Origin of the sequence: Variovorax sp. W2I14, assembly GCF_050435205.1 — a bacterium.
GTDB classification, from domain to species: domain Bacteria; phylum Pseudomonadota; class Gammaproteobacteria; order Burkholderiales; family Burkholderiaceae_C; genus Variovorax; species Variovorax paradoxus_C.
This window is the reverse complement of record NZ_JBNDJX010000001.1, coordinates 4111771-4168290: the sequence shown is the minus strand read 5'-3', so window position 1 is coordinate 4168290 and position 56520 is coordinate 4111771. Positions and strand designations below refer to the sequence as shown.

The window sequence follows — 56520 nt, the reverse complement described above, 5'->3', positions numbered from 1 at the left end:
GCCTGCTCGGCGGCATCCTCGGCGACGACGGCCTCGTGGGCGGTCTGCTCGGTGGCGACGGTGGTTTGCTCGGCGGCGTGCTGGGTGACGACGGCCTCCTGGGCGGCGTTCTCGGTGGCGACGGCGGCCTGCTCGGCGGCGTGCTGGGTAACGACGGCCTCCTGGGCGGCGTCCTCGGTGGCGACGGCGGCCTGCTCGGCGGCGTGCTGGGTGACGACGGCCTCCTGGGCGGCGTCCTCGGTGGCGACGGCGGTTTGCTCGGCGGCGTGCTGGGTGACGACGGCCTCCTGGGCGGCGTCCTCGGCGGCGACGGCGGCCTGCTCGGCGGCGTCCTCGGCAACGACGGTCTGGTCGGTGGCCTCCTGGGCGACGACGGCCTCGTGGGCAACCTGCTGGGCAACGACGGTCTCGTCGGCAGCCTGCTGGGTCAGGACGGTCTGGTCGGTGGCTTGCTCGGCGGCGTGCTGGGCAGCGACGGCCCGCTCGCCAACATCCTGGAGCCGATCTCCGACGTGGCAAGCGGCCTGACCGACACGGTCGCACCGATCGTCTCGACGGTGACGGGTACGGTTTCCGGCGCAGTGGCACCGGTGACCGACATCCTGGCCGGCGCAACGGGCACGGTGGCTCCGGTGGTCGACACGGTGGTGAGCACCGTCGACCACGCGGTCACCCCGCTGGTGACCGAGGTCGTGACCCCGATCACCAGCCTGGTCGAACACACGCTGTCGCCAGTGACCAACGTCCTGCACGGCCTGTTGGGTTAAGCAAAAGAGCAAGCGAAGGAGAGAGGGAACCGCAGTACAGGGACAGGCCGGCCACCGGCCTGTCCCCTGAAAGGATTGATATGAAAAAGAATTTCCGGATATTGGCCATCGTTGCGCTCGGGGCCAGCCTCGTCGCCTGCAGCACGCCCAAGAGCGGTCGCGATGACGCGACGTACTACTACTCGAACAAGGGCGCGGCCGCGGTCGCCAAGGTGGAGCCGCCGCCTCCGGCAGCGGTGCAGAACGGCCCGGCCGGCGTGCCGAAGATCGTGTATTTCGACTTCGACAAATACAACATCCGTCCGCAGGACCAGCGGATCGTGGAAGCGCATGCGAGCTTCCTGAAGAACCGCTCGACGAGCCGCGTGGTCATCGAAGGCCACACCGACTCGCGCGGCGGCCGCGAATACAACCTCGCGCTGGGGCAGCGCCGTTCGGAGTCGGTGCAACGGGCGCTCACGCAGCTCGGCGTGCCGGCCGAGCGTGTCGAGGCCATCAGCTGGGGCATCGAAAAGCCCGCGTCCATGGAAACCACCGAGGAGGGCTACCAGCTCAATCGCCGCGCCGAGTTCAGCTACCGCTGAAACCGGAGCCCAAGCGATGACGTCGAAGGCAACAGTCTCCGGTCAGCGATTCCGTCGTTCTAGCAGCGAGAGCAGATAGATGACGGACGCGGCCGGTCTCCCGCACTCGATCGGGGCCGAATGATGTCCTTTTCAGACCAGCTCCACGCCTGCCACGAACGCCTAGCGTCGGTGTGCGCGGCGTTGCCTGCCCCCTACCCCGCGTTCACGCTGTTCTTCTCGGTGAGCGACGGTTCGCAGCGTGCGCACGTCGTGCATGCGCGGGCCGCCGAGTTCGAGACCGCATGGAGCGAAGGCGCCGACATCGTCGAGCGCTGGGTGCGCGACCACGGTGTGGTGTCGCCGTGGCTTCGCATCGACTGGGTCGAGGGCGCGAGCCCGATGGACTGGGCGCAGTTCAAGACCCAGCTCACCGCCGTCAAGCGCAACTACTTCCGTCTCGGCCTGGCGTTCGACAAAGACTTCGAGATCGCCTTCACCGAGCAGGAGCTCAATGCCAACGCGATGCTGGCGGGCGACTCGACCATTGCGCATGCGGTGATGAATCCGCGCAACTTCGAGGCCTACGGCCAGGCGCGTTTCCAGCGCACGCTCGCGCTCGACATGCCGACGGATCACCCGGTCTACCTGCTCGCGACCGTGGGCGTTTTCTGCCAGCCCGACGGCGTGGTGCACAAGCTCATCGGCACGGGGCTCGATGCGGGGCGCCGCCAGATGCCGGCGCTCAATCCGCAGTCGGCGATGGACCTCGTGCGCAGCGGCTCGGCCTACCTCGCGCGCCAGGTGCAGAGCGACGGGCTCTTCGTGTACGGCTACTTCCCGTGCTTCGACCGCCGCATCCCGACCTATGACGCGATGCGCCATGCAAGCGCGATCCACGCGATGCTCGAGGCGTGGGAGGTCACGCGCGACGAAACCCTGCGCTCGGCCATCGACCGCGCGCTCGACCATCTCACCAACTGGCTGATCCGCGACTACCAGCTCGCCGACGGCCGCGAGGTGGCTTTTCTTGTCGACACCGGCGGGGAGATCAAGCTCGGCGGCAACGCGGCCTGCGTGCTCGCGCTGGTGAAGTACTGCGAGCTCATGGACACGCGCCGCTGGCTGCCGCTCCTGGAAAAGCTGGCGCTGGGCATCGTGTCGCTGCAGGACCCGGCCACCGGCCGCTTCAACCATGTGCTGCACGCCACCGACCTGGCGGTGAAGCAGGCATCGCGCGTCATCTATTACGACGGCGAGGCGGCTTACGGTCTCATGCGCCTCTACGGCCTCACGCGCGATGCGCGCTGGCTGGCGGCGGTCGAGAAGGCCTTCGATCATTTCATCGCGAGCCAGCACTGGCAGGCGCACGACCACTGGTTGAGCTGCTGCGTCAACGAGCTCACGCACTGGAGCCCGCAGGAGAAGTACTTCCGCTTCGGGCTGCAGAACGTCGCGGGCTATCTCGACTTCGTGCTCGACCGCAAGACCACCTTTCCGACGCTGCTCGGGCTCATGCTCGCCGCGCAGCAGATGCTCCAGCGCCTGGAAAGCATGCCCGCGATGCGGCACCTGCTCGACGAGCTGGACACCGAGAAGTTCTACCGCGCGCTCGACTACCGCGCGCACTATCTCCTCAACGGTTTCTTCTGGCCGGAGATGGCGATGTACTTCCGGCGGCCGTCCACCGTCGTCGGCTCGTTCTTCATTCGCCACCACGCGTTTCGGGTGCGCATCGATGATGTCGAGCAGTACGTTTCGGGCTTCGCCTCGTACCATCGCTACCTCATCGAGCGCCGCGTGCCGCTGGGCGCGATGAGCGGCGCCGCCAGCAGCCCGCGCGACGACGGCGCGAGCTGGACCGCGAGCGAAATGGCGCGTGTGACCGGCGGCGAATGGGTGGTGCGCCCCGAAGACGGCTGGCGCGCGAGCGGCGTGACGCAGCGCTCCTTCATGCGCAAGGGCCGCGTGGTGTTCGAGAACCAGACGCGTCCGTCGAAGACGCCGCTCGCGGCCGTCACGCTCAAGGGCGTGCTGCAGCCGGCCGCGGCCGTGCTGTGCACCGACCCCAAGCCGCACCTGGACAAGCGCGTGCCGGTGCTCAAGGTGCCGAACGTGCTGCAGGCCGTGCTGCAACTGGGCGAGCATGCGCGCACCGAATTCACCGGCCGCGTCTGCGGCGTGCTGGGCCACGGCACGGGCAGCAGCACCGTGGCCGCGATGATGGCCGGCGCGCTCACCGTGTGGGGCGAGGTCGCCCAGCCCGAAGGCAACATCAGCCTGCCCTCGGGCATTGCGTGGAACCTCACCTGCATGCCGCGGCATGCGGCCTACTGGGTGCTGGAGATGGGCACCTCGCACATGCCCGCGTCGTCGCAACTCGTGCGGCCTTCGCTGGTGGTGGTGACCGGGCTCTCGGCCGCATCGCAGAAGCACCGGGGCCCCTCGGACGCCGCCGCGCGCATGGACGCCCGGATCTTCCAGGGCATGGCCGCCGGCGACAACGTGGTGCTCAACCGCGACATGCCCGAGTTCCCGATCTTCGCGGAAGCCGCGATGGCGCACCAACTGCAGATCGTGACCTACGGCGAACACGCGGACGCCGACGTGCGCCTCCTGGCCTTCGACCACGGCGAGGTGCAGGCGCAGGTGGCGGGCGAGCCCTTTCAATTGCGGCTCAATGCGCCGGGCCGCCACATGGGCGCCGCCGCCGTGGCCGCGCTCGGCGCGCTGCAGTCGCTGCGCCTGCCGCTGGCCGCGGCGGTCGAGCCCTTCGCGCACTTCGAGCCGCCGGGCGGACGCGGTGCGCTGCACACCATTCACATCGGCGGCGGAAGCTTCAAGCTGATCGATGAAACCTATGACGCCAACCCCAGCTCGATGCGGGCGGCGCTCGAATTGCTGTCACAAGCCCCCTGCGAACCTGCGCGACGTGTCGCCATCCTCGGCGACATGCAGGAGCTGGGTCCTGCGGCGCAACGCCATCACCTCGACCTGGAGGCAGAGTTGCTGGCGTCGCAGCCCGACCGGGTGCTGTTGTGCGGTCCGCTCATGCGGGCGCTGCACGCGAGCATTCGTACCAAGGTCCGTTCACATTGGTTCGTGGACGTGTCGGACCTGTCGACCGCATTGGGCGGTCTGCTGCAACCGGGCGACTGGGTGCTGGCCAAGAGTTCCGCGGGCGTCGGCCTGTCCCGGCTTGCCCGGGTTTTGAAAGCACTGCCATGAGATGGAACGCATTGATTCACATGCCCTACGAACGCGACGTGGAGGCGCCGCGGCGTTGGTGGCTCGGCTGGCTGCAACTGCTGTTCGCATGGGTGTTGTGCATGCTGTTGTGCGCCAACATCGCGTTGGTGCTGGCCGAGGGTTTGCCCGCAGTGCGAGGGGAGGCGACGGTGGACCGGCAGGCCGGCTGCACGGCCACGCAAACGTCGTCGCTGCGGAAGGCCGAACAAGAGACGAGACATGAGCAACGGGTCGACTCGACAAAGGCAAGCGTGCCTCGATGCTGAGGTGCACAAAGCGCGAATTTTTGCCTTGTAACAGTTGGGTAACAGTCGATAATGACGCACGCGTCATTGCACGACGGATCGGCCCTTTCTCATGATCAAGTTTCTCTTGCCCAGCCAACTGGTTGCCGAAACGCCGGACGAGCCGGGTGCCAGTCCTTACGCAAAGGCCCTGAACACGGCGTTCCGCGCGGCTTACCCGCTCGTGAAGAGCGCGGCATGGCGCTCGCTGCCCATCAGCCTGTTCGGGCTCTTGCCCTCCATCTTTCTCCTGCAGGTGTATGACCGCGTGCTCTCGCGCAGCGGCACCTCCACGCTCGCCGCGCTGGTGAGCGGCATCCTGTTCTTTTTGTGCATCGAGTTCTGGCTGCGTACGCGGCGCTCGCGCATGCTGCGCAACGCGGGCGCGATCATCGATCACGGTGTCTCGGGCGCGCTGCTGCAGTCGATGCTCGCGCGTCCGCTGCGCGCGCTCGAAGCGCGGCCGGCCTCGGTGTGGCAGCAGTACTTTCGCGACGTGGGCTCGGTGCGCGGCACCGTCACCGGCGGTCTCGCGCAATCGATCTTCGACCTGCCGATGGCCGTCTTCGCGCTCGTGGTGATCGGCATCGTCGCGCTGCCGGTGTTGCCGGTGGTGGCCGCATTCCTCGCGATCATGTCGTTCCTGGCCTGGTGGTGGGCCGACGAAGTGCGCGCCGGCCGCGTCGAGGAAGTGCAGCGCGGACGCGGCCTGGACCGCATGACTTCCGAGATCTGCAACGCGCGCGAAACGCTCAAGACGCAGGCCAACGACGGCCCCATCAGCGACATGTGGCGCCAGACGTACAACGCCTGGCTCACCGAGAGCTTCAGCAAGAACGGCCAGATCGAAACCGCGCGCGACGGCACCACGGTGTTGCTCACCGTTTTCTCGGTCGTCGTGGTGACCGTCGGCGCCATCTCCGTGATGGAGCAATGGATGACGGTGGGCGGCCTCGTGGCCTCCAACATGCTCGCGCTCAAGGCGCTGCAACCGGTGGCCGGGCTGGTGTCGAACTGGCGCTCGCTGGCCACCGCGAAGGAAGCCGCCAAGCGCCTGGAAACCGTGCTGGGCGAGCCGGTCGAGAAGCCGCCCACGGGCATGACCCTGCCGCAGCCGCTCGGCCGCATCACGCTCAAGGACGTGAGCTTCAGCTTCACCGAGACCGCGCAACAGCCGGTGCTCGAAAGCGTCGACCTCGACATCGGCCCGGGCGGACTGCATGTGATCGTCGGGCGCAACGGCGCGGGCAAGTCGACGCTGGTGAAGCTGCTCTCGGGCCTCTACACGCCCACGCGCGGCATCATCAGCATCGGCGAATACGACCTCTCGCAGTTCGGCCGCGAAGAGCTCTCGCGCTGGATCAGCTACCTCTCGCAAGAGGTCTACTGGTTCGGCGGCTCGCTGATCGACACCATGCGCCGCGCCGCGCCCGGCCAGAGCGATGAACAGATCGTCTCGGCCTGCAAACTCTCGGGCGCGCACGACTTCATCTCGCGGCTGCCCGACGGCTACCGCACCATGGTCGGCGAAGGCGGCACCGGCGTCTCGGTGGGCGAACGCCGCAAGCTCGCATTGGCCATGAGCTTCCTGCGCAAGCCCTCGGTGCTGGTGCTCGACGAACCCAGCAACGACCTGGATTTTCAGAGCGAGCGCAACCTGCTCGCCACGCTGCTGGCGGTGGCCAAGGTGCGCACCGTGGTGGTGGTCACGCACTCGCTGCGCATCGTCTCGGCCGCCTCGGCGGTCTATCACGTGACGGGCCAGGGCGACATCGAAGTGGGCACCGCCGCGGTCATGGTGCCCAAGCTCTTCGGCGTGAAGAAGCCGCTGGTGGCGGTGGGCGACGAAGACAACGCGGGGGCTCCGGCTTCCCGCTCCATGGCGTGATGCTGGCTGCTTGACTCATGACGAGTGATTGGGGACCGTGAACTTGAAATCAGACCTGCCGCAGATTCTTCAGGATGAAGAAACCAAGCGCGCGGCGCAGACCTCGCCGACAGGGCGGCGGCGCCAATGGATCATCGGCGGCGCGGTCGCCGTGCTGGCCCTGGTCGGCCTCGGCTTTCCGATGGAAACCGTGGTCGTCGCGCCGGGCCGCGTGATCCCCTCGGACCGCGTCAAGTCCATCCAGCATCTGGAAGGCGGCATCGTCAGCGCCGTGCTGGTGAAGGAGGGTGAATCGGTCAAGCAGGGGCAGTCGCTGGTCGAGATCGACCTGGGCGGCAGCGGCCTGAACTTCGAGGAACTCACCGCGCGCTACGCCGCCACGCAGGCCACGCGCGTGCGCCTCATGGCCGAGAGCCGCGGCCAGCCGCTCAGCCGTCAGTCCTTTGCCACCGACATCGACGAGAGCGTGTTCGAAGGCGAGCTGGGTGCCTACCAGGCGCGCGCCCTCGAGCAGCGCGGCGTGATGGCCGGCGCGGTGTCGGGCCTGGAGCAGGCGCGCAGCAAGCAACTGGAGCAACAGGCCAAGGTGAAGGGCCTGAGCGACCGGCTCGAGCTGATGCAGAAGGAGCTCGAGATCTCCGAGCAACTGTTCAGCGAGAAACTGGTCGGTCAGGTCGAAGTGCTGGAGAAGCGCCGCCAGGCCGAAGGCGTGCGCAGCGAACTCGCGGTCGCGCGCCAGGGCGTGATTTCCGCCAACGCCGCCATCACCGAATCGCAAGCCAAGATGGCCGAGGCCGAAGGGCGCTTTCGCCGCCGCGCCTCGGACGAACTGGCCACCGTCGAGCGCCAGTTCGCCAGCTTGAGCGAAGACCTCGCGCGCGCCCGCACGCAGCGTTCGCGCACCGTGGTGAAGGCGCCCTCGGACGGCATCGTCAAGGGCTTGCGCAACTCCAGTCCGGGCTGGGTGGTGAAGCCCGGCGAATCGATTCTCGAAGTGGTGCCCGACAAGGACGAGATCATGGTCGAGGCCCGGCTCAACCCGAACGACCGCGGCTTCGTCGAGATCGGCCAGTCGGCGCGCGTGAAGATCACCGCCTACGACTACCTGCGCTACGGTGCCGTCGAAGGCAAGGTGATGCTGGTGGCGGCCGATGCCGACCGCGACGCGGCCATCGCGCAAGGTGCGCCGTACTACCGCCTGCTGATCAGCATGTCGCAGTCGCACGTGGGCCGCGAAGAGAACCGCGTCACCGCCGGCATGGAGTCCGAAGTCGACCTGCGCGTGGGCACCGATCCGTTCATCTGGTACATCCTTCGTCCAGTGCTCAAGTTGCGGCGCGAAGCCTTCCGCGAACCATGAAGGAGCGCAACGCCACAAGCCGGCGCCGCACGGGCACCGGGGTGCTGTGCGCAGCACTCTGCGCGAGCTTCGCGCTGCCGCCGCAGGCCGCCTTTGCGCAGGACGCGGCAGGACAAGACGGCCCGCCGCTATCGCTTTCGTTCTCGCGCCGGCTCTCGACGCCCTCCATCGGCGCCGCGAGCTACGCCCAGCGCGTGAAGCAGGCGCTGATCGCGCTCTCGCAGGAATACCCCGAGGTGCAGACGGCCCAGGCCGCCGCCAACACCAGCAGCTACAGCGTCGACGCCGCCAAGCAGGCGCGCTACCCGCGCTTCAAGATCGGCACCTCCTCGGGCAACTACAACAGCGGCGCCGACAACGCCAAGACCCAGAGCTACACCGTGCTCACCGCCGAAGCGCGCGTGAGCCTGATCGACGGCGGCGCCATGAGCGCCGCGCAGCGCGCCGCCGAGGCCGGCAACAAGGCCGACGACGAAGCCGTCATCACCACCTCGCAGAAGGTGGTGCTGGATGCGCTCACCGCCTACCTCCAGGTGCAGCGCTTCGACCTGAAGAAGCAGATCGCGCATCGCGCCACCGAGGTGACGGCGGAGCTCTCGAAGGCGGAAGCGCGCCGCGTCGCGCTCGGCGTGTCCGGCGACAACGACCTCAACATGGCCGCCTCGCGCCGTGCGCTCGTGGCCGCGCGCGAGTCCGACTTCGAAGCACAGCGCGACGAGGCGCTCGCGAAGTTCCGCAACTACTTCAAGTTCACGCCCAACACCGAATCGCTGCCCGTGCTCGCGGCGCCTGCGCAGTGGCGCATCGGCTCGCAGGAAGAGGCGCTGCGCCGCGCCGAGAGCCGCAGCACCGAGATCGCCGAAGCGCAGGGCCGCATCGATCGCGCGAGAGCGCTGGTCGAACAGCAGGAGTCCAGCCTCTACCCGACGCTCGACGCCGTGGTCGTGAAGAGCAAGGACCCGCGCGGCGTGTCGCCGCAGGACCCGACGCGCGCGGCCTTCGAGCTCAACTGGAACTTCGGCAACGGCTTCGACCGCCAGCTGCGCCTGAAGGGCGCGCTCTCCGAAGTCGCCAACCAGGAAGCCAAGCTCGAAGGCGTGAGGAACAACCTGTTCGAACTCACCTCGGCGTCATGGGCCCGCACCGTGTCGGGACGCGAGCGCGAGAAGCAGTTGATGGAAGCCGTCAGCACCTCCGGCCAGGCCTTCCGCGGCCGCCGCCGCCTGATGGAGTTCGGCCGCGAGACGCTGCCCAAGGTGCTCGATGCGCAGCTGGACTACTACACGCTTCTCTTCGACTACGTCGACGGCGTCTTCGACCTGCGCATTTCCGAACTGCGCCTCGCGCGCACCACCGGTGAACTGCGCATCGATCCCGACGGCACCAACAACTGGATCGACCGCATCTTCGGCCCGCCGAACCGCTCGGTCATCACCGAGGATGGTCTGCTCTCGCAGATGTGCATCTCGAGCAATTCGGCCTGCCCCACAGAGCCCGTGGTCGAACGCTCGCCGGGTGCGGCAAGCGCCAACCTGCCGCTGCGCCGTACACCGCGCCTGACGCTCCGCTGAAGCTGTTGCCGTTCGTCCTGAGCTTGTCGAAGGATCGGGGACTGGCTTCGACAAGCTCAGCCCGAACGGTGGTGGAGGTGCCGAGAGAAGAGGAGCCATCCATTAGGCCCCGTTCGTCCTGAGCTTGTCGAAGGACTGGGCACCGCCCTCGGCAAGCCTCAAGTGTCTTCAGGAATGCCGGGTTCGCCGTCCAGGATCTGGTACTTGCGCATCTTTTCCCACAGCACCTTGCGGCTGATGCCCAGATGCTGCGCGGTGTCCTGGCGCTTCCAGTCGTTGACCTCCAGCGCCGCGATGATGCGGTTGCGCTCGCTGCTGTTCCAGCCTTTGCGATCGCCGTTGCTGTCGAGCGCGACACCGCCACCGCTGCCGCCCCCGCCATTCCTGTCGGCGGCGATCGCGGGCGCCGGCGTGCCGCGCGTGAGTGCGATGGCGCGCTGGATCAGGTTCTGGTCCCAGCCGCGCAGCTGCCGCGCGATCACGCCCACGCGCTCCGCGAGGTTCCGCAATTGCCGCACATTGCCGGGGAAGTAGGTTTCGGCGACCGCATCGCTGAGCCAGTGCGGCGTTTCGCCCAGCGTCTCGAGTTCGTCGCCGAGCACGTTGCCCAGCAGCGCCTTGAAGATCGCGATCTTGTCGACCTCGCCGCGCTCTTCGAGGCTCGGCACATGGAGCTCGATCACCGCGAGCCGATAGAAAAGGTCGGCGCGAAACTCGCCGCTCGCCACCATCTCGCGCAGGTTGCGGTTGGTCGCCGCCACGAGCCGGAAATCGACCCGAATCGGCGACGTGGCCCCGAGCCGCGTGACCGCGTTGTCTTCCAGCACGCGCAAGAGCTTCACCTGCTGGTAGCGCGGCAGGTCGCCGATTTCGTCGAGGAACAGCGTACCGCCCGTGGCCTGTTCGAAGTAGCCGCGGTGCGCATGCACGGCGCCGGTGAACGAGCCCTTGGTGTGGCCGAAGAACAGCGACTCGAAAAGCCCATCGGGAATCGCGCCGCAGTTCACCGCCACGAACGCGCCCTTGCTGTACGACTGGTGCCCGAGGTGCAGTTGCTGCGCAATGCGCTCCTTGCCCACGCCGGTTTCGCCGCGCACCAGCACCGGATGATTGCAGTCGGCAAAGGCGCCCACTTCGGAGAGCAGCGCCTTCATCGCTTCGGAGTGCGCCACCAGCACATCGGGCGCCTGCGGCGCGATCTCGCGCGCGCGCAGTTGCCGCACCAGCTTCGCGACCAGCGTGCGCAATTCGGCGCAGGTGAAGTCGTAGGGAAGGACGTGCAGGTACTCGGGCGGATAAGTCCGCGAATCGCGCTCGCGCGAACCCGCGGCCACCCAGATCACCGGCATGCCCTGGAGGAACTCGGTGGCGTGCGCGAGACCGCCGCTGTCGATGACCGTGACGCTGATGATCGCGACCGCAGGCCGCATCGCCACGCCGCGCTCCTGCTGCGGAGGCGGCAGCCCGTCAGCCCGTGTGACTTCCACGTCGAAGCTCGCCATGCACCGCGCGATGCGGTCAAGGATGTCGGCTTTGCCTTCCCAGACAAAGAGGTCGAGTTCGTCGAAATGGGTGGGGGAACTCATGTTGAAGAAATGCGCATATCAATAGACCAACTCAGCACCTCGGTTGCAGGAAAGGCGAGCTCCGATTTCCGCTTGAGCGAGATCGATGCCGAGCAGGTCGAGCAAAGTGTTGAGTGCAGGATCGAGCAGGGGAGCCAGGGCGTCTCGGATCAACGTCTGCAGGGTGTTCAGGAGATTGCTGATCAGGCTCAGGGTGCCGTTGAGCAAGCCGCCCAGAAGGCCGCTGGAATCGCTCGAATATGGCTTCAGTTGGATGCCGCCCAAGGTGGACTCCAAGCTCTGAACAAGCGATGTGGCGCTGATCGCCTTGAATGAGGGATCCGGCCCCACGCCATCGTAGGGCGCTGCATCGATGTCCGGGAGGTTTGCAGGCGCTGGGGCGACATACGTCAGCGGCGTGCCGCTGGCGCTACCGCCGACATTCGAATTCACGGCGAGCCCTAGCCCCGAGATGACGGTCTTCTTGGCGCTGGTGATGTCGGCGACATAACCACCGCTTGCGGTCTTCCATTTCTTTCCTCTGCAATCCAGCGACAGAAGACTGCAGCTGTCGAACTTGGCTTCGCGATACCCGATCTCGATGACACCCACTGGTTCTGCAATCGGTGGCAGCGAAGACGAGAACATGTTCGAGATCTTGCCGACGTTGAGGCGTGCAACGCTGGTGTTGGCCTGAACGTTCAGCGACTTGCTGTCTGTGGTGTTGCACGCGTGGCCGGTCACAAGAGCGGATCCGTTGCCCGAGCTGATACCGATGTCAATGGGCGCGGGGAGCGCCGCCGTGTAGATGACTTTCTGCGAAGGGCAGGTGGTGATTGCGCCGCAGCCAAGCAGGGTGCTAACCAAGTCGGTCACGAGCGTTCCGAGATTCAGCGTCGTGACGGTGTTCAGAAAGTTAATGATGGGCGAAAGGGCTGCAGTCGCCGCGGAAAGCAGATCGTTCAAGACGCCCGTAATGCCGCTCAAGTTCAGGGACATCAACAGGCGGACCTGCGCAGTCCGAACATAGATCTTGTTGGGATCGCTGACGCCGAGACTGGCATTGATAAGTGCAGGATTTCCGACCGCCGAAACCTGCGGCGGCTCGATGACTTGCAGCTTGGTCGTGACGCTTGCGACGCCTGGAACGGTGATCGGCACGGTGGCCGCGAGCCCGTTCTTGCCGTTCGCAACTTGGATCATGCCTTGTACGAGTTGGAAGAGTTGGAGGTCGGTGCTCAGGCCCGCTGCGTCCGTTCCGGTGGCAACGCCCAGCAGATCGCCGAGCTTGAGGGTGAACGGCGAGGCTTGAACGCTCACCAATACATCGCGTAATGCGAGCAACGCGATATTGGCTGTGTCTCCGCCGCGCTCCATGACCTTGATCATGGCCTGCAACAGGACGCCGGCGTCCACCTCGGTGTTGAGAACCTGATCGTAGTTGACTGCGCTGATGTTGAGGTCCAGCTTGAGCTGATCGAGGAAGCTGAGTAACTGGATATTGGTGTTGAGCAGACCTTGCCATCCGCCGGCCCGGACGGAGAGTGAGCCGCCCAGCAAACCGCCGAACACTGCATTCAGCAAGTCCGACTGCTCGGTGTCGATAGTCAGCAGTGTGCTACGAATGCTCAGGGAGGCAAGCGGCTGTCGTTGTGCCGCCAGTGCCTGAACCGTGATCGTGAAAGACTGGCCACCCGAAAGATTCGGGATGAGCAAGGCTGGTGTTCTTGAAAGCCTCACACGCACAGCGTTGAAGAACTGGCCCGCATTGGGGGCACCGAAATGCTGGGGTGCTTCCCGGGTCTGAGGATCCCAATTCCCACATTCGACATCCGCCGCCGCGAGAGGAGGCAGCATCGGTGGCATGTTCTGCGCGGCATTCGCGACTGCGGCGGTCCTGGCGTCGACGCAACTGAGTGGTAGCAAGGACTGAGCCCCGGAAAGTGCCGCAAGATCCGCGGTTTTCTGAAGCTCCCGCTTCATCAGCATCAGGTAGCCGATCTGAGTTCCGAGAAGCGTAATGACGATCAGACTCAGCGCAATGGTCGTGTTGATGAGGATGGAGCCGCGTGCGCGCCGACGCGGCCCCGGTGCTTGTCGGGCACCGCGGCGAAGGGAATTTTGGTGTGCTGAGTCCATGACGATAAACCCTCCTCAGGACCGAAGTGCGATGGTCGATCGGCTTCGTAGTTGGTTGGGTACCCAAGTGCTCAGGTCCAGCAACGGCATCGTCGGCAGCAGGCGGTTTTCGCTGTACGGATAACTCACGGTCACCACATAGCTCGCCGTGGCGCCGGCGCCGGCCGGCAATGCGGTCACCACTACCTTGGATTCGATCCAACTGCGCCGGGTCGCCACGCTGGCATTCGATGAAGCAGGAACCACGAGCGAGTTGGCCAGCGCGGCGTACACGGCATCCTTCACCCGCTGATCGTTGTTGGTGGGGGAGGTGACCAGGCCCGCGGCCCGTGCCCCCTCTTCCGCGGCGCGGGTGACCGCCTGCTGGGTATAGAAGACGGCGCCGAATGTCGCGATCCCGTACAGAAAACTGAAAAGCAGGACAAAGACGAGTGCGAACTCGATTGCAGCGACTCCGCGCTCCCTGCTTTTCATGCGGCCGGGGTTCATGGCGACTTTCCGTCCAGCAGCATGCTGGCCTTGCCGACGATGCTGTTCGGCAGCGCGAAATCGGGCAAGGGCGGTAACAGGCCGTGCATGTTCGAAGCGGTGACGGTAATCACCATCTGACAGCGGTCGTCCCAAGCCGGGCCGCAGGGCGGCGACCCGCAAACGTTGCTGACCACGCCGCACACAGTGGCGTCCACATCGCGCGTCACTACCGCCGGCAGCCATCCAATGGCCTGTACCGCGACGGCTTCCGCATGGGCTTCCCGGGCTGCAAGCGAAGGCTGATACCGCAGCGCCGCACGTGCTCCATCCTCCGCCGCGTTCTGCACCCCAAGCCTGAACGCGAAAAGGAGCCCGTAACAAATGATTCCGTAGAGCACCGCAAAGAAGATCAGGAACACCAACGCAAACTCGATTGCGTACGCGCCGCGCTGGAGGCGTGCTGCAGGGGAGGTGCCTGGGGCTTTCATAGCAATGTGCGTTCGGGTCGGCTCAGGCGTCCGGCTACTTGGCGGCGGCAGTGCCCGAACCCGAAGACGACTTGACCGACGAACTCATGCGCTCCGGAATCGGAAACTCAAAGCTCTTGAGATACCGCTCGTAGCTGCGGTTCGCGACATTGCCTGCGATGAAACGCGGCGTAGGCGAGGCGATCTCGCCGCTGCGCTGCCATGCAAGCAGACCCTGCGTGGCATCGCCCACCTGCAGGGGTTCGTACACAGGCTCTTCGGTCTCGGCCATTTCGGCCGTGTCCGGCGCGGTGCCTTGTGTCGCGCTCAGCGCTGGCTGGGGCACGGCCGCAGGCGCCTGCGCACTGGCGGCGTTCGGTGCAGGCTGCGCCTGTTGCGCCAGCACTGCGGGCGCGCAAACCATTAGCGCGATGCCCATGCCGAAGGCGGACGACAGTGCGGCGAGGCGGAGGGCGTGTTCTTTTTTCATGGAGTACCTCGTGCGGTCGGGTTGGGGGACGCCGCGGAATCCGCGGTGGATGGATTCAGCTGGCTGGCGGTGCGCACGCCGCCCATGCCGGCCCAGCGCGATGCCTTGAGCGCCAACGGTGGGGGCGCCACGTCGTCTCGTATCAGCGTCGTGGCGCTAGACAGCGGGCGAACGGCCAAGGGCACGGCGTCGGTTGCAGCGAGCGGCGAGCCGGTGCGCAGTTGCTGCGCGGCCTCTCGCACGGCGGCGCGGGTGGCCGCAGGCATGCGGTTGGCTTCCATCAGTTTGTTCGCCTGCTCGCTTTGATCGGTGGCTTCGAGATAGAGCGCGAGGTTGGCCTGGGCCTGGGTGTTGTTGGGGCTCAGTTGCAGCGCCTGCATCAGCGGCATCCGGGCATCGGCGATCTGTCCCGCGCGAAGGCTTGCATAGCCCAGATCGCTGAGCAGCAGGGCATCGGTCGGGCTCTGACGCTGGGCCTGTTTGAGCAGTTGCACGGCTTCGGGGTAGCTGCCGCGCGCACCTGCCAGGAGGCCCAAGCCGCGGTTGCCGGCGCCCTCTAGCGGCGTGCCGATCAAGCGTTTGTACGCAGCTTCGCTCAAGGCTGCCTGACCTGTCTGGCGCAACGCATCGGCGCGAGCACGTGTGGATTCGGGCGACACGCCCCAGCGCTGCTCCAGCGCATCGATGTGGGCCAATGATGCAAACCACAGGCCTTCGTTCTGCATCTGCTCGACCAGCCGGAGGTAGGTAGCCTTGGTGTCGATGCTGGCACCTGCCTTCGTGTCGGCAGCCGATTCGAAGGCTGCGCGCTGCTGCGCATCGGCGCTGGCAGCGTACTGGTCCTTGACGGTGCCGCATCCGCCTATCGCGAGGGCCACAAGGGCCGTGAGCGCGGCGGCGGTGCAGGTCGGCAGGCGGCCGGCACGCCGCGAGCCCATGGAAATGGCGGAGGTTTTCATTTGGTGACGACTCCCAGTGAACGGAATATCGCGATGAATCCCGGCCCCGCGGTCACGATGACCAGTGCCGGCAGCAGCGTGGTCACCATGACGCCGGTCATCTTCACGGTGATCTTGCCGATGCGCTCTTTCATCTCCGAGCGCCGGTGTTCGCGCAGCCGGTCGCTGAAGATGCGCAAGGGTTCCTGCACCGCGCCGCCGTGCCGGTCGACCTGCACCAGCAGGGATACGAGGCCGCGCAGGTTTTCGTTCTTGTGCAGCGTCGCCAGGCGTTGGAGCGAATGCTCGCGTGTGCGGCCGCGGCTGTATTGGTTGTTGGCCAGCGTCAGTTCGTAGCCGAGCACTCGCAGCACATGCTGAAAGTCCGTTGCCATGATCTGCAGGCTCTGATCCAGGCTGAGACCTACGCCCTGCAAAAGTCGCAGCAGATCGATAAAAAGTGGCAACTCTTGCGCCGCTCGTTCGCGCCGTCCGGCCGCGATGCGGCCGAGTACCCACTTCGGCGCCATGAAGCCGACAACGAAGGAGGTTGCCAGCATGAAGACCACCGTGCGCTGTTGCACATTCCCTTCGCCCCAGATCACATAGACCAAGAATGGAAGCACCAGTGCGAGCAGGATGCGCGTGACCAGGAAGACCAATTGCGTGCGTTTGGAAGGCAGGCCGCACTGGTCGATGAGGTTCCTGTCTTCGTCGGCGACCAGCGCCCTGCCTAGCCTCGAATCGAGCCAGTGGAAGGGCAGTTCGAGGTCAGCGTGTGCCACCGTGTCGGCATCGGGCACGGTCTCGGGGCCCAATTGCGACTCCGCCGCCAGTGGGGTGCCGGCGTGGCGGATAGCACGGCCGATGACCTGACCGCTACGCGCGCGCCGCAACTCGGCTGCGACAAGAGCGCCAGCGCCGACCATCAGGCCCACGGCCAACAGCACCAGGGCGAAGATGACCAACTGATCAGGCGTGAACGTCATGCCAGCCTCGCCAAGCGGTAGAGAAGCGCGGCACCCACCAACTGCAGGCCCAGTGCGGAAAAGATGAGGGTGCGACCCGTGCCATCGTTCCACATACTGATGAAGTAGCTCGGGTTGATGATGATGAGGAAGGCTCCGACGCCCACTGGCAGCAGACCGAGGATCCAGGCCGAGAGCCTCGTCTCTGCGGACATTGCAACGAGTTCATGTTCCGCCTGTTCCCGGTCGCGCATGAAGTTGGCCACGCGCTCCAGAAGCAGGTCGGCACGACCGCCGTAGCGCACGCCCAAGCCCAGGATAGAGGCCAGCAGGAATAACTCCTCGACCCGCACGTTGGTTGCTGTCTGGTGCAGCGCACGGTCCAAGTCCACGCCCGCGCGCACCAGCGAGGCCGAGCGTTCCAAGTGCCCGCGCAGCGGCGCTTCGGTGGTGGAGATAGCCAGCTGGAAGGCGGCTTGCGTGGAGTTGCCGATGGTGATCAGGCGGACCATCGCATCGATGTAGGTAGGCAGTTGGCTCACCAACTTGCGGCGGAACTTCTGTAGCCGGAGCCAGAGCATGAAGGTCGCGGCGAGCAGCAGCAAAAGCAATATGCCCAACGCGGCGATCCAGCCGCCAATGGCCCCGGCCACTAGGCCGAGCACCACGATGACGGCCAGGCCCAGCACGATGGTGCGCGGCTCGACGACGCCCACCAGCCGGTCGGGTAAGACCTTGTCGAACATGTTGGCTGGAACTGTGGCTTTCGACGCTGCATCGGTTTCCAGCCAGGGGTCCGTGGTCAGGCCCGACGGCAACTCGCTGGCGGGCATGTCCCGTACAGGCATCGGCACCGGCGTGGCCGGTGAACTGCTGGCAAGGATCTGTTGGCGCAGGTGCCGTTCTGCTGCCTGCCGCACCTGCCGCTTTTTCGCCCACTGCCACAGCAGCAATCCCGCGGCTGCCGCCAGCAACGCGATCACCGCAATGACGAGCAGGCCTTCACGCACGGTTGTCTCCCTGTGCCGCACGCGTCATCGATTGGCGAAAGCGCGTGATCTTGGGCGAATGCGGCGCAATGCCCAGCGACACCCAGCGGTCGCGCTCCTCGCCATCGGGCGAGACGATGGGCTCATAGCGGTACAGCTCCTGCATCGCGACGATGTTGTCGTTGACGCCGGTGACTTCGCTCAGCGAAATGATCCGGCGCTGGCCGCCCGAGAGCCGCCCGATCTGCACGATGAAATCGATGGCGTTGGCGATCTGCCGGCGCAGGCTCACTTCGCTGCCCTGATAGCCCGCGAAGCCCGCCAGCATTTCCAGGCGATAGAGACATTCGCGCGGCGAACTCGCGTGGATGGTGCCCATCGAACCTTCGTGGCCGGTGTTCATGGCCTGCATCATCTCGATCACTTCGGCGCCACGAACTTCACCGACGATGATCCGGTCAGGACGCATGCGCAGGCTGTTGCGCAGCAGGTCGCGAATGGAGATGACGCCAGTTCCATCGAAGCCGCCCGGGCGGCTTTCGAGCCGCACCACGTGGCTGGTGCCCAGCGACAGTTCGGCCGTGTCCTCGATGGTGATGACGCGCTCGCGTCCGGGGATGAAACTCGCAAGCGCATTGAGCAGCGAGGTCTTGCCCGAGCTCGTGCCGCCGCTCACGAGGATGTTGCAGCGCGCACGCACGGCAATTTCGAGCAGCTGCGCCATGCCCGCGTCGAAGGTGCCGAGCTTCACCAGGTCGGCAGGCGTGAGGGGTTCCTTGCGGAACTTGCGGATCGAGACCGACAGCCCGTCGATGGCCAGCGGCTCGATGATCACGTTGATGCGGCCACCGTCCGGCAGGCGCGCATCGACCATCGGGTTGGACTCGTCCAGCCGGCGCCCCAGCGGCGCGAGGATGCGGCGCACGATGCGCATCACATGCTCTGCGTCGGCGAAGCGCACAGTCTCGCGCTCCAGCATGCCGTGGCGCGACACGTACACGTTCTGGTAGCCGTTGATCAAAATGTCTTCGACGGCCGGGTCGTTGAGCAAATCTTCCAGCGGTCCGAAGCCCGCGAGTTCCTTGGTCAACGCGTCCGAGATGAGCTGCATCTCGCGGTCGTTGATCGGCACGCGGCGCAGGCGCACGAAGCTGTCGACCTCGAGCTCGACGAACTGCTGGATCGAGGCACGCGACCAGCGGCCGAACTCCGCGCCCAACTCCTCGATGCGGCTCAGCAGATGGTCGTGCGTCCAGCTTTTGATGTCCTGGAACTGCTGCGAGTTGATGAACGTCTGGTCGTCGTCGGCAAATTCGATATCGTTGGACATAGGCTCAACCTTCACTTGGGCTCTTGCGGAAGCGCGAAATCAACGCGCTCCAGCGAGGATCTTTGGCCGGCGGTTGGCCCGTGGGAGACATGAATTCCTGATGCACGCCTCGGGCCAGTCCCGCGACAGCCTGCGAGTAGGGGTCGTTGCGTGCAGTGCGCACCAGCATTTCGCCTCGGCTCGAGGCCGACAGCAACGGCGCGCTGCGCGTGGGGATCACGTGATGCAGCGGCAGCTCCAGGCGCTCGGAGATGTCCTTGGCGGTCAGGTCGACGTGGCTGTCGAATTTGTTCACCACCAGCGAGAGATGCGTCATGTCGACCTCGCGCGTGCGCAAGTCCTTGAGCAGGTTGGCGGTGGACACGATGGCGCCGATGCTCTGGTCGCAGACCACCCAGGTGCGCTGCGCTTCGCGCACGGTCTGTGCCACGAAGTCGATGGTGGAGAAGCCGCCGAGGTCGGCGATCTGGAAATCGAAGAAGTCCGTCAGCCGCTTGATGAGCGCGACCGAGTCGGCATGCGAGATCTCGCGCACCTGCGACAGGCTCGCCGGAAGCGGCAGCACCGCGACGCCGCTGCTGTGATGTGCCAGCGCCGTGTGCAGCAGGGTCTGGTCGAGCCGGCGCAGGTTGCGTACGCCGTCGACAAAGCTGAAGCCGCTTTGTGTGTCGAGGTAGAGCAGGCCGTCGCGCGCCGGCAGGCCCAGGTCGAGCAGCGCCACACCGTGGCGCGCGGTGCGTGCCGGGCCGCGCGCGGTCGCTTGCGCGAGCAGGTCGTTCAGCGTCAGCGCGAGGCTGGTGGCCAGCGTGGTGACGCCCAGGCCTGCACGGGCACCCAGCAGCGCCAGGGTGCGCCCGCGCGTGCCCACTTGTTGGGAACTGCGCCGCTCGATCAGCGTTCGCAACGTGCTCACGGCATCTGCGGGAGCAGCAGAGATATCGATGAAGTCGTCCACACCCGCACGCAGCGCGGCGAGCATGGCAGCAGGCTCGGCCGATACGCCGGTGGCGAGCACGGGCAACGCGGGCCAGTCTCGTTTCAGTCGCTGATGGAGCGGGCCGGCAACCTCGCTCTGGTCGATTGAAAAGTCGATGAACACGGCCACCGGACCGAGCAGCGCGATGCGCTCGTCGATCGACCTGGTGTCCGGCCCGAGCACCACCACCGAACCCAGGCGAGAGAGCGCATCGGTCAGCCACGTGATGTGGCCGCTGTTGCTCGATGCGAACAGATAGGTTTCTGCGCCCACTTCCGGAAGGCTGTCGCGTGGAGCGTTCATGGTGTTGCTCGGCGAGGATGGGGTCGTCGTTGTCAACGGGAGAAGCCTGGGACCGCTGTGTCGGCTGCGCCGCCGAGGAAATGCGAACGCCACACGGCGCCGTCGCGCTGCTCGGCGGTGCTGCCGGGCAAATAGGGCGTCAGATCGGTACCGCGGGCAATCGGCTTGACCAAGTGAGGTGTCACGAGAATCACGAGTTCCTTCTCGCTCATCTGGTACTTGTTCTGCTTGAAGAACGCGCCAAGGATCGGCAGGTCACCCAGCAGTGGCACCTTGTCGGCGTTGGACGTGGTGGTGCGGCTCACAAGGCCGCCGATGATGAAGCTCTCGCCATCGCCCAACTCCACCGTGGTGTCTGCGCGCCGCGTACTGATGGCCGGCACGGCGATGCCGTTGATGCTCAGCGAGTTCGTGTAGTCGAGATCGCTGGCCTCCGGCGCCACCTTGAGCACGATGCGATCGTTCGACAGCACGGTGGGCGTCAGCGTGAGGCCGATGCCGAAGGGCTTGTATTCGATGCTGGTGGTGCCCAGGCCCTGCGGAACCGGCACGGGCAACTCGCCGCCGGAGAGGAAGCTCGCACTCTGCCCGGACATGGCAACGAGTGTCGGCTCGGCGAGCACGCGCGCCATGCCGTTGCCTTCGAGGAAGCCGACATTCAGGCCGATGCCGGCCTTGCCGAAGTTGAACAGGAGGCTGAAGGCCTGCGCCAGCGGATTGTTGTATTCGCCGCTGATGCTGCCGTCGGACGCAAAGGTCGTGGATTTGAGCGAGGAGGGCGTGAAGACGCCGAAGCTGAAACCGTTCGAGTTCGCACGGGTGCTGAAGATGTTCAGCCCTGCCTGTTTGAGCACGCTGCGGTTGAACTCCACCACCTTCACTTCGACCTGGACCGTGTTGCTTCGCACGTCCACCACGGAGCGGTCGATCAGTTCTGCCTTGTCGGCGGTGCTGGCTAGTGCGGTATCGCGCGCCTGCTGGTGCGTGACCATGCTGTCCATGGTTCCGGCGAGCGTGGAAGATCGGCGGCGCACTTCGAGCGTGTAGGTCGTGGCGGCGCTGTTGCCCTTTTCCCAGACCATGAGCGTGGTGCGTCCGGCGGCTTTGCCGGTCACGATCAGCCGGGCTGCGGGCGAGTTGGGTGTCTTGCGCGTGATGGCGACACCAGCAACGGCTTCATCGCCGATCGCCATGCGGTCGATGCCCTTGTCGATCAGCAGTTCCTGCTGCGTGCCGGCGCTGAGGGTGAGCGTGCGCGGTTGTTGCAGTGGCAGTGGCTGCGGCTGTTGCGCTTTCTGTGAGCGCCCCGTCTGCGCGTCGGCGGCGGTGGACGTCAGCGGCCAGACGGCTTGCGCCATCGCGCACAGGGCGATCAGGGACGGCTGCAGCAGCCGCGATGAAACTTCCCCGGGGCTGCGAGTGGCGCTGGTCGACTGCTCGCTGGACGTTTTGTGCATTTGTTTTTCCTGGATGACGGGTGTCGGCGTGTCGCGTTGTCGGCAATCAGTAGTTCACGGTTTCGCTGCGCTCGCCGCGAATCACCTCGACCTGTAGACCTGTGCGGGCGGGGCCGGCGGTGCGCGGGGCGCCGCTGGGGGCTCGCACTTCGGTGACTTGCGGGCGTATGGCGGGGCCCTTGCCGCCGGTGACCAGGTCGGCTGCGGTCAGGCCGGCCTGAGCACGGTCCAGGCCTTCGAGCGGGGCGCGGCGCGGTTCGCCCGCCTTGGGCGGCGTGGGCTGCAGGGCCGTCGGCAGTTCGGCGAAGAGTTTGGGGTCGGGCTCCGACAGGTCGGTCGGATTGCGCAGGGCCAGCAGCAGCTTGCCGCTGGCGTCGCCGATGGTCAGGCGGTTCACTTCATCGACCGGCACCGCGAGCACTGCGGTGCGGGCTGGTTCGGCGCGCTGGGCCTGCTGCGCGGCCTTGTCCGCAGACTTGGACGGCAGGCCGTCGACCGAGGCGTTGCCGAATGCCAGCACGCGCTTGCGCGACAGCAGCAGGCGGGCCTGGCTGCGGTCCACATCCTTGCCGTCGGACTTGAGCGTGAGGAAGACATCGACGTAATCGCCGGGCTGCAGCTTGTTGCCCACGCCCATCACCTCGTCGGCCTTGACGGCGACGGCACGCTCGCCTTCGGCAATGCGCAGAGCAAGACCCGAGACCAGTTGGTTTTCCATCACCGGCGTGCCCTCCGCGAGGTCCAGCACCGGGACGCGGCCGGCGGCGACGTTGACGTCCTGGAAAGCACCCACCGGGTTGATCGTCAGCTGTTCCACGCGCAAGGCATCGGCGGGAATCGCCAGGCCCGCGGGAAGGGGCTTGGCCGCGACCACGACCGGATAGACGAGTGTCTGCTGCGCCTTGGCGGGCGCCACCGCAGCGCCGGCTGCTGCCGGGGGCGGTACTGGCGCCTTGCGACTCAGCATCCAGGCATAGCCGCCCAGTGCAATGGCCAGGAGCACCAGGATGGCGGCGACGATTTTGGTGAGATTGATCATGTGCGGCGGACTGAGGAATGAGGGCAAGCAATCATGAGAAATAAGGGATGAATGGCCTGCGGTGACAGAGGCAGGAAACTGCTAACTCTGTCGCCCCCAGACCATCCATGCCGCCGTGGCCATGGCCAGATAAGCCGCGTAGGGAATGAAGCGAGCCCGGCGCGGCGTGGCACTGCCGTTGGCTTCAGAGGTGGGGCCCGACAGGATGAGCGCGAGCCGCGGAAAAAGTGGCCAGCGTTGCAGGACGTACCACAACGCGCCGTGTGCGCCGGCCAGGAGGCTGGCGACGATCCAGATGGGGGCCAGGGCGGTGAGGCCGACCCAGAGTCCGAGAGCGCCTGCGAATTTCACGTCGCCTGCTCCCATGAGACCGAATGCATAGAAGAGCAGGAGGAAACCGAAGCCTGCGCCTGCACCAAGGAGCGCTTGAGTCCACACAATTCCGAACGGCTGCATCCCGAGGGCGAGTGCCGCGAGAGCCACAGCGGCTCCGGCGAGCACAAGCCAATTCGGGACGCGGCGTTGTCGGAAGTCATAGACGGTGGCAAAAAGTAGCCAGAGCAACAGGGCGATGTTGGCTGTCAAACCTAATAGTGCTCACTCGGCCGCAGCACCGCCAAGCGCGTTGGAAATTCTGGAAAACACACCGTTGATTGCGCTACCCAGGGTCCCTCCAGGGCTGAATACGACGACCAGAATAACGGCCATCATTCCCGCAATAATTCCATATTCAATTGCGGTAGCGCCTTCTTCATCACGAATAAAACGAGTAATAGAACTAAGCATGATTTACCCCTAGAGGAGAGTTGAACAACGACTGGCAGAGCGAATGTTATACAGAGTAACTCCCTGTATCAACACTGAAAACCCCCAGGGGTGAGGTCCTTGGTGTGATATTGGGGAAGTACATAGCAGGATGGCGGCCAGCCTCCTGCCACCCAGTCCAGGACGATCCTGGTCAGGTTGGTTAACAATCTAGAGACGTATTTTTCCCTCTGTAAACCGTGTCGGACCTCCCATGAAGATGGGAGGGGACGTTACGGTGCCGGGAACGCGCGAGAGGGGGGTGTTACGGGAACAAACGCGTTACGTGTTACGTAGCACGGGGTCTCGGAGGGCGAGTTGTAACACCCAAAATAGGCACTTTTGGTGCGCAAAAAATCACAAATTGGGGGTGTGCCCCCATCGCCGTCAGGGCTTCGACAGGGTGTTCAGCCCAGGATTTCTTCGTGAAAGAGCTTCCACTCGCTGCCTTGGCGCAGCCAGTACTGGCGCCGGGTGCGCCCGCTCTTTTCGCCTTCGAAGACTTCTCCGAAGGTGGCGACCATGGTGTCGTCGCCGTCGCGCCAGTGCAGGTAGGACATGTCCTTGAACTGGACGCGCTTGCCCTGGGCATATTCCACTTCGTCGTGCGGAGCCGAATTACCGTCGATGGGCTTTTTGCTGCTGCGCTGGAAATCCGGTAAATAGAATTTCTTTAATTGCGCTTCATTTCCGCTGGCCCGTGTATCTTTCCAGGCGGTAATTGCATTGGTAAATGTCTGGGCTTCTTTTTCGGCCTGCGGCGGCGAAATCCATTGCAGGCTGCGGGCGGTGACCACCGGCGTGGCGCCGATCTGCACTTTGCGCAGCAACTGCTTGAGGTCGGGGTTGGCCATGACCACGCAGCCGTCGCTCGCGAGCGGCGCCCGGGCGAACTGCTGGGGCGGGGTGCCGTGCAGCCAGATGCCGCCGCCGGTGCGGCCGCGCCGCACGTCGTACGGGTTCGGGTAGTTGATGGGCAGGGCGCCCGCGCCGTAGAAGTCTTTCAGCGACCTCGGGTCGAGGCTGCTGGTGATGTAGTACACGCCCAGCGGGGTGCGCGCATCGCCCTCGGCGAGCTTGTCGGTGCCCGACTTGCCGACCGAGATGTAGTAGTCGGCCACCAGCTTCAACCCCTTGTCGGAGTTTTCCAGCAGGTACAGGCGCGAGCGCGAGGCATCGACCGCAATGGCGTAGCGGCTCTTGGTCGAGAGCGACAGGAACTGCGAAGGCACGGTGCCCACCGGCGGCCGCTCGCGCAGGGCCTGCAGGCGGCGGCGCGATTCCTCGTGCAGCTCGGACATGGCTGGGTTGCCACGCATCCTGGCGATGCCGGCCGTGTCGGGAAGCGAATTCGTGGGCGGCAGTTGTGCCGCGAGCAGGTCGCCATAGACGAGCTGCGCGAGCTGGAAGTTCGGATAGTCCCGAACCAGGTCGCGCGCCTTGGCGAGCGCAGGACGAGCCTGGCCGCGGCCGAACATTTCGTAGACGGAAATCAGGCGGGCTTCGGCGCTGCTGGCTTCCTGGATCGACCCGGCGGGTGCGGCCTTGCGGGCTGGTTTGGCTGCGGATGCGGTCCGGGTCTCTGCCAGCGCGGCCTTCTTGCCCTTGGCCAGCACCGACGACTTGCCGGCACCGCCCCGGGCTTCTTTGGCGGAAGCACGGCTGCCGGACGAGACGTGCGCCGCGCTGCGGCTGCCGGTGCTGCTCTTGCCGGCCTTGGCGTTGCTGCTGCTGGTTTTTGCGCTGCCCGTCTTGTTCGATGAAGCGAAGGCGGCGCCGGGTGCTGCCAGCATCAGCGCCGATGCGGTCATCAGCGCTGCGAGCAGGTTTCCGCGGCGCGGGAACGGAGGATTCTGTAGCCGGCCGCGCCGGACGAGGTCTGCCACTAGCCGCCGACGCTTTCCTTGCGAATGTGCCATTGATTGCCGGAGCGCTGCATGTCCAGCGTCTTCCGGCTCGAGATGTTCAGGTTGTCCGCGCGGTAGATCTGGCGGAACTTCGCCGTGGCGTTCTGTCCGTCGACCTTGATCACGAGGTTCTCGATGTTCACGCTGATGCTCGACTTGCCGACGATGCGGGCGCGCCGTTCTTCTTCCCAGGACTTGCGGCTCTGGCCGCCGCCGGGTGCGAAGTCGGGGCCGTAGGCGGCGAGGTAGCGGTCCATGTCCTGGCCGGCCCAGGCGGAAGCCCAGCCGCGCACCGCGGTCTCGACTTCGGCGCTGGAGGCCGGTGCGGCAGCAGGTGCCGGCGCCGGCGCAGCTTCAGGGGCCTTGGCGGCCGGCGCAGCCGCGGGAGCTGCCGCCACCTTGGCAGGAGCCGGAGCGGGCGCAGGTGCAGGCGTTGCGACGGGAGCGGGCGCTGCCGCCACCTTGGCGGGAGCAGGAGCCGGCGCGGGTGCAGCGGCCGGCGCCTTCGCGGCGGGCGCGGGCCGTGCGGCCTCGGGCGCTGCCGCCACCAGCGTCCCAGTCTTGGCACCCGGCGTCGGCGTGAAGAGCGTGCGGATCACGGCCAGCTTGGGCTGCACCGCGGTGTTGTTCTGGTCGAGCTGCAGCGCCTTGCTGTAGGCCTGGCTCGCGAGCCGCGCGTACACGTCGCCGAGGTTCTCCTGGGCGGTGGCGTAGCTGGGGTTGGTGCGAATGGCGCTTTCCAGCGCGCTGCGGGCCTTGTCGAACTGGTTCTGGCTCGCGTAGATCACCGCGAGGTTATTGAATGGCTCGGGCAGTTCGGGCGCGTCCTGCGTGAGCTGGGTGAAGGCGGCGATCGCCTCGGCGCGCTTGCCGGTGTCCAGCTGGATCACGCCCTTCAGAAAGCGCATCTGCGGGTCGCGGGGCTTGTCCTTGAGGAATGCGTCGGCCTTCGTCATCGCCTCGTCGAGCTTGCCTGCCTGTATGAGGCGGTCGACGTCTTCGTGCTCGATCGCGGCCAATGCCGGGAGCGCCACGCCGCAAGCGGCAATGGCCAGCAGCAGTGCGCGCACAGTGGGAGAAAAGGAGAAGCGGGCGCGAGGCCGGGGGCTCTTGGGCATTGCGGACAAGACCTCGTAGGGGTGGATAACGCAGCGGGTTGGGCGGCAGGCATTGTAAGTGGGCGGGTAACCCTCCGAAACAGGGATAACGGGTCTTTCATCGTGCCCGCAACGCGCCGGCCCCGGGCTTTCCCCGTGGGCGCCAGGCGGCCTGTGCCCGGAGGCAAAAAAGCAGGCCTGCGCAACTACTCGGTGCGCCGCTCTTCCCCCCGCAGCACGCGGGTGGTCCGGCTCAGCGACATGGGGCAGGCCTTCTTGCGCGACTGCGCCGAGGTGGTCGGCCGCTTCGCTTCGCTGCTGCACGAGTTCCGCACCACCCGCTGGATGGTGCCGGCCCCGGCTACTTTTTCGCGGGGTTGATGGTGTATTCGATCTTCGTGCGGTCCTTGTAGGGATCGTTGTCGAAGAACGTCTTCTCGTGCGAGATGCGGATTTCGTAGCCGTCGCGCACGCCCTCGAGCGACGCCGCGCTGTCGGTGGTCACCGGAGCGAGCGTGGGCTTGTAAAAGGCCGCGACCGTCTTGAAGTCGTCGGTGCTGAAGGCCTTGACCGCCGCGCTCGTCACGCGCCCCGCGCCGTCGGTGTCGACGCTCACGTCGGTCATCGCGGTGTTCGGCGGCACCGCGACCAGCGCCGCCAGCGCGGGCGGCAGTTCCTTGGCGCCGCTCTTTTCCTGGATGCGGTAGTGCAGCCCGCCCTTGTCGTTGGGCTCGCCCTTGGCAGCGGCCGATGATTCCATGCTGCTCACGACCCAGGCCGAGATGAGCAGGATCGGCGTCGCAATGGCGCCCACGTACAACAGAAAACGAAGGCGTTCCTTGGTATGGAAAAACTCGATCATCGGTGCTGAATCTCCCTCTGGCTGCCTCGCTGCGGCGCCCTGTGCGACGCGCGGGCGGGCCATCCTAATGGCCCCGCGCGGACGGACTTTGGACTTGCGCGGTACAGCATGATCCAGTAACGTTTGAAACAATGTGGTGACATTTCATCACTTCTTTCATTGCTCTGGAGTCTCCCTTGACGATCACCAAACGCCGCCTGCTCGAAGGCGGCGCCGCGGCTTTTGCCACCTCGCTCTTCGCGCCCGGCGCGTGGTCCCAGCCGAAGCCGGCCGCCGGCGAAGCCGCCTGGCCCACCAAGCCCGTGCGCATCCTCGTGGGCTTTCCCGCCGGCGCCTCGCCGGACCTCGCGGCCCGCGCCATTGCAGAGCCGCTCGCGAAGATCCTTCGTCAGCCGGTCACGGTCGAGAACAAGCCCGGGTCCAGCGGCAACCTCGTGGCCGACCAGGTGGCCAAGGCGACCGACGACCACACCATCGGCGCGCTGATCAACGGCAATCTCACCATCGCGAAACTGCTGAACCCCGCGATCCCGTTCGATCCTGAAAAAGACTTCGCGCCCGTCGGCATGGTCGGCACCGCGCCGCTGGTGCTCGCGGTGTCGGGCAACGCACCCGGCAAGACGCCCGCCGACCTGCTGCTGTGGGCGCGCAACCTGGGCACCGGCGGCAAGTACGGCACGCCCGGCGTGGGCACCGTGGGCCACCTGGGCATGGAGCTTCTGAAGAGCCGCGCCGCCATCACCGCGCAGCACAAGCCCTACACCGGCAACCCGCAGGTGATCGCCGGCCTGCTCGGCGGCGAGATCCAACTGGCCCTGTTGCCGCCAGGCCTGGCGTTGCCGCATCTGAAGTCGGGCAAGCTGAAGGCGATCGGCGTCACCTCGCCCGAGCGCAGCCCGCTCGCGAGCGAACTGCCCACCATCCGCGATGCGGACGTGCGCGGCGCCGACCTCGAAATCTGGACCGCGCTGGCCGCGCCCGCGGGCATGAACAAGAACGCGGTGGCCCGGCTGAGTGCGGCGCTGTCCGAAGTGACCAGCATGCCCGACGTGGCGCAGGCGCTGCTCAAGACCGGCTGGCAAGCACAGCCCGGCACGCCCGAGGCGCTGGCCCGCCGCATGCGCGCGGACACGGCGCGGCTGGGTGGCGTGATCATCATGAAGGGCATCCATTCGGAGGCCTGATGCCTTGTTCCCTCTCCCTCTGGGAGAGGGCTAGGGTGAGGGCACGACGGCCTTAACCTGAGGCCGCCCTCGTAGCCCCTAGAGCAGCCGCGACACCTGCTTCGCCGCATCGATCAGCGCCGGCAGCATGGTCTCCTGCATCACCTTCGCGCTCGTGCGGTTCGCCTGCCCGCTGATGTTGAGCGCGGCCACCATCTGGCCCTGCTTGTTGACGATGGGCGCGGCCACGGAGATGAGGCCTTCTTCGAGCTCCTGGTTCACCAGGCACCACTGTTGCTTGCGTGCCTGCGCGACCTTGGCCATGAGCGCATCGATGTCGGTCACCGTGTGCTTGGTGAGCGCTTCGATGTTCGAGGCCTCGAGCCGCGCGCGCACCTCTTCGTCTTCGAGATCGGACAGCAGCAGCCGGCCGAGCGAGGTGCAGTAGGCAGGCAGCCGCGAGCCCACGCCCAGGCTGATGTGCATGATCTTCTTGGTCGGCACGCGCAGCACGTAAACGATGTCGGTCGCATCGAGCACCGCGGCCGAGCACGACTCCTGCACCTCCTGCACCAGCGCCTCCATCACCGGCTCGGCGCGGTTCCAGATCGGCATCGACGAGAGGTACGCGAACCCGAGGTCGAGGATGCGCGGCGTGAGCGTGAAGAGCTTGCCGTCGGTCACCACATAGCCCAGCGCCTGCAGCGTGAGCAGGATGCGCCGCGCCCCCGCCCGCGTGAGGCCGCTGACCGCGGCGACCTCGCTCAGCGTCTGGCGCGGCGCGCTCTCGCTGAACGAGCGGATCACCTGCAGGCCGCGCGCGAACGACTGCACATAGCTGTCGCCGGGGGCGGGCGTTTCGGTGTTATTGGTCTTGGGGGGCTGGGTTGCCATGGTGAGCGATCCTCTCTAGAATTCATTATACGAACAAATGTTCTTTATACGAACATTTCGAGTCGTCCGCTTCTCGATCTACTTTCGATCCCCTTTCGATTCACCCGGAGACAAGCTTCATGATCAACAAGATCGCGCGCTCGGTCGCCGATGCCCTCGCGGGCATCCAAGACGGCGCCACGGTTCTCATCGGCGGCTTCGGCACCGCCGGCATTCCCGGCGAGCTCATCGACGGCCTCGTCGAGCAGGGCGCCAAGGACCTCACCGTCGTCAACAACAACGCCGGCAACGGCGAGGCCGGCCTCGCGGCGCTGCTCAAGGCCGGCCGCGTGCGCAAGATCATCTGCAGCTTCCCGCGCCAGGCCGACAGCCAGGTGTTCGACGGGCTCTACCGCAGCGGCAAGCTCGAACTCGAACTCGTGCCCCAGGGCAATCTCGCCGAACGCATCCGCGCCGCGGGCGCAGGCATCGGCGCCTTCTTCTGCCCGACCGGCTACGGCACGCAGCTCGCGGGCAACCGCGAACCCCGCGAGATCAATGGCAAGCAGTACGTGCTCGAGTACCCCATCCACGGCGACGTGGCGCTCATCAAGGCCGAGCGCGGCGACCGCTGGGGCAACCTGGTCTACCGCAAGGCCGCGCGCAACTTCGGCCCGGTGATGGCCATGGCCTCGAAGAAGACCATTGCCACCGTGCACGACATCGCCGAGCTCGGCACCCTCGACCCCGAGACCGTCGTGACCCCGGGCATCTTCGTGCACCAGGTGGTGCGCATCGAACGCGTCGCCACCCAGGCCGGCGGCTTCAAGAAGGCAGCATGAACATGGCATACACACGTCGCACCAAAGACCAGTTGGCAGCCCGCGTCGCGCAAGACATCTTCGACGGCGCCGTCGTCAACCTCGGCATCGGCCAGCCCACGCTCGTGGCCAACCACTTGCCTGCTGGCCGCGAGGTCATCCTGCAAAGCGAGAACGGCATCCTGGGCATGGGCCCCGCGCCCGAGGCCGGCGAGGAAGACTACGACCTCATCAACGCCGGCAAGCAACCCGTCACGCTGCTGCCGGGCGGCTCGTTCTTTCACCATGCCGACAGCTTCGCGATGATGCGCGGCGGCCACCTCGACATCTGCGTGCTCGGCGCGTTCCAGGTGTCGGCCACCGGCGACCTCGCCAACTGGCACACCGGCGAGAAAGACGCCATTCCCGCCGTCGGCGGTGCGATGGACCTGGCCATCGGCGCGAAGCAGACCTGGGTGATGATGGATCTGCTCACCAAGCAGGGCACGAGCAAGCTGGTGCAGGAATGCACCTATCCGCTGACCGGCATCGGCTGCGTCAAGCGCGTGTACTCCGACCTCGCCACGCTCGAATGCACGCCGCAAGGTTTGAAGCTCGTCGACCTCGTCGAAGGGCTCACCCGCGAAGAACTCGAGAAGCTCGTCGGCTTGCCGATCGCAGCGTGAACCGTTCAACCATTCAGAGACAACAGACATGACCAACCACGCCTTCATCTGCGACGCCGTTCGCACCCCCTTCGGCCGCTACGGCGGCTCGCTCAGCAGCGTGCGCACCGACGACCTGGGCGCAGTGCCCCTGCGCGCGCTGATGGAACGCAACAAGAACGTCGACTGGCAGGCCGTGAGCGACGTGCTCTACGGCTGCGCCAACCAGGCCGGCGAAGACAACCGCAACGTCGCGCGCATGTCGGCGCTGCTCGCGGGCCTGCCGCTCGAAATCGGCGGCGGCACTATCAACCGCCTGTGCGGTTCGGGCCTCGATGCCCTCGGCACCGCAGCGCGCGCCATCCGCGCCGGTGAAGCCGGCTTGATGATCGCCGGCGGCGTCGAGAGCATGAGCCGCGCCCCCTTCGTCATGCCCAAGGCCGAGAGCGCCTTCAGCCGCAACAACGCGGTGTACGACACCACCATCGGCTGGCGCTTCGTCAACAAGCTCATGAAGGCGCAATACGGCGTCGACTCGATGCCCGAGACGGCAGAGAACGTGGCCACCGACTACAAGATCGAGCGCGAAGCGCAAGACCTGATGGCGCTCAACTCGCAGCTGCGCGCCGTGGCCTCGCAAAAGTCGGGCTTCTTCGATGCCGAGATCGTGCCCGTGACCGTGCCCCAGAAGAAGGGCGACGCCCTCATCGTCAACAAGGACGAGCATCCGCGTGACACCACGCTGGAGGCGCTGGCCAAGCTCAAGCCCATCGTGCGCCCCGACGGCACCGTGACCGCGGGCAATGCCAGCGGCGTGAACGACGGCGCCTGCGCGCTGCTCTTGGCCGACGAAGCCAGCGCCGCAAGGCATGGCCTGACGCCGCGCGCCCGCGTGGTCGGCATGGCCACCGCCGGCGTCGCGCCGCGCGTGATGGGCATCGGCCCCGCGCCCGCCACGCAGAAGGTGCTGGCGCTCACCGGCCTCACCATCGACCAGATCGACGTCATCGAACTCAACGAAGCCTTCGCCGCGCAAGGCCTCGCCGTGCTGCGCCTGCTGGGCCTGAAGGACGACGACGCGCGCGTGAACATCAACGGCGGCGCCATCGCGCTCGGCCATCCGCTCGGCGCCAGCGGCGCGCGCCTGGCCACCACCGCGGTGAACCAGCTGCACAAGGGCGGCGGCCGCTACGCGCTTTGCACCATGTGCATCGGTGTGGGGCAGGGCATTGCCGTGATCCTGGAACGCGTCTGAGATGAGTCTCGCGCGACGCGAGCTGCTGCTGGGCCTGCTCGCGGTAGCGGGCCTGCCTGCTTACGCGGAGCAGAGCGATGCGGCCAAGCCCATCCGCATCGTCGTGCCCTTCGCGGCCGGCGGCGGCAACGACGTGTTCGCGCGGCAGATGGCCAAGGGCCTCGGCGAGCTGCGCAAGTCCGGCGTCATCGTCGACAACAAGCCCGGCGCGGGCGGCAACCTCGGCACCGAGCAGGTCGTGCGCAGCGCGCCCGACGGCAGCACGTTGCTGCTCGGGCACACGGGCACGGTGTCGATCAACCCCGCGCTCTACAAGGGCCTGAAGTTCGATGCGCGCAAAGACCTCGTGCCTGTCGCGATGTTCGCGTCATCGGCGCTCGTGCTCGTGGTGCCCGCCGCATCGAAGGTGCGCAGCGTGGCCGACCTCGTGGCCGAAGCCAAGGCGCGGCCCGGCATGCTCGACTACGCATCGAGCGGCAGCGGCACCGGCGGCCACCTGACCGGCGAACTCTTCGCGCAGCGCACCGGCACCCGGCTCAATCACATTCCCTACAAGGGCACCAACCCCGCGCTCACTGACTTGGCGGGCGGGCAGGTGCAGATGATGTTCAGCGTCATCCCGCCCGCGCTCGCGCTGGTCAAGAGCGGACGGCTGCGCGCCATTGCCGTCACCGGCGACAAGCGCCTGCCTTCGCTGCCCGACGTGCCCACCGTGGCCGAGTCGGGCCTGCGCGAACTCGCGGGTTTTGAAAGCACGCTCACCTACGGCCTCCTCGCGCCGCGCGGCACGCCCGATGCGGTCGTGAAGGAGCTGGCGACGCAGATGCTCAAGGTGGCGGGCGACAAGGAATTCCAGTCGCGCCTCGACGTGGAAGGCGCCGTGCCCTTGCTCGGCGGGCCCGCCGAGTACGCGGCGCTCATCTCGCGGGAGAGCGAGAAGTGGGCGGCGATCGTCAAGAGCTCGGGCGCGACGGCGCAGTAACTGCAGCAGCAATCACGCAGTCACGCAGTCAGTCGCCGCGCAGCCCGCATCGCACGGGCAGAGAACAAGTTTCAAACCAAGAGAACCGAAAGAAGAGGATCAGAGAGATGAAAAACACGAACACAAACACAACAACGCGTCGCGCCATCGGCGTGGCCGCAGCACTCGCACTCGCCACCGCCGCGCTGGCACCCGCCACCGCATCGGCACAACAGGCCGCCTTCCCCACCAAGCCCGTGCGCATCATCACGCCGTTCCCGGTCGGCGGCGGCCCCGACGGCGTGGCCCGCCTCGTGGCCGACAAGCTCTCGCGCGCGTGGGGCCAGCCGGTGGTGGTCGAGAACCGCCCGGGCGGCAACGGCTTCATCGCCATCGACGCCTTCAAGCGCGGCGCCAAAGACGGCCACGACATCATCGTTCTGGACAACGTGCACCTGGCCGCGTACCCGGCGCTCTTCAAGAAGCTGCCCTACGACAGCGCCAAGGACTTCGACACCCTGCTGCCGCTCTTCAAGACGTATTTCTTCTTCACCGTTGCCACCAACAGCAAGTACAAGACCGTGGGCGACCTCATCGCCGACGCCAAGGCCAACCCCGGCAAGCTCGACTACGGCTCATGGTCGGTCGGCAACCCGGTGCACCTGGGCTCGGAGCTCTTCGAGTCGGCCACCGGCACGCAGATGGAACACATCATCTACAAGGAAACCACCCAGCTCTACACCTCGGTGGCCACGGGCGAACTGGCCTTTGCCCTCGGCAGCAGCGCCACCGCCGGCCCGCTGCAGCGCGCGAACAAGCTGCGCTTCCTGGCCGTGGCCGCGCCCCAGCGCAACGCCGGCTTCCCCGACGTGCCGACCGTCGCCGAATCGGGCGGCCCCAAGGGCTTCGAGGTGATCGGCTGGAACGCGATTGCAGTGCCCAAGGGCCTGCCCGCCTCGGTGACCGAGAAGATCAAGCGCGACATCGAGAAGGGGCTGGCGGAACCCGATGTGCTGGAGAAGTTCAAGAGCTTTGGGTATGAGCCGTTCCCGACGACGCGGCCGCAGTTCGATCAGTTTGTGGCGAGTGAGACGCAGCGGTTTGGGGATGTGATTAAGAAGGCGAATGTTTCGCTGGATTGATTGAGGAGCTCCGGGAGTCACGGCGCTAGCCATTTAGCGGCGTGACAGTGAATGTCTCTTGAAGACTGGCTGCTGACGGTTGATGTGCTGTCATGGATGAGTACTATCGGCCACTACCAGACGTTCAGCTTCATGGGGAAGTTCGCTGCAAAGCAGACGCACGCCCTATGAAGAAGGCAAGGAAGAGTCACTCGATGTTCAAACTATTGCCAACTCGGCTGCGCCCGAGTGATGTCAATCTTGATCAGTTCCTTTTCGAAAGCGACTTGTCGGAGGCCGAACTCGAAGAATATGGCTTTCAGTTTGAGGCCGTCTCAGACGAGATTGGATCGGCGCGCGTCTGCCTCATCTGCGCCGATGAAAATCGATACTTCATCCTGCAGCTCCGCCCAGAAATGCCTGAGGTTCGACTCCATGTGTGGGGCGTTGTCACAGCTGACATAGCCGAGCAGATCAATCAATTTATGGCGATCACAGGGTTCAAAGCTGAGGAAATCTCATATCGAATCGATCAACGATATGTTGACTAGGCACGCAAATTCGATGCATTCCACTCCCGGCAAGTAGCTGTTTCGGCCGCGAAACTCCTTGAGCCGCGACCGGCTACAGTCGGCCGATTGTGTTGAAAAACTCGAAGACTGCTGGGCAGCCTGATGCTATTGAAAAATCGACCTCATAGAACGGCTCAGGATCGACGATCTCACTCGAGGTAAGGGGTGAAGTACCCTCGAAAACGCGGCCTGGACTTGTAGGAAGAGTTTTTCAACAGAATAGGCCAGAACCAGTCACTCGCATCGAGCAAATGACAGACAAAGAAATCTTCCTCGCCCATCTTGACAGCGTCACCGGAAATCTGGAGCCGGACATACGCATGGTTCAGTCTGAAGATGCGCAGCTTCCCGATGTAGCGGTGCTGACCTATGAGAACTGGCCGAAGCCCGGGTTCATAACGGCGTTCACATACGGTTTGTCTCTGGCCGATCACCCAGATTGGAAGCGAGGGCGATGCGAACTAATGATCTCAATGGAATCGCTGATGCATGCGTGGCCTTTCGCCATCGGCTCTCTTGTAAGCCGTCTTCGCGGTCGCTGCCCTTTTAGCTACGGGAACACGATCAAATACGGGCGCTCGATTAGCGAGGAGTCCGAGATGGACGCTTTCTTGGTCTTTGCTCCACCCCATCTGGACCGAGACCAAAAAACTGTGCGGATGAACGACTACGACTGCTTCATTGCCGGCGTATACCCACTGTACGGCTCTGAGCTTGACCTATACGAGCAGATTCAGCTTGAAGCGTTCTGGCATCACCCGGGTTGGGATCCACTTAACCCGCAGCGCGAGGTCATGAGAATGGTCCAGTGAAGGTCCGGTTTAGGTGCGCGTCGTACGGCCGCTCAGGGCCGAATGCGCCGACGTGGCGACAGGCTACAGTCGGCCAGAACCGGACCTTCCCGATGTCTCCTCAAATTATGAACAATGCCCTCGTTGCCTCGCAGCAATGGAAGCTCTGGCTTTGTGCATTCGCAGCCGCACTGGTGGGTGCTTGTCAGTTCGCACCGGCGTGGATTGCCGGCTGGTTCGGCGCCGACGTGGGGACCATCAGGCTATTGGCACTTGTTGGAGCTTTCCTGCTCTTGGTCCTAGCATGCATCTCGATTCGGTGCCCGGCTTGCGGCCTCGCTCTGGTTTGGCAGGGTATGCGACGCCAACCTGTATCTCAGTGGCTCGCTTGGCTTCTGCGCGTTGAGGTTTGTCCGCGTTGTGGCTTCTCGCACGGGCCGTTCGACCACGGAAAATGACAGCAGACGGCCACAACCCGACGTTCGCGAGCCGGAGAGAATCTTCTGATAGGCCGTCACTCCGCAGGCTTGCGGTGAATCAACTTGATGTCAGATGAAACTTGAACAATTTGATGAGGGACTGCATCACCGGCACATCGTGGCCTACGATCCTGTCTATGGCGAAGTCTTTGCCGAAGTGCGGGAGTTCGTTCGCGACTTTCTCGAAGGAGTGGAGTTGGTGCACATTGGCAGTACGGCGGTCGATGGCGTGCGCGGCAAGCCCATGATCGATGCTGTGGCGATCACAACACGTCAGGATCTTCGAGAAGAACAACGCGCGTTCGAGCGTATGGGCTTTCATCGCCGGCCGGTTTGGGTGGACAAGGACGAGAAGCCATACGTTTGCGCGTCTGTCGTTCACGCTGGTCGGCGCTTCAACGTCAACGTGCACATCTGTCACCACGGCGATCCCGTGCATAAGGATTCGCTGGCCTTCATGGACATCCTCGGTCGTCGGCCCGACCTCCGCCAGAAGTACGAGGAGGCCAAAGACCGGGCCCACGCGATAGACCCGGGTGACCCGCAGGTCTACAACAAAGAGAAAGAGGCGGTGATCAGGGAAATTGAGGCCCTGATCGACCGCCGGTAGATCAACAGCGGCGGCAGACGGCCAAGGTCGGACATCCGTTCATCAGATTCAGAGAAGAAACATGAAAGCAATCTACGATGCAAACGTTCAGCAGGTCGCATGGTTCGACGGAGAAAACCTGTTTGACCTGAGCTTGAATTGGATTGCTTTTGAAGACGATGGGCACGTCTTCTCAAGCAGCACATTGAATTGGCTTGGGCCGCTCGATGACGGGTCATTCCAAGACCGAAGCGGAAAAGTTGTCGCTTGGCTTTCTGATTCACAGCCGTCCAGTTCGCTTCGTCCACTCACTCCACTCCGGCCCCTACGTCCTCTCAATCCGCTGCGCCCGCTAAGGCCCCTGCGGCCCTTGAAACCTCTTCGCCCGCTGAATCCACTTGGGGGCTGGTCGTCCTCATCCTGGCAGCAGTGGCTAGCGTAAGCCCCTGGGCTTGGTAGGTCGTCCGGTACGGAGGCGCTGCAGCATTGCGCTGGTCAACACCGATGCTCGATGCCAGCATCTGCCCGAAACGTACGCCGCTTTGGGCGCGAAGCTGCTGGCCGCGGCTAGCCGCATTCGGCCAGACGCTGCCGCTCACTGGATAGTGCCACCGTTCGCTACTGGTCAAGCTTTTGGCTGGGCCGGTTGTCACCAGAAAATATGAATTTGAAACGGTTAGCAGCTCGTCCAATAACAGCACGCGCTGATAAATCCAAGCTTGAAGAGGTCAACAGCATGCGCACCCTTGAAGTCCTCGTCCCTGCCCTTGCCCTGTTGCTGGCTGGCCCGGTCTTGGCCAATGACACCCCGTACAAGTTCCGCGGCATCGGTTTGGGCGACTCGCCGGAGCACGTCCAAAAAGCGATGCCTGAACAGTTTCCCCTCGTCAGGGCGATGGAGAAATCCTCGGGAGACTTTTGGTCGGTTGGCGCCGGCGATAGAGAGGGAATGTCACGCAGCCGTTGCCCCATCTCTGCGAAAGGTCCTTTGCGCGACGATTGCCTGAAGGCGATGGTGGTCCTTCGGCTCGTCGACGATCGCATCCAAGTGCTGCAAATTACGGCAGATCAGAGTTTTGACAAGCCGGTGGCATTGCGCGCGTTTTTGGAGCGCCTAACCAGCACGTACGGCAAGCCCGACGCGGTGTACCTGACGGGTCAAGATGTCCACAGCGATGGCTTGACCGAGCGAACGTACGCCTGGGGCGGGAAGACGTTGCCGGCCAAGGATTTCAAAATGGCGTTTGCGTCGTACGAAGACGCCGAACGCATCGGCGGCCAGTACATGGCAATGCGCGTGGTGCTCAACGGTGACGCGGTCATCGGCTACGAATTGCGCATTGCCGACGCGGAAAAAAGCATCCAGCTGCACCGAAAATGGCAGGCCGAGCAAAAGGCCAAGGCCAGCCGTTCGGGCACGGCGGCACCCGGCAGCCTCAAGTTCTGACCCTCGCGAGATCGAGTTCGGGTTGGTACGGGTGCTGCACCCGGTCAGATTAGTGGGGGTCGCTTACATCTCGCTGGCTAGTTCGCGGCGCTATTAGCCTCGTTGAGGCTGGGCCGGAATGTCTGCTTCGAGACGTCACGACCGGCAGCTTGGGGCCCGAAGCCGACTTTTGCGCCGCTCCGAAGCGGACCTTAGACGGAGCCTTCAGATCGATGCCCGGGAAGGTCCTCATTGCGCTGTGTTGCTTGGCGCTCTTGTTTCGAGCCCTTTGATTTCATCCAATCCTTTGTCCGAGGGCACCGATTCAAGTTGCCAAGTAGTGCGGAGTACTCCCCCAGAAAACTCACCGGCCGATTGCACCAGTCGGACATATGTCCTTTCCTTGGACGGAACATTAATCTCAATCTCCATGTCCTTGATCAACATGTCCCAGTCCCATTTTTGGGAAAGACGATAAGGTCCGGGAGGAAGTTTTACCAGCGAATAGGTACCTGACCCAATGCTTGCGACCGCAACGCCATCTACATAGAAGTAAACATTGCGAGCTCCGAATACAAATGATTTGGGCCGATAGATGAGCAACTCTCCGTTCTTTGAATCTGACACCCAAGTCTGTGGCTTAGGCTTGCCGCTCGGCGCAGCGCAAGCAGTAAGAAGGATAGATAGGCCCAACAGTATCCACTTTGATTTCATCTAAAACCCTTCCTTCAGTGACATCGCCGCGCCTCCATACTGGCTGCGCCTCCGTTCAAATCCTGAGTCATTTTCGATCGCCCGCTCTTGGCCGCGACGCGTCATGCCTCGCGGCATCTGAAATCTAGTCCATATGGATGGCGATGGTCTTCGAATCGAGCGCAATTTTTTGCAGCGTGAGATAGAAATTGCCGTCCTGCCAACGGCGCAGGACGTCGGTGTTCACCAAGCGGAGCATGCACTCCCCAGGCCAACCTGGTCCCCCCGCGCTCAGTGCATCCCAGAGCGCGTCGAAATTGCGGCCAAAGAACTGTGCACCCTCCGGTTGTGTCGTCGACAGGTAGGCTGTCCAAAAATCTGCCTCGTCGTTGAGCTCACTGCAGTCGATGATGAATTCACGCATTACTCATGGCGCTCGAAATTGAGGGGACGAGGTGAAAGTCCGGTCTTGGCCGACTGTAGCCGGCCGCAATGTCTGTGCAAAGGGCTCAAGGCTGCTCCACAAACGTAGTGGAAGTGGCCACATAGTGTCCGCGTCCACGACTTGCAACCCGCTCGTTCTTAATCGCATCGAACGACGCCGAACTTCATGAACGGATCGTTGTTGCTGTAAGCGTAGCGGTACTCCACAACACCGCCGATCCGAAAGAACTGGTAGGTTTCGGAGCTTGGTTGGCACAAGCTTGGTTTCACTGATTGCGAGTAGCGATCCTGGAACTGCTCAAGAGTGACGCCGCTCTGCTTGAAATATTTATTCGCTGTTTCAGCATCGAATGCGAACCTTCCCGACACCACGAGGACATGCTTCTCGGCGACCGCTGTTTCAATAGAGACCTGAGGGCTCGGCTTCATCGGCAGTTGCCGCTGAATCGAAACGGCAAGCTTTTGAGCGGTGCGACAAGCCTCTTGCAGAGCGGAAGCACACGGACTTTCTTGAGTCATTCCCAAGGTCGGGACGAAGAGGGTGATGATGGCCAAACGATACCAACGAGGATTGTTCTTTTGGTTCACGATGTATCTCTTTTTCTACTGGATTCGCTTCGGTCCGCACGTTGCCTACTCCAAGCCCATAGCCACCAAAGAATCCACCAAAGAATCAGGCCGCCGATGAGATCGCCAATTAAGTTGCTGGGCTCGATTCCGATCGGCGAGTAAATTCCCATTAGCACGCCGGTGATCGCCCCGAACAAAAGAAACTTCCATCGATGCTTCGTGTATCGATCATGCATTTCACCGCCTCCTCAGTGCGTCATATTCTTGCAAGTGTGCCGCCAGAGCTAACCCCGTCGACCTTTTAGACCGCAAGGCAGTTTGGCTCAGTATTCAAGGCCGCCTTTGCGCTGCTGACGGTGTGCAACGAACGTCTGGTTCTGGCCGCATTGTGCCGGTCGCGTCCATCACGTCTTCGGCGCCGGACGCCAATGCACGGTGTCTGGATAGCTGCGCCCATGGCTGAAGCACAGGAAGATTTCCAAGGCGGCGCTCGCGTGAAACCATTCGTCCGATTTGAGGCGCAGTTCGCCGGCGCCGAAGGCAAGGACGGTGCCGTCAGGGAACACCGGGCTCGGCTTGTCGTGAAAGGCTCGCAGTCTTGTTGAGGTAGAGACATCGAAACGTTCAACCATACAGGTAACGCCTCCGCCGGCCACCTGAAGGTAGTTTCCTTGAGCGTCAGTCAACGATGCGTACGAATGCCGACCATAGCTCTTGAGCGCGAGAAGCCTGCTTTCAAGGGTGCGGTCGGATGGGGTACTCACTGCCGCAAAGTTCTGGCCCTCAAATTTCATGATCGGGAGGTTGAGTCGAAGGTCCAGTGTTGGCCGAATGTAGCCGGACGCACCTCCATCGCGAAATGGGTCCGAGATGCGCGCAAGCTCTACGCGCCAGGGCCGCGTCGCCTCTTACCCCGTCAATGACTCGCACTGGTCTTCAATGCGTGCATGAAGCAGACCCAGCGATACCGCGATAAGCCGCAACAACGAGGCGCGCTGGCATGTATCGAATATCGGTGCGGTATTCGAATCTGGCGAAGTGGCATCACGCCTGTCTTCATCCCAATCGAGCAACTGCACCAACGTCTGCGCGCCCTGCACCACGTCGCGCGCATCATTCAGGAACGCAGCGTGGCTTTGCTGCGAAGGATCGATGCGTTCGGTTTGAACCCACTCGAAGGGTTTGAACTGGGAGAGAAGAGGAGAAGACGCGCAATTGCAACCGGTATCGGTGCCTGCGTTTGAAGCATGGGCCATGGGCCTCCAAGAATGTCGATTTGCTACAACCGACGCACTCGCTGTCAAACGAGGGCGGCAGCTCGAACGGGTTGACAGACCGGGACATCTTGCGAAAACCGGCAGGGCGCGAGCCCTCCCGTTCGAGCCGCCTAAAAATTGGAAGCGCGAACGAAAAAGCCGCAAACCCTTGTGCGGTGGCTGCGGCTTTCGTCGCAGATGTCAGCGGGCTGTCAAACCCGGCCCCGTTCATCACGAGGCGAGGGCAATGTACGCGGTTGGCGCAATGCCCGTCAAGTTGGCGTTTGTCGACGCTGCCACCATGCGCGCGCATCTGGGTACGACGCCAAGCCCCTACCGCCCAAGCGCTTGCACATGCCCCAGAAACGCCCGAAGGTGCGAAGGCCGCACGGGCTTCACGATGACGGGCAGGCCCGCCGCGCGTGCCGCATCCAGATAGTCGCCTCCCACGTCGCCGGTGACGATCAGTGCGGGCAGTTCGGCATCGCCCAGCGCCGAGCGAACGTCCTTGATCGCCTGGATTCCGCTGACCTGCGGCCCCAGCCGCAAGTCCACCACCAGCGCTTGCGGCCTGAAGCCTCCATGTGCTCCTGCTTGCCCTGCCTGAATCACGCCCAGCGCGCCCTGCACGTCGCTCGCGGAGCGCACGTCCATGCCCCAGGAAGCGAGCAGTCCGCCGAGCGCCTGCAGCGAACTCTGGTCGTCGTCGACCACCAGGATGCGCATCGCCAATGCCGCGGTCGATGCCGATGCCGATGCATCGGAGCGTGCGGTCTCATGCCCATGCTCGCTCGCGGCGGCATCGGCCAGCGGAAGCTGCAGTTCGAACACGCTGCCTTGCCCCGGCACGGAGCGCGCCGTCACCCGCAGGTCGAGCAGTGCGCTCAAGCGCTTGACGGTGGCCAGCCCCAGGCCGTAGCCCAGGCGCCGGTCGCCCGCCGGGTTGTCGACCTGAAAGAACTCCTCGAAGACCTGCGGCAAGTGCTCGGCGGCAATGCCGATGCCCGTGTCCTCCACCGACAGCCGCAGCCGGCCGTCGGCGATGCGGCTGCCGATGATGCGCACCTGCCCTTCTCGCGTGTAGCGGATCGCGTTGGCCAGCAGGTTGGTGACGACCCTGGCCAGCAAAGCCCGGTCGCTGCGCACGGCCACGTGGCCGGCAGAGAGTTCGAGGCGCAGCCCCTTCGCGGCGGCCACCGCCTGGTGCGGCCGGCAGCACTCGGCCAGCAGTTCGTCGATGGCGAAGGACGACCACAGCGGGCTGAGGGAGCCGGCGTCGGCGCGGGTGATGTCGAGCAGGTCGTCCACCACGTCGGTCATGCCGTCGGCGCAGGCCACCAGTTGCTCCGTCATCTCTTTCACATGGCGCTCGGTGCTGACGTTGTGCACGGTCTGCGCCAGCAGCGCCATTGCGTTGAGCGGCTGGCGAAGGTCGTGGTTGGCCGAGGCGAAGAAGCGCATGCGCGCGGCCACGGCTTCCTCGGCGGTTTGCCGGGCCGCGTGGGTGCGTTCGTTTTCTGCGCTGAGCGCAATCACCAGTTCGGCATTGCGCCGGCGTTGCGCCTGGATCTCGTGCAGCGCGGACGACAGCAGCCTGGCGCTCAGCAGCGTGTAGATGCCGATCAGCGACACGATGGAAGCCATGGCCATCTGGTAGCTGCCGCCGAACCACATGTCGCGCAGCACGAGGGGGCCGAGGATGAGCGCCACGTACACGTAAGACGCCCGCCCGATGGTGGCCATGCGAATCGCGCCGCCCAGGGACACGGTGACCATGGTGATGTGAAGAATGGCCTCGGCCTGCGCCGGCCCGTCGTGCCGCAGCAGCACGTTCAACGCGCCCAGCGAGAAGGCCATGAGCTGGGTGAGGGCGATGACGGGCAGCATCATGGCCGGCAGGTTGGCGCGAAGCGCCGGCCGAAACACCCACGCGAGCCAGATGCCCATGCGCACGGCGACGATGACGCAGTACACGACGAACCACACGCGCACGCGCTGGCCGTCGGGCCCGTCGGCGTATTCGATGTAGCAAAGAAACCCCGCCATCGCGGCCAGGAGCCACGCCCAGGGCGTGGAGCGGATCATCTGCTCCAGCTGCTGCAACTGCAGTTCGGAGAAGGCCAGGCGCGAGGCGATGAGGCCGCGCACGCCGGATATGCGTGCGGACGCGGACGCGGGCGCTGGCGCTGGGGCGCTCATCGCAAGTCCAGCATCAACCCCGCGCGCCGCGCCTGCACCAGCAGGTGCGTGCGGTTGCGCGCATCCATCGCATCGAGCAGGGCAGTGATGTGCAGCTTGACGGTGCGCTCCGCGATCTGCAGCTCGGCGGCAATCTGCTTGTTCTGGCGGCCCTGCGCGACCAGCAGCAGCACTTCGAGCTGCCGCGGCGTGAGGCCCGAAGCCACGAGGCCGGCGCGCGGCTGCAGCACATCGAAGGCCTCGCCGCCGGCCGCCACTTCGTCCAGCGCGGCGGCGATGCGCGCCACCGGTTGCGACTTGCCGATGAAGCCTGCCGCGCCCGCGGCACGTGCGCGCGCGGCCAGGGCCGGCTCTTCATCGCCCGAGATCAGCAGGCGCGAGACCAGGGGATGCCGAACGCCGAAGAGGCGCAGCCCTTCCAGGCCGTCTTCGCCGCCAAGGCGGTAGTCGATGAGCACGATGTCGGGCGGGCATTGCGAGGCGCGTTCCACGCCCTGCCCGAGCGACAGGGCAGTCTCCACCTGGAAGTCGGGCCGCGCGTGCGAGAGCGCATGCGCAAAGCCGACGCCGAACAGCGGGTGATCGTCGACAAGCAGGAGTTTCATGGTGATCCTCGGTGCGGGCCCGGCGGGCCGCGCCATCTCCTCGTAAGGCGCGATTCTCCACACCGGTCGGTGCAGCGCGGGAATCGCGGGATCGGCCGGGTCCTTCAGCAGCGGCCGGCGGCGCGCAGCAACGCATTGCAAGCCGGTGCGGCTGTCGGCGCGGTGCCGGTCGCTGGCCTGGAGCTGGAGCGGCGCGCGGACGCGGGCGTATCGCTCTGTCGCATCTCCTGGCAGATCGCATCGCTGACCACGCGGCCCACGACCGACACCGAGCCTTCGACGTAGCAGTTGTACGTGCGGCCGCCATCGGTCCTGGCGATGAAGGTGGTCTGCACGCCGCTGTCGGCGCGGTTCGAGATGGTGAACGCGGAGGGCGGCAAGCCGAGCGCACGCGAGGTGTTGGTGACGATGGCGTCGTCGGTCACCGCCGTCGAGGCGCACCCGCCGACGAGCGCAGCGGTGGTCAGCGATGCGAGGAGAAGAGGGGACGGTGAATGTGTCATGCAACGGTGTGAGGTTCAGGGATGCGAACGAACTCGCGCTTCCACACCAAGCCTAGCCAGACACCGCCCGCAGCGAAACAGCACCTTAGGGCAGGTGCGCGAAGGTGAGCGCACGTGCCCGAAGGTGCTATGGCCCGCAACGGCCTGCCTTCCTACGATCCGGGCCTCTTGAACGAGCACAGAAGGCGCCGGGCCCCGGCGTCAGGGAACGAGGAATGGCAGACATGACGAAGAAGAGCATTTGCAGACGATGGATGGCTTGTGTGTGGACCGTGGCCTTGATGGCTTTGACGGCCTGCGGAGGCGGTGGTGGTGGCGGCTCCGGTGGCGGCGTTTTTCCGCCCATCGGCTTTCCGCCGCCCGCGGGTGCGACGCATCGGCTGGACGTGGCCATCACCGGCGGCGGCCGGGTCGCCTCGCAACCCGCGGGCATCGACTGCGCCGACAGCTGCGGCGCGGATTTCACAGCGGGCACACAGGTCACGCTCACGGCCTCGCCGGCGGCGGGGCAGGTGCTCGGTGGCTGGTCGGGCGTCTGCAGCGGCAATGCGAGCGTGTGCACCGTGCGGATGGATTCCGCACTCGCCGTGACGGCCACTTTCGTCGCCGCGCCGCCGGTGCTCGGCTGGGGCGATGCGCTCACGCTGTCCGCCGGCGGCGCGAGCCAGCCGAAGGTGGCGGTCGATGCGCAAGGGCGCGCGCTGCTCGTGTGGCGCCAGCTCGAGGCCGGCCAGTTGATCGACAGGCTGTGGGGCAGCCTCTACCGCCCGGGCGACGGCTGGAGCGCGCCGCAGCGCCTGGAAGCCAACAGCGGCAGCGTGCGCGACATTCGCGTGGCCATCGACAAGAACAGCGGCCGTGCCGTGGTGGCATGGACGCAGCTGAGTTCGCCGGGCGCCTACGACATGTGGGCGCTGCAGGTCGACCCGGCCACCGGCTGGGGTGCACCGGTGCTGCTGGAAACAGGCGCCGGCACGGTCGGCTTCGCGAGCACGGGCATCGACGCCAACGGCAACGCGGTGGCCGTGTGGTCGCAGATCGGCCCGGCCACGCGCTTCAGCATCTATGCCAATCGCTACACGCCATCGGGCGGCTGGGGCACGGCCGAACTGATCGAGACCGACGAGGTCTCGGGCGTGGTGAACGGCGATCCGGCCGTGGTGGTGGCGGGCTCGGGCGAAGCGCTGGCGGTGTGGAAGCGCTCCACCGGCATCAGTTCATCGCTGTGGACCAACAGCGCCAACGCGGGCGGCACCTGGGGCGCGGCGGCGGAGCTGGTGCCCGATGCCGGCACCGCGCAGTCGATCGGCGCGCACGATCTGGCGATCGACGCGGGCGGCAATGCGCTGCTGGCCTGGGGCCAGGCCGACCTGCCCGGCGGCGGCAACCCGTGGGAAAGCGCCGTGTGGTCCAAGCGCTTTTCGGGTGGTGCATGGCAGGGCGGCACGGCGCGCGTGGGCGCACCGTTCCTGTCGACGCAGGCTTTCCTGAGCACACCGGTGCTGCGCGTGAATGCGGCCGGTGCAGCGGTGGTGAGCTGGGGCCGGCAAGACAACGCGCTCATGGCCGCAACCGCGGCACCGGGCGCGGCATTCGGCGCGGACACAGTGGTGCGGGCGCCTGCTTCGCAAGCGCTCACCAGCCTGCCCGGCCTGGGCGTGGACGACGCGAGCAACGCGATCGCCGCGTGGACGCAGGCTCCCGGCGACCTCTACACGTCCCGCTACACGCCGGCCGAAGGCTGGGGTGCGCAAGCGCTGCAAGAGAGCAGCGACGAAGCGGCCAACACGCCCGATGTCGGCATGAACGAACTGGGCAATGCGGTGCTGGCGTGGCAGCAGTTCGAGCCGAGTGCGGGAACGCGCATCCTCGTGCGCCACTACGCCTCCGGCAGGTAGAGCGCCTTCCTTCCATTCAAGCAAGTGCGGCTGCCGGCAACGGCGGATCGATCGGAAGAAAAGATCCCGCTGTCGCGCCGCCAGTGCTTTGGCGGTGCGACAGCGGATCGTCGTTGATGGGGTGAGAGGGCACGGCTCGAAGTTGTTGCCCAACGCGAATGCCGCCGGCGTTCGTCTTCATGGCTTGCTCCCCCGGCAGAACACCTTCGGCTCGCGTACCACGCGCGAAGCATCTGTTACTTCCCGACGCTGTGGGTAGGTACCCCACCTACCGTGCGTCCAAGCCGACGCAAAGAGGCTTCACGTCTCACGAATCGGGCGCATCCGGGGTACTTCCGCCCGGGTATATGCGTAACCGCAACGCGTACTTACATTTTTGATTCGCAAATGCGAAATCAACGGCGCGCGGAGGGGGAGCAAGGCGATTGCTGCTGCATCTGGGTGCCAACCCGATCGATCAAACCAAGAACGCGTCGAAGCCATGAACAAAATCTTCCGAACCCTTTGGAATTCCACGCTCGGCACCTGGGTCGCCGCGCCAGAAATCTCGCGCGGCCTTGCGCGCTCCTCCAGCACGGGCGGCGTGCGCGCCATCGCAGCGGCGGCCCTGGTCGCCTGCGTGGTTCCGGTGCTCGCGGCGGGCGGCGCGGGTGGCCAGCCGGTCGGTGACACGCGGCTGAACGGCGGTGCCGGTGGCAGCGACGGCAGCGGTGGCAGGGGCGGGTTCAACGACACGATCTTCAATGCGTTCGGCGGTGCGGGCGGCGCGTCGACGCCGGGCAGTGGTGCCACGGCCGGCGCAGGCGCCAGCATCGGGAGCTTCGGCACCGCCACGCCCGGCGCAGGCGGCGCAGCGGGGGCTGCCAGCACGTCGTCGGGACCGGGCGTGTTCCAGGGCGATGCCGGCGGCGCGGGCCAGGCGCAGACGAGCGGCCCGGGTGCGGGCGATGGCTACGGCGGCGGGGGCGGCGGCGGCTTCCAGGGCGCGTCGATCGCGAACAACATTCCGAGCTCGTCCGACAGCTACACCGGTGGTGACGGTGGCGCGGGCGGCGACGGGTATTGGGCGGCGGGCGGCGGCGGTGCCGGCGGGTACGGCGCGATCCTCAACGGGCCGCTCGGCAACTACATGGCCACGGGGTCGTCCGCGGGTGGCGCGGGCGGGCAGGGCGGCAACGCTTTCTCGCAGGGCGGGGGCGGCGGCAGCGGAGGCGGCGGGTTCTACCTGAACGCGACGACGCCGGGCCTGGGCGTCACCAACACCGGCACCCTCGCAGGCGGGGCGGGCGGTGCCGGTGGCGCCGAACTGGCGGGCTCCCGCGCCAACGCGTCGGGCGGCGGCGGTGGGGCCGGCGGCATCGGCGCAACGCTCGCCGGTGCGGCCGTCGTCTTCAACAACACCGGCGCGATCACCGGCGGTGCGGGCGGCGCAGGCGGTGCATCCGGCGGCGGCGCGGGCGGCACCGGTTCGCCGGGCGGCGGTGGCGACGGCGGCGCTGGCTTCGCATCGATCGGCGCGGGCGCGACGCTCACCAACACCGGCGTCATCGCCGGCGGGGCGGGCGGCGCAGGCGGTGCCAACAGCAACAGCGGACCGGCCGGCGCGAATGGCGCGGGCGGCGTGGGCGTGACGGGCGCGGGCCTCGCGCTCATCAACGGCGGCGTCATCTCCGGCGGGCTGGGCGGTGATGGCGTCACGCGCGCCGCAGCTGTCGCGTTCACGGGCGGTACGAACAGCCTCACGCTGCGCACGGGGACATCGATGACGGGCGCGATTTCGATCGGCACTGGTGCCACCGCCAGCGTGATCGCCGATGCCGACGGGCTCGCCGTCGACAACGCCCTGCTGCTGGGCGGCACGGGCACCATCGACACCCGCGGGCACGACCTCGCGTGGTCGGGCGCGATCTCCGGCGCCAGCGATCTCGTGAAGTCCGGTGCGGGCGTGCTCACGCTGAGCGGCGCCGACACCCATGCGGGCGGTACCCTCGTTGCGGCGGGTACCTTGCGCGCCGGCGCGGCCAACGTGCTGAGCAGCGGCAGCGCCTACACCGTGGCGCTGGGTGCGGCGCTGGACCTGGCGGGCAACAGCCAGGCCATCGCCTCGATGGCCAACAGCGGCACGGTGTCGCTGGTAGGTGCGGTACCCGGCACCACGCTGACCGTCAACGGCCCCTGGGCAGGCAACGGCGGCACGCTGCGGCTGGGTACCTCGCTGGGCGGCAGTGCGAGCGCGAGCGACCGGCTCATCCTGAGCGGCGCGACCGCCATCGCCAGCGGCACGACCCGCGTGCAGATCACCAACCTGGGCGGCCTGGGTGCGCTCACCACGGGCAACGGCATCGAGGTGATCAGCGCGATCAACGGCGCGACCACGACCGCGCAGACCACCCGCAGCGCATTCAACCTGGCCGGCGGCCACGTCGACGCGGGGGCCTACGAGTACCGGCTGTATGCCGCCGATGCCAGCGGCGCGGGCGAGAACTGGTACCTGCGCTCCACCGCCGCGGCCGTCGCTCCGCCCGGCGGCGGCACGGGCACCGGAACGGGAGCCGGCGGCTTGGGCGGCGTGCCCACCTACCGCGCCGAAGTGCCGCTGTACGCGGCGCTGCCCGAGCAAATGCGCCAATCCAGCCTGGCGATGCTCGGCAACATGCACCAGCGCACGGGCGACGACCTCGGCGCTGCCACGGCCCCGGCCACCGCCACGCCGGCGCAGGGCTACCGCCAGGCCTGGGGCCGCATCATCAGCACCGACCGCACCCTCTCGCAGGGCGGCACCGTGAGCCCCACGAGCAAGGGGCGCCTCACGGGTTTCCAGGCCGGCACCGATTTGTGGGCCGACCCCAACTGGCGCGTGGGCGTGTACGTCGGCCAGCTCGAGGGCGACATGCGCGTGAACGGTTTCGCGAGCGGCCTGGCGAACCTCGCGGTCGGCACCAACGACCAGAAGAGCCAGTACCTGGGCGCCTACGCCACCTGGAGGAACGACAGCGGCCTGTACGTCGACGGCGTGCTGCAGGGCGGCCGCCACCGCTACACCGCATCGCCCGCCTTGAACCTTGCGAGCGGCGGCAAGGGCAACAGCGTGCTGGCGTCGGTCGAGGTGGGGCAGTCGTTCGCCATCGCGCAGAACTGGACCATCGAGCCGCAGTTGCAACTGGTGCACCAGCGCGTGAACCTGGGCGACATGGCCATCCCCGGCGCGCTCGTGCGGCAGGACAGCCACAACGGCACGCTGGTGCGCGCCGGCGTGCGCGTGAAGGGGCAGGTCGCCACCGGTGCCGGGGTGCTGCAACCCTATGTGCGGGCCAACGTGTACCGCGGCGGCCGCGGCACGGACGTCACGCGCTTCGTCGGCCCGGCCAGCTTCGCGGACATCACCACGCGCACCGGCGGCACCAGCACCGAACTGGCGGCAGGCGCCACGCTGCAGGTGACCGACAAGGTCGGCGTGTACGCGGAGCTGGGCAAGCTGTGGAGTTCGAGCGGCGACGCGCGGGTCAAGAGCGGCGTGAATGCGAGCGTGGGGGTCAAGCTGCGTTGGTGATCGCGTGACGGGGCGGGCGGTCTTCGATTCCACCTTCCTTTAAAGTGCGCCTGCCTGCGACGGGCAGACGCACGGCGTGCCACGCGGCACGCAAGGGAAGGACACCGATTGAGCACAACGAATGCAGCCGAAGCCGCAGCACTGGCCAGCATTGCCGAAGCCGAGCAGGTCATCGATCGCCTGCACGCCGCCAAAGACCCCCTGCTCGAAGAGCACCTCTACGAAGCCTGGCTGCGCAAGGGCGAGGCACTCGCCCAGCTCGGCCGGCACGCCGAGCGCGTCGAACTCTGCGATGCGCTGATCGCGCATGCCGATGCCGCCCCCGCCGGCCGCGCGCTCTGGATCGCGCAGGCCTTCAACGCCAAGGGCCTGGCATGGCGCGCCCTCGGCAAGGCCAAGCCTGAGATCGAGGCGTACGAAGAAGTCGAGCGCCGCTTCGGCGACGCGACCACGCCCGAAGTGCGCACCTGGGTGGCCCACGCGGCCTTCCAGCGCGCGGTGGTGGCCGGATCGCTGGGCGGCGCGTTCGCCAAGGTCGACATGGTGCGCAACTGCGAAGACATTGCTCGCCGCTACGCCAACGATGCGCCCGAGGCCACGCGCGAGATCGTTGCGCGCGCCCGCATCTGGCGCGGCGAGCTGCTTTCTGACTTGAACTACCCGGCCGAATCGCGCGAGGCCTTCGATGCCGTCTGGCGCGACCTGGCCTACGCGCCCGAGCCTTCCGTGGCCGCACGCGTCGGCCACTCACGCATCAACCAGGCGATGGTTCTGGCCGAAGCCGGCCGGCGGGTCGAGGAAGCCATCCCGATGCTCGACGAAGTGCTCGCGGCCTATGCCGGCGATCCGCGCGAGGCGCTGCGCGAAGTGCATGCGCGCGCCGGGTTCCTGCGTGCCGACATGCTCGACGACGCTGGCGAATACGCGCTGGCGCTGGCGGCCTGCGACGACGTGCTGGCCGCGCACCTGGCCGACGAGTTGCCCGGCGTCGCGCTGCGCGCCTGCCGCGCGATGGCGCTGAAGACGCATGTGCTGTTTCGCCTCGACCGGGACGATGAAGTCCCTGCGCTGCGCAGCGCGCTCATCGCGCGTTTCAGCCATCACACCGGCGCCGACATCGAGGAGCTGATGGCCGAGGTGATGTGCCGCACCGCCTACGACGCCGAGGAGCCCGAAGACGTGCTGCCCGTTTGCGATGCGTTCGATGCGCGCTTCGGCGAATCGACGCTCACGCCGGTGCGGCGGTGGGTGGCGCGCGCCGGCATGGCGCGCGGCCAGGCGCTGCGCGACATCGGCCGTTCGGAAGACGCTGCCGCCATGTTCGGCGCGGTGCACGCGCGCTTCGGCAGGCACACCGGCGAGACCGACGCCGCATTGCTGCTGACCGCAACGCGCGGGGCGATGGCCGCCGCCAGCGTGCTGCGCGGGGCGGGCCGCAACGACGAAGCGATCGCGCTGTACGAGGCCGCTGCATCGGGCGTCGATGCAAACGCGAGCCAGGCGCTGCGCGAGGAGGCCGTTCACGCGCGCCTGCAGATCATGGCCCTGCGCAACGAGCCGGCCGCTGTGCAGGCGCCGATGCTGAACGCACTGGCTGCGGATTTCGGACGCGACGCGGTGCCGGAATTGCGGAGGCAAGTGGTCGATGCGCTGTATTCCCACGCCCACGAACTGCGCGAGGCCGAGGCTTTCGAAGAAGCGATTGCGGCCTACGACCGCCTGCTCGCGCTCACGGCCGACGAGAGCGACGCGCAGGTGCTGCAGATCGTGGCGAGCGCGCTGCTCAACAAGGGTTACCTGTTGCTCAAGCTCGTGGACCGCCCGGCGGAGGCGCTGGTGGTGTACGACGAGATCGTCGCGCGCTTTCGGAACATCACCTCGGAGGACATGCGCGACACCTTGTCCAAGGCGGCCGCGAGCCGCCAGACCTGCCTCGTCACGCTCGACAAACTTTCGGGCGCGGATTTCGGCGGCGACTTTCCCGATCTGCCGGTGAACAAGCTCGACGAGATACGCGAGACGATCACGCGCGGCTACGAACTCGGCGAAGCCGGCAAGCAGCGCGAGGGCATCGAGCTGACCGACCAGGTGCTGGCCGAACACATCGAAGCCAGCCACCCCGAGCTGCGCAACCAGTGCTCGCGCGCGCTGACCAACAAGACCTACATGCTGCAGCAGCTGGGCCAGCTCGAACGCGTGATCGCATGCGCCGACGAAATGGACACGCGCTACGGCGAAGAGCTGTCGATGTCGATCCAGGAGCGCGTGGCGCTGTGCCTGGGCTACAAGAGCGCGGCGCTCGACAAGCTCGGCCGGCACGAGGAAGAGCAGGCGGTCTACAGCGACATCATTGCGCGCTGGGCCAGCTCCGACGTGATCGATCTTCGCCGCCGCGTGGCGCGCGCGTTCTATTGCCAGGGCCTGACCCACAAGCAGGCGGGCGATACCGAAGCCGCGCTGGAAAGCTACGCGCGGCTCCTGGGGCGCGACGGCCACGCGAAAGACGTCACGCTGCAATTGTGGGTGGCCAAGGCGATGATCGACCAGGCGGGCGTGCTCGGCCAGCAAGGCGACCAGGCCGGGCGCGCCGAGGTCTACAAGACGCTCATCGCCCGCTTTGGCAGCAGCACCGATGCGCAGCTGCGCGAGCGCGTCATCAATGCGAGCGAATGGCTCGCGGATGCGCACGGCAAGCTGGGCCAGCACGAGCAGGAGTACACGACGATCAGGGACACGCTGCGGCGCTTCGGCACCCAGATGCCCGAAGCACAGAAGGCGCGGCTCAGCCACCGGCTGGGGCCGATGACGCTGGGGCGGTTTGCGCGCAAGCTGATCGAGCGGGTCAAGGGCATCAGGAACTGAACCGAAGGAGGTATCGACATGTGGCCATTCAGGAAGAAGAAAGAGCCTTGGGAAGAAAAGTTCGCCGCGCTCGGCCCGATGGTCCTGGCTTCGGACCAGGTCATGGGACCGAACCGGTTGCCTGTGGGCTTTGCCTACCGGGTGAAGCCGAACAACCCGTACGACACGGGCTGGATTTTCCAGAGCGGCAAAGAGAGCCAGAGCGTGCTCGATGACAATCCGCCGAAAATCTGCCCTCTGAATTCCTTCCTCAAGATGGATCCCACGTTGAGCGAAATCACGGACAAGCCTGTGGGCTCGGCGTGGGAACGCGAGAGCGGGGATGCGCCTTGGAAAGAGGTGTTCGGTTTCAAGCAGCGCCGCTGACCTGTTCCAACGTCCATCTCTCAATTGCCCCATTTGCCTCCAGACATCAGCGCATGCGTATCCACGAACTGAAACGAAGACTCCGCGAAGCCGGCGCGGGCCCGAGCCACGAGCAGCGCATCCTGCGGCTGTGGTCTCACGCGCTGCCGCGCGACAGCGGCCGGCGCCTGCCGCACAGCTTCTTTCCGTCGTCGCTGATGGATGCTTTGCCGGCCATCGAAGCCGAACTGGCGGGGCTCGCGCGCATCCACACCGTGCACCCCGGTGCCGATGGTTCCGAGCGGCTGCTGGTCGCGCTCGCGGACGGCCAGACGGTGGAGAGCGTGCTGCTGCCGCGCGATGGTTTGTGCGTGTCGTCGCAGGTCGGGTGCGCCGTGGGCTGCCAGTTCTGCATGACGGGCCGGGACGGGTTGCTGCGCCAGGTGGGCAGCGCGGAAATCATTGCGCAGGTCGCGCTCGCACGCACGCGCCGCAAGGTGCGCAAGGTCGTGTTCATGGGCATGGGCGAGCCGGCGCACAACCTCGACAACGTGATGGAGGCCATCGAGCTGCTGGGCACGGTGGGCAACATCGGCCACAAGAACCTGGTGTTCTCCACCGTGGGCGATCCGCGTGCGTTCGAGCGGCTGCAGCAGGAGCGCGTGAAGCCTGCGCTGGCGCTGTCGCTGCACACGACGAAGGCTGATTTGCGCAAGACGCTGCTGCCGCGCGCGCCGAACATGACGCCCGAGGAACTGGTCGATGCGGGCGAGCGCTATGCGCGGGCAACCGGCTATCCGATCCAGTACCAGTGGGCGCTGCTCGAAGGCGTGAACGACGGGCAAGACGAGATCGAAGGCATCGTCAAGCTGCTCTCGGGCAAGTACGGCGTGCTGAACATGATTCCGTTCAACGCGGTCGATGGCGTGGCGTTCGGCCGGCCGTCGTGGGAGCGCTGCGAAGAGATCGCGCGCACGCTGCACCAGCGGGGCATCCTGACGAAGCTGCGCGATTCGGCCGGGCAGGATGTCGATGGTGGCTGCGGCCAGTTGAGGGCGCGCGTGGCTGGCGAAGCGCCGGTGGTGCTTCGACGCGGCGCTGCTGCTGCTTCTGCGGTTATTGCGACTGCCGGCTCACCGCAATAAGCGTCCACACGATCGCCACGAGCTGAACGAGGTTGATCAGGATCGCGGTGATGTGCGTCTTGCGGAACCCCGGAATCGCGTCCATGTAGTTGGACTTGATCTGCTCCCCGAGCGCGTCCATCTTGGGAATGACTTTCTTGCGCAGCACGATGGCCATCGCCGCCAGCGCTGCCGCACCCACGGCGATACCGAATCGTCCTGCGAGCGCGAAGCTGATCGCCGTCGCAGTGGCCGTGATGAATGCGCCGACGTAATAAAGATTGAAGAAGCCGCGCACGAAGCGCGCATCGAGCGGCGTGTCGTGCTTCAACACCAGGAGCGGTATCGAGCCCATGATGAAGTAGGCGGTGGTGACGAGCAGCGCCACTGTGAAGAACAGGGCGGCGAACATGGCTGCTGGCATTTGGGTTTCTCCATGTCTTGCGATGGAATGTTCGGCGCGAAAGCAAAGCGGCCCGCTCAAGGCCTGCGACGCGCTCGATACGGATTGGGCGTCGACTTGGTGGGGCAAGGCAAGGGGGCTTCCATGGAGTTGCCGACGGCCCCGAACTCGGCCACCGACCGCCACGACCTGCCCCGGCTAGAAAAGACCTTGCTGCGCCGTCGTCAAAGCCATGAAGCTCTCGCCCATCGGCTGGAGAAGGGCGTCGGCAATCGGCTGGAGTTGCTTGCTCAGGTAGTGCTCGTAGTCGATGCGCGACTGGCGGTTTTCCATCGGCTCGGGCCCGCTCTGCGTCATGACGTACCGGATCCAGCCGCCGTTCTGGTATTGCTTCGGGCGCCCGAGCTGGGCGTTGTAGTCATCGGCAACCCTCGCGGCACGCACCTGCGGCGGCACGTTGACCTGGTAGGCATCGAGGCGGTGGCGAAGGCGCTTGCGGTAGACGAGCAGCTCGTCCATCTCGCCCGCCAGCAACGCATCTGCATAGTCGGTCACGAATTCCTTGTAAGGCTCGTCGTGGAAGATGCGCGAGAGCAGCCCCTCCTGGAACTGGCGCGCCAGCGGGGTCCAGTCGCTGCGGGCCATCTCCAGGCCGCGGTAGACCATTTCTTCTTTTCCCTTGGCATCGACGCCGAGGCCCGCATACCGCTTCTTGCTGCCCACCTCCGAGCCGCGGATGGTCGGCATGAAGAACTTCTTGTAGTGGGTGTCGAACTCGATCTCGAGAAAGTTCGCGAGGCCATGTTGTTCGCGAAGGGTCTGCGTCCACCACGCATTGATGTCTCTCGCCAGCGTCGCCGCGATGGCGTGCGCTTCCTCGTTGGTGTGGGTGCGCTTGAGCCAGATGAAGATGGAGTCGGTGTCGCCGTAGATCGCGACGTAGCCGCGCTTCTCCACGAACTCCCGCGTGAGCTTCATCATCTCGTGCCCGCGAAGCGTGATGGCGGACACCAGCTTGGGATTGAAGAAGCGGCAGTCGGTCGCACCCAGCACGCCGGCGAAGGAGTTCATGAGCAGCTTCAGCGCCTGCGACAGCGGCTCGTTCTTCACCCGCTTGGCTTCGTCCCGCGCGCGCCAGAGCGTGGTCACGATTTCCGGCAGGCAGTGCTTCTCGCGCGAGAAGACGGTGCCTTGCGGCCCCTTGACGGTCGTCGCCGGGTCGGCGGCGTGGGTGCCTTCCACGAAGCCCACGGGGTCGACGAGGAAGGTGCGAATGATCGAGGGGTAGAGGCTTTTGTAGTCCAGCACCACGACGGAGTCGTAGAACCCCGGCTTCGAGTCCATCACGTAGCCGCCCGGGTAGGCCTTGCTCGCAATCTCGCCGACGCTCGGCGCCACGTAGCCCAGGCGGTGCATGCGCGGCAGGTAGTGGTGGCTGAACGCGGCAATGGAGCCGCCGAAGTGGTCGGCCGGAAGGCCGGTGGTCTGGGCGCGCTCCATCACGAACTGCAGCAGCTTCGCCTTGTCGAAGATGCGCAGGACGAGTTCGCAGTCGCGGATGTTGTAGAGCGCGAGCGCAGGCTTGTCTTCCTGGTATCGCCGCTCGATCTCCGCCATCTTGTCGTAGTCGTCGCCGATGGCCTTGCCCTCGCCGAGCAGCGTTTGCGAGACGGTCTCGAGGCTGAACGAAGGAAAGCTCCATACCGCAGCCTTGAGCGCGTCGATGCCGTCGATGATCACGCGGCCGGGCGTGGGCGCGAAGAGGTAGCCCTGCTTGCCAGGGTGCGTGCGCCATTCGATGGGCCGGCGCTCGCGCCCCAGAAGGAGCGGTACGCCGCATTCGTTGGCCGTTTTCTGCAGCACCCGCAGGTCGAACTGGATGACGTTCC

The 56520-nt window shown here is 65.8% G+C and carries 53 protein-coding genes (2 of these 53 cut by a window edge); 24 read left to right on the top strand and 29 right to left on the bottom strand.

Annotation, left to right across the window (positions count from 1 at the left end; translation table 11 throughout):
- The 7 genes from QF040_RS19645 to QF040_RS19615 form a co-directional block, all read left to right on the top strand.
- On the top strand, window positions 1–767 hold the final stretch of the coding sequence (locus tag QF040_RS19645) for a hypothetical protein (RefSeq protein ID WP_429612462.1). 3904 nt of this gene lie to the left of the window's left edge; only the last 767 of its 4671 coding nucleotides appear in the window; its start codon lies off the left edge, out of view; it ends in the stop codon at window positions 765–767.
- Window positions 768–847: 80 nt separating this feature from the next.
- Window positions 848–1351: a peptidoglycan-associated lipoprotein Pal gene (gene pal / locus QF040_RS19640; RefSeq protein WP_429612461.1), complete on the top strand. Its 504-nt coding sequence runs from the start codon at window positions 848–850 to the stop codon at window positions 1349–1351.
- A 120-nt stretch (window positions 1352–1471) separates the two neighbouring features.
- Window positions 1472–4558: a glutamate ligase domain-containing protein gene (locus QF040_RS19635; RefSeq protein ID WP_429612460.1), complete on the top strand. Its 3087-nt coding sequence runs from the start codon at window positions 1472–1474 to the stop codon at window positions 4556–4558.
- A 20-nt stretch (window positions 4559–4578) separates the two neighbouring features.
- Window positions 4579–4845: a hypothetical protein gene (locus QF040_RS19630; protein WP_306882649.1), complete on the top strand. Its 267-nt coding sequence runs from the start codon at window positions 4579–4581 to the stop codon at window positions 4843–4845.
- Window positions 4846–4936: 91 nt separating this feature from the next.
- Window positions 4937–6751, top strand: a complete 1815-nt coding sequence (locus QF040_RS19625; protein ID WP_429612459.1) for a peptidase domain-containing ABC transporter — start codon at window positions 4937–4939, stop codon at window positions 6749–6751.
- A gap of 37 nt (window positions 6752–6788) precedes the next feature.
- On the top strand, window positions 6789–8111 hold the full coding sequence (locus QF040_RS19620) for an HlyD family type I secretion periplasmic adaptor subunit (protein WP_429612458.1): 1323 nt from the start codon (window positions 6789–6791) through the stop codon (window positions 8109–8111).
- Entirely contained in the window at window positions 8108–9682 is a 1575-nt protein-coding gene (locus QF040_RS19615; protein WP_429612457.1) for a TolC family protein, read from the top strand. The genes QF040_RS19620 and QF040_RS19615 overlap by 4 nt, the downstream gene beginning before the upstream one ends.
- 158 nt (window positions 9683–9840) lie before the next feature.
- Here the strand turns inward: QF040_RS19615 and QF040_RS19610 are convergent, their stop codons facing one another.
- The 16 genes from QF040_RS19610 to QF040_RS19535 form a co-directional block, all read right to left on the bottom strand.
- Window positions 9841–11268 (bottom strand): sigma 54-interacting transcriptional regulator, encoded by a 1428-nt coding sequence (locus QF040_RS19610; RefSeq protein WP_429612456.1) that lies wholly within the window; start codon window positions 11266–11268, stop codon window positions 9841–9843.
- Window positions 11269–11286: 18 nt separating this feature from the next.
- Window positions 11287–13386 carry a TadG family pilus assembly protein gene (locus QF040_RS19605; RefSeq protein ID WP_429612455.1) on the bottom strand — a complete coding sequence of 700 codons (2100 nt, stop codon included), beginning with the start codon at window positions 13384–13386 and terminating at the stop codon, window positions 11287–11289.
- Window positions 13387–13401: 15 nt separating this feature from the next.
- Window positions 13402–13875 carry a TadE/TadG family type IV pilus assembly protein gene (locus QF040_RS19600; protein ID WP_429612454.1) on the bottom strand — a complete coding sequence of 158 codons (474 nt, stop codon included), beginning with the start codon at window positions 13873–13875 and terminating at the stop codon, window positions 13402–13404.
- On the bottom strand, window positions 13872–14345 hold the full coding sequence (locus QF040_RS19595; protein ID WP_429612453.1) for a TadE/TadG family type IV pilus assembly protein: 474 nt from the start codon (window positions 14343–14345) through the stop codon (window positions 13872–13874). The genes QF040_RS19600 and QF040_RS19595 overlap by 4 nt, the downstream gene beginning before the upstream one ends.
- Before the next feature lie 34 nt (window positions 14346–14379).
- Window positions 14380–14814, bottom strand: coding sequence for a DUF3613 domain-containing protein (locus QF040_RS19590; protein WP_429612452.1), 435 nt, complete (start codon window positions 14812–14814; stop codon window positions 14380–14382).
- Window positions 14811–15773 carry a hypothetical protein gene (locus QF040_RS19585; protein ID WP_429612451.1) on the bottom strand — a complete coding sequence of 321 codons (963 nt, stop codon included), beginning with the start codon at window positions 15771–15773 and terminating at the stop codon, window positions 14811–14813. Before QF040_RS19585 ends, QF040_RS19590 begins: the two co-directional genes overlap by 4 nt.
- Window positions 15770–16741, bottom strand: a complete 972-nt coding sequence (locus QF040_RS19580) for a type II secretion system F family protein (RefSeq protein WP_429612450.1) — start codon at window positions 16739–16741, stop codon at window positions 15770–15772. The genes QF040_RS19585 and QF040_RS19580 overlap by 4 nt, the downstream gene beginning before the upstream one ends.
- Entirely contained in the window at window positions 16738–17730 is a 993-nt protein-coding gene (locus QF040_RS19575; RefSeq protein WP_429612449.1) for a type II secretion system F family protein, read from the bottom strand. The genes QF040_RS19580 and QF040_RS19575 overlap by 4 nt, the downstream gene beginning before the upstream one ends.
- A complete protein-coding gene (locus tag QF040_RS19570) occupies window positions 17723–19039 on the bottom strand; it encodes a CpaF family protein (protein ID WP_429612448.1) in 1317 nt (438 codons plus the stop codon). Before QF040_RS19570 ends, QF040_RS19575 begins: the two co-directional genes overlap by 8 nt.
- 4 nt (window positions 19040–19043) lie before the next feature.
- Window positions 19044–20318, bottom strand: coding sequence for an AAA family ATPase (locus QF040_RS19565; protein ID WP_429612447.1), 1275 nt, complete (start codon window positions 20316–20318; stop codon window positions 19044–19046).
- A 32-nt stretch (window positions 20319–20350) separates the two neighbouring features.
- Window positions 20351–21775: a type II and III secretion system protein family protein gene (locus QF040_RS19560; protein WP_429612446.1), complete on the bottom strand. Its 1425-nt coding sequence runs from the start codon at window positions 21773–21775 to the stop codon at window positions 20351–20353.
- A 46-nt stretch (window positions 21776–21821) separates the two neighbouring features.
- On the bottom strand, window positions 21822–22814 hold the full coding sequence (cpaB, locus tag QF040_RS19555) for a Flp pilus assembly protein CpaB (protein WP_429612445.1): 993 nt from the start codon (window positions 22812–22814) through the stop codon (window positions 21822–21824).
- Between the two features lie 81 nt (window positions 22815–22895).
- Window positions 22896–23399 carry an A24 family peptidase gene (locus QF040_RS19550; RefSeq protein ID WP_429612444.1) on the bottom strand — a complete coding sequence of 168 codons (504 nt, stop codon included), beginning with the start codon at window positions 23397–23399 and terminating at the stop codon, window positions 22896–22898.
- A gap of 12 nt (window positions 23400–23411) precedes the next feature.
- Window positions 23412–23600, bottom strand: coding sequence for a Flp family type IVb pilin (locus tag QF040_RS19545; RefSeq protein ID WP_429612443.1), 189 nt, complete (start codon window positions 23598–23600; stop codon window positions 23412–23414).
- 425 nt (window positions 23601–24025) lie between these two features.
- Window positions 24026–25537 (bottom strand): L,D-transpeptidase family protein, encoded by a 1512-nt coding sequence (locus QF040_RS19540; RefSeq protein ID WP_429612442.1) that lies wholly within the window; start codon window positions 25535–25537, stop codon window positions 24026–24028.
- Entirely contained in the window at window positions 25504–26643 is a 1140-nt protein-coding gene (locus QF040_RS19535; protein WP_429612441.1) for a tetratricopeptide repeat protein, read from the bottom strand. Before QF040_RS19535 ends, QF040_RS19540 begins: the two co-directional genes overlap by 34 nt.
- A gap of 153 nt (window positions 26644–26796) precedes the next feature.
- Between QF040_RS19535 and QF040_RS19530 the strand changes: the two genes are divergently transcribed.
- A complete protein-coding gene (locus QF040_RS19530; RefSeq protein ID WP_429612440.1) occupies window positions 26797–27003 on the top strand; it encodes a hypothetical protein in 207 nt (68 codons plus the stop codon).
- On the opposite strand, the gene QF040_RS19525 is transcribed toward QF040_RS19530, so the two are convergent.
- Window positions 26984–27484 (bottom strand): hypothetical protein, encoded by a 501-nt coding sequence (locus QF040_RS19525; RefSeq protein ID WP_429612439.1) that lies wholly within the window; start codon window positions 27482–27484, stop codon window positions 26984–26986. The two genes, QF040_RS19530 and QF040_RS19525, sit on opposite strands and share 20 nt — an antisense overlap.
- 176 nt (window positions 27485–27660) lie before the next feature.
- On the opposite strand from QF040_RS19525, the gene QF040_RS19520 reads away from it, so the two are divergent.
- Window positions 27661–28668 carry a Bug family tripartite tricarboxylate transporter substrate binding protein gene (locus QF040_RS19520; protein WP_429612438.1) on the top strand — a complete coding sequence of 336 codons (1008 nt, stop codon included), beginning with the start codon at window positions 27661–27663 and terminating at the stop codon, window positions 28666–28668.
- 78 nt (window positions 28669–28746) lie between these two features.
- Here the strand turns inward: QF040_RS19520 and QF040_RS19515 are convergent, their stop codons facing one another.
- The gene (locus QF040_RS19515) at window positions 28747–29541 is read right to left on the bottom strand and encodes an IclR family transcriptional regulator domain-containing protein (protein WP_429612437.1); all 795 of its coding nucleotides are present in this window, start codon (window positions 29539–29541) and stop codon (window positions 28747–28749) included.
- A 119-nt stretch (window positions 29542–29660) separates the two neighbouring features.
- Here QF040_RS19515 and QF040_RS19510 point away from each other — a divergent pair, with 119 nt between their 5' ends.
- The 10 genes from QF040_RS19510 (at window position 29661) to QF040_RS19465 (ending at window position 38200) form a co-directional block, all read left to right on the top strand.
- On the top strand, window positions 29661–30362 hold the full coding sequence (locus QF040_RS19510) for a 3-oxoacid CoA-transferase subunit A (protein WP_429612436.1): 702 nt from the start codon (window positions 29661–29663) through the stop codon (window positions 30360–30362).
- A gap of 2 nt (window positions 30363–30364) precedes the next feature.
- Window positions 30365–31006 carry a 3-oxoacid CoA-transferase subunit B gene (locus tag QF040_RS19505; RefSeq protein ID WP_306882680.1) on the top strand — a complete coding sequence of 214 codons (642 nt, stop codon included), beginning with the start codon at window positions 30365–30367 and terminating at the stop codon, window positions 31004–31006.
- A 28-nt stretch (window positions 31007–31034) separates the two neighbouring features.
- Window positions 31035–32240 (top strand): 3-oxoadipyl-CoA thiolase, encoded by a 1206-nt coding sequence (gene pcaF, locus QF040_RS19500; RefSeq protein ID WP_429612435.1) that lies wholly within the window; start codon window positions 31035–31037, stop codon window positions 32238–32240.
- Window position 32241: 1 nt separating this feature from the next.
- Window positions 32242–33222, top strand: a complete 981-nt coding sequence (locus tag QF040_RS19495; RefSeq protein WP_429612434.1) for a Bug family tripartite tricarboxylate transporter substrate binding protein — start codon at window positions 32242–32244, stop codon at window positions 33220–33222.
- 107 nt (window positions 33223–33329) lie between these two features.
- Entirely contained in the window at window positions 33330–34343 is a 1014-nt protein-coding gene (locus QF040_RS19490) for a Bug family tripartite tricarboxylate transporter substrate binding protein (RefSeq protein ID WP_429612433.1), read from the top strand.
- 194 nt (window positions 34344–34537) lie between these two features.
- Entirely contained in the window at window positions 34538–34873 is a 336-nt protein-coding gene (locus tag QF040_RS19485; RefSeq protein ID WP_429612432.1) for a hypothetical protein, read from the top strand.
- Window positions 34874–35145: 272 nt separating this feature from the next.
- A complete protein-coding gene (locus QF040_RS19480) occupies window positions 35146–35706 on the top strand; it encodes a suppressor of fused domain protein (protein WP_429612431.1) in 561 nt (186 codons plus the stop codon).
- A gap of 531 nt (window positions 35707–36237) precedes the next feature.
- A complete protein-coding gene (locus tag QF040_RS19475; protein WP_429612430.1) occupies window positions 36238–36774 on the top strand; it encodes a GrpB family protein in 537 nt (178 codons plus the stop codon).
- Window positions 36775–36835: 61 nt separating this feature from the next.
- On the top strand, window positions 36836–37195 hold the full coding sequence (locus tag QF040_RS19470; RefSeq protein WP_429612429.1) for a 4-fold beta flower protein: 360 nt from the start codon (window positions 36836–36838) through the stop codon (window positions 37193–37195).
- 294 nt (window positions 37196–37489) lie between these two features.
- A complete protein-coding gene (locus tag QF040_RS19465; protein ID WP_429612428.1) occupies window positions 37490–38200 on the top strand; it encodes a hypothetical protein in 711 nt (236 codons plus the stop codon).
- Window positions 38201–38428: 228 nt separating this feature from the next.
- Here QF040_RS19465 and QF040_RS19460 read toward each other — a convergent pair whose 3' ends face one another.
- From QF040_RS19460 to QF040_RS19425, 8 genes are all read right to left on the bottom strand, one after another.
- Window positions 38429–38893 (bottom strand): hypothetical protein, encoded by a 465-nt coding sequence (locus tag QF040_RS19460; protein WP_429612427.1) that lies wholly within the window; start codon window positions 38891–38893, stop codon window positions 38429–38431.
- Window positions 38894–39017: 124 nt separating this feature from the next.
- Window positions 39018–39296, bottom strand: coding sequence for a barstar family protein (locus QF040_RS19455; RefSeq protein ID WP_429612426.1), 279 nt, complete (start codon window positions 39294–39296; stop codon window positions 39018–39020).
- Between the two features lie 158 nt (window positions 39297–39454).
- Window positions 39455–39904: a hypothetical protein gene (locus QF040_RS19450; protein ID WP_429612425.1), complete on the bottom strand. Its 450-nt coding sequence runs from the start codon at window positions 39902–39904 to the stop codon at window positions 39455–39457.
- Window positions 39905–40290: 386 nt separating this feature from the next.
- Window positions 40291–40680 carry a hypothetical protein gene (locus tag QF040_RS19445; RefSeq protein WP_429612424.1) on the bottom strand — a complete coding sequence of 130 codons (390 nt, stop codon included), beginning with the start codon at window positions 40678–40680 and terminating at the stop codon, window positions 40291–40293.
- 114 nt (window positions 40681–40794) lie between these two features.
- Window positions 40795–41142, bottom strand: a complete 348-nt coding sequence (locus tag QF040_RS19440) for a hypothetical protein (protein WP_429612423.1) — start codon at window positions 41140–41142, stop codon at window positions 40795–40797.
- A gap of 333 nt (window positions 41143–41475) precedes the next feature.
- On the bottom strand, window positions 41476–43341 hold the full coding sequence (locus QF040_RS19435) for an ATP-binding protein (RefSeq protein WP_429612422.1): 1866 nt from the start codon (window positions 43339–43341) through the stop codon (window positions 41476–41478).
- Window positions 43338–43946: a response regulator transcription factor gene (locus QF040_RS19430; RefSeq protein WP_429612421.1), complete on the bottom strand. Its 609-nt coding sequence runs from the start codon at window positions 43944–43946 to the stop codon at window positions 43338–43340. Before QF040_RS19430 ends, QF040_RS19435 begins: the two co-directional genes overlap by 4 nt.
- 104 nt (window positions 43947–44050) lie before the next feature.
- On the bottom strand, window positions 44051–44449 hold the full coding sequence (locus QF040_RS19425) for a hypothetical protein (protein ID WP_429612420.1): 399 nt from the start codon (window positions 44447–44449) through the stop codon (window positions 44051–44053).
- A gap of 224 nt (window positions 44450–44673) precedes the next feature.
- On the opposite strand from QF040_RS19425, the gene QF040_RS19420 reads away from it, so the two are divergent.
- The gene (locus QF040_RS19420) at window positions 44674–46347 is read left to right on the top strand and encodes an InlB B-repeat-containing protein (protein WP_429612419.1); all 1674 of its coding nucleotides are present in this window, start codon (window positions 44674–44676) and stop codon (window positions 46345–46347) included.
- 16 nt (window positions 46348–46363) lie between these two features.
- On the opposite strand, the gene QF040_RS19415 is transcribed toward QF040_RS19420, so the two are convergent.
- Window positions 46364–46528, bottom strand: coding sequence for a hypothetical protein (locus tag QF040_RS19415; protein WP_429612418.1), 165 nt, complete (start codon window positions 46526–46528; stop codon window positions 46364–46366).
- A 300-nt stretch (window positions 46529–46828) separates the two neighbouring features.
- Between QF040_RS19415 and QF040_RS19410 the strand changes: the two genes are divergently transcribed.
- The 4 genes from QF040_RS19410 (at window position 46829) to QF040_RS19395 (ending at window position 54249) form a co-directional block, all read left to right on the top strand.
- Window positions 46829–49897, top strand: a complete 3069-nt coding sequence (locus QF040_RS19410; RefSeq protein WP_429612417.1) for an autotransporter outer membrane beta-barrel domain-containing protein — start codon at window positions 46829–46831, stop codon at window positions 49895–49897.
- 108 nt (window positions 49898–50005) lie between these two features.
- A complete protein-coding gene (locus QF040_RS19405; protein ID WP_429612416.1) occupies window positions 50006–52759 on the top strand; it encodes a hypothetical protein in 2754 nt (917 codons plus the stop codon).
- Between the two features lie 18 nt (window positions 52760–52777).
- Window positions 52778–53125, top strand: coding sequence for an immunity protein Imm33 domain-containing protein (locus QF040_RS19400; protein ID WP_429612415.1), 348 nt, complete (start codon window positions 52778–52780; stop codon window positions 53123–53125).
- 53 nt (window positions 53126–53178) lie between these two features.
- Window positions 53179–54249 (top strand): RNA methyltransferase, encoded by a 1071-nt coding sequence (locus QF040_RS19395; protein ID WP_429612414.1) that lies wholly within the window; start codon window positions 53179–53181, stop codon window positions 54247–54249.
- On the opposite strand, the gene QF040_RS19390 is transcribed toward QF040_RS19395, so the two are convergent.
- Complete coding sequence (locus QF040_RS19390; RefSeq protein ID WP_307597555.1) at window positions 54221–54652, bottom strand: hypothetical protein; 432 nt, start codon at window positions 54650–54652, stop codon at window positions 54221–54223. The two genes, QF040_RS19395 and QF040_RS19390, sit on opposite strands and share 29 nt — an antisense overlap.
- A 177-nt stretch (window positions 54653–54829) precedes the next feature.
- Window positions 54830–56520 carry the 3' portion of a DNA polymerase II gene (locus tag QF040_RS19385; RefSeq protein WP_429612413.1) on the bottom strand. It continues 700 nt past the right edge of the window, so only the last 1691 of its 2391 coding nucleotides appear in the window; its start codon lies beyond the right edge, outside the window; its stop codon occupies window positions 54830–54832.

What these genes read in the sequence shown, in the direction of transcription:
- pal (WP_429612461.1), top strand. Translation starts at nt 848, where the DNA reads ATGAAAAAGAATTTCCGGATATTGGCCATCGTTGCGCTCGGGGCCAGC.
- QF040_RS19635 (WP_429612460.1), top strand. Translation starts at nt 1,472, where the DNA reads ATGATGTCCTTTTCAGACCAGCTCCACGCCTGCCACGAACGCCTAGCG.
- QF040_RS19630 (WP_306882649.1), top strand. Translation starts at nt 4,579, where the DNA reads ATGCCCTACGAACGCGACGTGGAGGCGCCGCGGCGTTGGTGGCTCGGC.
- QF040_RS19625 (WP_429612459.1), top strand. Translation starts at nt 4,937, where the DNA reads ATGATCAAGTTTCTCTTGCCCAGCCAACTGGTTGCCGAAACGCCGGAC.
- QF040_RS19615 (WP_429612457.1), top strand. Translation starts at nt 8,108, where the DNA reads ATGAAGGAGCGCAACGCCACAAGCCGGCGCCGCACGGGCACCGGGGTG.
- QF040_RS19610 (WP_429612456.1), bottom strand. Translation starts at nt 11,268, where the DNA reads ATGAGTTCCCCCACCCATTTCGACGAACTCGACCTCTTTGTCTGGGAA.
- QF040_RS19605 (WP_429612455.1), bottom strand. Translation starts at nt 13,386, where the DNA reads ATGGACTCAGCACACCAAAATTCCCTTCGCCGCGGTGCCCGACAAGCA.
- QF040_RS19600 (WP_429612454.1), bottom strand. Translation starts at nt 13,875, where the DNA reads ATGAACCCCGGCCGCATGAAAAGCAGGGAGCGCGGAGTCGCTGCAATC.
- QF040_RS19595 (WP_429612453.1), bottom strand. Translation starts at nt 14,345, where the DNA reads ATGAAAGCCCCAGGCACCTCCCCTGCAGCACGCCTCCAGCGCGGCGCG.
- QF040_RS19590 (WP_429612452.1), bottom strand. Translation starts at nt 14,814, where the DNA reads ATGAAAAAAGAACACGCCCTCCGCCTCGCCGCACTGTCGTCCGCCTTC.
- QF040_RS19585 (WP_429612451.1), bottom strand. Translation starts at nt 15,773, where the DNA reads ATGAAAACCTCCGCCATTTCCATGGGCTCGCGGCGTGCCGGCCGCCTG.
- QF040_RS19580 (WP_429612450.1), bottom strand. Translation starts at nt 16,741, where the DNA reads ATGACGTTCACGCCTGATCAGTTGGTCATCTTCGCCCTGGTGCTGTTG.
- QF040_RS19570 (WP_429612448.1), bottom strand. Translation starts at nt 19,039, where the DNA reads ATGTCCAACGATATCGAATTTGCCGACGACGACCAGACGTTCATCAAC.
- QF040_RS19565 (WP_429612447.1), bottom strand. Translation starts at nt 20,318, where the DNA reads ATGAACGCTCCACGCGACAGCCTTCCGGAAGTGGGCGCAGAAACCTAT.
- QF040_RS19560 (WP_429612446.1), bottom strand. Translation starts at nt 21,775, where the DNA reads ATGCACAAAACGTCCAGCGAGCAGTCGACCAGCGCCACTCGCAGCCCC.
- cpaB (WP_429612445.1), bottom strand. Translation starts at nt 22,814, where the DNA reads ATGATCAATCTCACCAAAATCGTCGCCGCCATCCTGGTGCTCCTGGCC.
- QF040_RS19545 (WP_429612443.1), bottom strand. Translation starts at nt 23,600, where the DNA reads ATGCTTAGTTCTATTACTCGTTTTATTCGTGATGAAGAAGGCGCTACC.
- QF040_RS19540 (WP_429612442.1), bottom strand. Translation starts at nt 25,537, where the DNA reads ATGGCACATTCGCAAGGAAAGCGTCGGCGGCTAGTGGCAGACCTCGTC.
- QF040_RS19535 (WP_429612441.1), bottom strand. Translation starts at nt 26,643, where the DNA reads ATGCCCAAGAGCCCCCGGCCTCGCGCCCGCTTCTCCTTTTCTCCCACT.
- QF040_RS19525 (WP_429612439.1), bottom strand. Translation starts at nt 27,484, where the DNA reads ATGATCGAGTTTTTCCATACCAAGGAACGCCTTCGTTTTCTGTTGTAC.
- QF040_RS19515 (WP_429612437.1), bottom strand. Translation starts at nt 29,541, where the DNA reads ATGGCAACCCAGCCCCCCAAGACCAATAACACCGAAACGCCCGCCCCC.
- QF040_RS19510 (WP_429612436.1), top strand. Translation starts at nt 29,661, where the DNA reads ATGATCAACAAGATCGCGCGCTCGGTCGCCGATGCCCTCGCGGGCATC.
- QF040_RS19505 (WP_306882680.1), top strand. Translation starts at nt 30,365, where the DNA reads ATGGCATACACACGTCGCACCAAAGACCAGTTGGCAGCCCGCGTCGCG.
- pcaF (WP_429612435.1), top strand. Translation starts at nt 31,035, where the DNA reads ATGACCAACCACGCCTTCATCTGCGACGCCGTTCGCACCCCCTTCGGC.
- QF040_RS19495 (WP_429612434.1), top strand. Translation starts at nt 32,242, where the DNA reads ATGAGTCTCGCGCGACGCGAGCTGCTGCTGGGCCTGCTCGCGGTAGCG.
- QF040_RS19490 (WP_429612433.1), top strand. Translation starts at nt 33,330, where the DNA reads ATGAAAAACACGAACACAAACACAACAACGCGTCGCGCCATCGGCGTG.
- QF040_RS19485 (WP_429612432.1), top strand. Translation starts at nt 34,538, where the DNA reads ATGTTCAAACTATTGCCAACTCGGCTGCGCCCGAGTGATGTCAATCTT.
- QF040_RS19480 (WP_429612431.1), top strand. Translation starts at nt 35,146, where the DNA reads ATGACAGACAAAGAAATCTTCCTCGCCCATCTTGACAGCGTCACCGGA.
- QF040_RS19475 (WP_429612430.1), top strand. Translation starts at nt 36,238, where the DNA reads ATGAAACTTGAACAATTTGATGAGGGACTGCATCACCGGCACATCGTG.
- QF040_RS19470 (WP_429612429.1), top strand. Translation starts at nt 36,836, where the DNA reads ATGAAAGCAATCTACGATGCAAACGTTCAGCAGGTCGCATGGTTCGAC.
- QF040_RS19465 (WP_429612428.1), top strand. Translation starts at nt 37,490, where the DNA reads ATGCGCACCCTTGAAGTCCTCGTCCCTGCCCTTGCCCTGTTGCTGGCT.
- QF040_RS19460 (WP_429612427.1), bottom strand. Translation starts at nt 38,893, where the DNA reads ATGAAATCAAAGTGGATACTGTTGGGCCTATCTATCCTTCTTACTGCT.
- QF040_RS19455 (WP_429612426.1), bottom strand. Translation starts at nt 39,296, where the DNA reads ATGCGTGAATTCATCATCGACTGCAGTGAGCTCAACGACGAGGCAGAT.
- QF040_RS19445 (WP_429612424.1), bottom strand. Translation starts at nt 40,680, where the DNA reads ATGAAATTTGAGGGCCAGAACTTTGCGGCAGTGAGTACCCCATCCGAC.
- QF040_RS19440 (WP_429612423.1), bottom strand. Translation starts at nt 41,142, where the DNA reads ATGGCCCATGCTTCAAACGCAGGCACCGATACCGGTTGCAATTGCGCG.
- QF040_RS19435 (WP_429612422.1), bottom strand. Translation starts at nt 43,341, where the DNA reads ATGAGCGCCCCAGCGCCAGCGCCCGCGTCCGCGTCCGCACGCATATCC.
- QF040_RS19430 (WP_429612421.1), bottom strand. Translation starts at nt 43,946, where the DNA reads ATGAAACTCCTGCTTGTCGACGATCACCCGCTGTTCGGCGTCGGCTTT.
- QF040_RS19425 (WP_429612420.1), bottom strand. Translation starts at nt 44,449, where the DNA reads ATGACACATTCACCGTCCCCTCTTCTCCTCGCATCGCTGACCACCGCT.
- QF040_RS19420 (WP_429612419.1), top strand. Translation starts at nt 44,674, where the DNA reads ATGACGAAGAAGAGCATTTGCAGACGATGGATGGCTTGTGTGTGGACC.
- QF040_RS19415 (WP_429612418.1), bottom strand. Translation starts at nt 46,528, where the DNA reads ATGAAGACGAACGCCGGCGGCATTCGCGTTGGGCAACAACTTCGAGCC.
- QF040_RS19410 (WP_429612417.1), top strand. Translation starts at nt 46,829, where the DNA reads ATGAACAAAATCTTCCGAACCCTTTGGAATTCCACGCTCGGCACCTGG.
- QF040_RS19400 (WP_429612415.1), top strand. Translation starts at nt 52,778, where the DNA reads ATGTGGCCATTCAGGAAGAAGAAAGAGCCTTGGGAAGAAAAGTTCGCC.
- QF040_RS19395 (WP_429612414.1), top strand. Translation starts at nt 53,179, where the DNA reads ATGCGTATCCACGAACTGAAACGAAGACTCCGCGAAGCCGGCGCGGGC.
- QF040_RS19390 (WP_307597555.1), bottom strand. Translation starts at nt 54,652, where the DNA reads ATGCCAGCAGCCATGTTCGCCGCCCTGTTCTTCACAGTGGCGCTGCTC.